Origin of the sequence: Cryobacterium sandaracinum, assembly GCF_004403415.1 — a bacterium.
GTDB classification, from domain to species: Bacteria; Actinomycetota; Actinomycetes; order Actinomycetales; family Microbacteriaceae; genus Cryobacterium; species Cryobacterium sandaracinum.
In genome coordinates, this window is the sequence record NZ_SOGO01000039.1 from 1 (window position 1) to 55384 (window position 55384).

A 55384-nucleotide genomic window follows, 5' to 3' on the forward strand; every position below is an offset into this window, starting at 1 on the left:
CGGCGGCAGCGGCGCGGCTCGGCGTCGGCTCGGCGGCGGCAGCGGCGGCAGCGGCGCGGCACCGGCACCGGCACCGAGCATAATCGCCTCGGAACACTCCAATCCGCGGACCTTCAGCGCCCACGGTCATTGGGCACACTCATCTGGCCGGGGAGGGGTCAGTTGGTGAGGGACTAATTGAGGATGAAGAACTGGTCCGCGATCTCGACCCGGGAACCACGCGGCACCAGATAGCGCCGGCCGGGTTCGCAGCGCACCGCCACCGCATCCGGGCGACGGATGATGGTGCCATTGCCCGAGTACCGGTCACTGACCCAGAACTCGCCATCGTACTGGCCGAACTCGAGGTGGCTCTTCGACACCGAACGGCCGAGGTCGTTGATCTGCACCAGGATGTCGACGCGTTCGGTCGGCTGGGGCAGCGGCCGGCGACCGATCAGGCCGGTGCCGAGGGCCGAGATCGTCTCCCCCGTGCTGAACTGGAGCACGAACAGGGACGCGGTAGGGGCGGGGGCCGGGGCGGGTTCCGGAGCCTGGAGCGGCACTGGGCCGGGAGCATCGACCGGGGCGGACACGACCGGCACCTCGACCGGAGCCGACACAACCGGCACCTCGACCGGCACCGACACAACCGGCACCACGACCGGCACCGACTCGACCGGAGCCGACACGACCGGTACCACGACCGGCACCGACACGACCGGCACCGAGATCACGGAGCGCCGACGGAGCGGCAGGATGACCGTTGTGTCGCTGGGCCGCGGGTCCGGTCGCTTCCGGGTTAGCGGGGTGGCCGTGCTCGAGCTGCCGCATTCGCCGCAGAACATGGCGCCGACGGGAAGCTGCGCACCGCAGATCAGACAGTTCATGGGCGGGCTCCTCCCGGTGCAGGGCCGCTCCCGCTCGGGGCAGTTCGGCGAACGGATGCCCCTCCAGCGTACCGACCCAGCGAACGCAACGACACGAGGGCCCGAAGCCGGTCGGTGCGCCTGCTCCCCGCGTTGAGCGAGCGACGCAGGTCGGTGACCGCGGTCCACACGTCCTCGGCGGCGGCATTGCCCGGCCGTTCCGGGGAGAACACGGCACGGTCAACGGCGACGGCCAGTGTCAGAGGTTCCGCTCCCGGCACCAGCGCGGCCACTTCCGTGCGGGTGGCCCCCACCGGAACATCGATGCCATGGTCCACGGCGGCGTCGGTGAATTCTCGCCAGCCGCCCCGAATCCGGTCGAGCGGTGTGGACCGGGTGCGGCGCAGTTGCCGCCTGCGTGCTTTGGCCAGGGCGATCAGCAGGAGGGGCGAGATCAGTACGCCGAGACCGAGGAGCGTCCAGGCGGCGATGGTCGCCGCGGCGAGCAGGAAGACCAGCAGCGGGTTGAGCGGTTCCGGCGGGTCGTCGCTGGTGCTCTCCGGCGGGGCTGGCTCGCGCAGTTCCACCGGGTCGGGGAGGGCCGGGGGCACAACCGACTGCGGCCGGGAAACAACCGACGGGTCATCGGGGGCCCGAGCCGGGATGTCCCGCACGGCCGGGTTCGGATCGATCGTGGCCCAGCCCTCGGTAGAGGAAACCTCAATCCACGCCGAGATGTCGGAACCGACGACGGGGACCGCCTCGGCGCCGGCGGCCGCCTGCGGCACGAAGCCGATGACGACCCGGGCCGGGAAGCCGAGCCGGCGCGCCATCAGGGCCGCGGCCACGGCGTACTGCTCGGCGTCGCCAAGCATGGGCTGGTCGGTGAACAGCTCGCTGATGCGGTCGGCGCCGTGCCCGGACCGGCTCGCCGGTTCGTCCGGAAGGATGCCGTGGCTGATGTAACCATCCGTTTTCAGGCCGTCGAGCATGGCCTGCAGCTGCACACCGGGCGGGTCGCCGGCTTGCACGTAGCGGGCGAGCGTCTGTTCGACCTCGTCCGGCAGAACAGCGGGCGCAGGCAGCACGGCGCTGCCGGGTCGCAGGTCGGCCAGGCTGTCCGGTGACCGCGGGATGACGCCCACGCTCTGGTAACCATCGCCCCGGACCAGCCCGGTGAGCACCGCGGCCGTGCCGCTGTTGTCGTTGTAATAGAAGGAGTCGGAGCGCAGGATCCGGGTGGGGCCGTTGAACGTGATGCGTTCGAGCTGGCCGGCGCCGGGCACCCAGACGCCGGTGTAGCCCTCGACGGTCACCGTGAGGGTGGCCGGGTCGCCGTCGACCAGGGACTGGTCGAGACGGTCCGGCAGCCGGGTGAAGGAGCCGGACGCGCTGCTGACCTGGTCGCTGCCGACCGAGTAGACGATCCCGTCGTAGCTGTCCAGGGTGGCCAAGCGGAGGCGGCCGCCGCTCGGGAGGCCGGTCACCTCGAGGAGCACCGCATCCGCCCGCCCGGCCTGCAGGTAACCGCGGAATTCGCTCAGCGGGCTCGGGTAGTCCCGAGGGTCGAACGGCTGCTGCACCCGAGCGCGCAGCACGTCGCGCGGCACGTCGGCCGGCAGCACGACCGCGGCCCCGGTTCCCGCGGCGATCGCCACCGCCACGATCACGGCTGCGCTGACCAGCCCGCGGGCCGCCGCGAGCCGCCGGTCGGACGACGACGCCGTGCTGCGGCGGGATTGCTGCAGGGCGAGCCGCGCGCCGGAACGGCGGCGCATCCAGCGAAACCAGAGCAGCCAGAACAAGAGCACGACAAAGAGGCCGAGACCGGTTCCGATCGGCATGGTCGCGACCGTCGGGCCCAGCACGATGCCGCTGACGAACAGGATGGCGGGGGCCAGTGTGCCGAGCTCGCCGACCGGGGCGCGGAGGGCGACCGACAGCCCGATCACGGTGCTGAGCAGCACCAGAATGAAGGCGGGCACGAGCAGCGCCTGATAGGAACCGACCGGAAGCACGATGGTGACGAGCTGTTTCCAGCTCAGCGCGGTCGCGGCGAGCAGGTCGAGCAGGCCGTCCGGGGTGGGCAGGATGCCGCGCACCGCCCGACCAGGAACGGCCAGTGGCACCCCGGCGAGTAGGTAGACCCCCACGGTGGAAAGCGCCACCAGCCAGGTGCCCCAGCGGAACAGCGCCCCCAGTATGGCGACGACGGTACCCAGCCCGAAGGTGACGCCGACCAGCACGATGAACTCGCGGCTCTGATAGACCGGCCAGAGCGAGGCGCTCGCGATCAGGGTCGCCAGGAGCAGCCCGACGGTGTTGCCGACGATGAAGCGCCAGTCCAGACGGATGCCGCGGACCGCCATGCCGCCTCGGCGCGCGCCTCCGCTCCTCACCCACCGCGCGCTCATGCCGCCTTCGTTCGGGCGAGACTGTGCTGCAGGTCGTCCAGGTAGCCGATGGTGAGCACGCTCAACTCGGCCACGCGGCGGAGGCTGGGGACGGTCTCCGGGGCGCAGATCACGGCGACCACGTCGACGCCGGCCGGAAAACGGCTGGCGGCCGTGCGCACCTGCGTGAGGGTGGTGGCCGACCCGCACACCAGGAAGGCCACCGAGATGCCGGCCACGGTGTCCGCTGCGGCCCTGGCCAGCTCGCTGACCGGCAGGGCGGCCAGGGAGCGTTCCACGCCGCTGAGATCGTCGAGCAGCCGGGTGCGGGTGAGGGTGCTCAGCGGACGGAGTCCCGGCATCCGTCGTCGGCTGGAGTCCGGCGGCACCGCACTGGCGACAACGGAGACCGTGCGCGCGTCGCGGATGGCCCGCACCCCCAGGCTGCCGGCGACGCTGACGGCCATCTCGAATTCGTCCTCGCCGGCATAGTCGGACTGCGCCAGGCTGAGAGCGACCATGAGGTGGCTGCGGCGGGATTCCTCGAACTGGCGCACCATGTAGCGGCCGGTCTTCGCGGTGCTCTTCCAGTGGATGGTGCGCCGCTCATCCCCGGGCACGTATTCGCGCAGCGCGTGGAACGAGACGTCGCTGTTGGTCAGGTCACGGGTGGGATTGCCCTCAAGGTCGCGGATGAAGCCCGTGCTCATGCTCGGGATCGAGACCGTGCGCGGGTGCACGAACAGCGAGACCTGTTCGGCCCAGACGATCTCCCGGCGCAGTAGCCCGATCGGGTCGGCGCGCGCCGTCCGCACCGGACCGATCGGCATCACGCCGCGTCTGCGGGTCGGCACGATGAAGACGTCCGAAAAGTCCTCACCGCGGGCGAGGCTCGGCATCGAGAATTCGGCCAGCCCGGAGCCGACCGGCACCTCGACGCCCACGCCCGGCAGCCTCCGGCGGGTCGGGTTCCGCACGCTCACCTGGCCGGGCACCCGCTCCCCCACGACCACCCGCTCCACGGGCAGGTGCAGGTGGATCTCGAACGCGTTCCGACCGATCAGGAAACAGGATGCCGCCACCAGGAGCACGAGCCCGGCCCAGCCGATCACGATCAGCTCGGTCCAGCCCAGCGCATAGCCGAACAGGAACGAGACCCCCACGACCGCCAGGACGGCCCAGCCGAGCGGGGTGACCACGGACAAGACCGCACGCAGGGCGCCAGCGACACGAGCACCGCATTCCCGCCCGAACCGGACTCCCGCCGCGGCGAAGTCGGCCAGCCGGCCGTCACCGGAGACTGCGACCGGCAGAGTAGCGGGCGGCGCGGGCGCGAGCAGCGCAGGCGCGGTAGCTGTGCCTGCGCCCGGACCCGGCACGATCTGCGTCACGCAGCCTGCCTGTCGCTGGGCGGCGGAGTCTCGATCAGCACCCGGGCGATCACACTGGAGGCGGTGACACCGTCGAATTCGGCTTCGGGGTCGAGCACGAGCCGGTGCCCGAGCACGGCGTGAGCCAGCTCCTTGATGTCATCGGGCACCACGTAGTGGCGGCCGTTCGCGGCGGCGAGGGTCTTCGCGGTGCGGATCAGCGCGAGCGCCCCGCGCACGCTGACGCCCAGACGTACCTCGGAGCTCGTGCGGGTGCCGTCGATCAGTCGCGCCACGTAATCGTTGATGGTGGCGTCGACGTAGACGGTGCGGGCCAGGGCGGCCAGTTCGACGACGGTCGCCGCGGACACCACCGGAGGCACGGTCACCTCGTGCGCGCGCTGCCCGGCACCTTCGAGGATGCGAATGGTCGAGGCGTGGTCCGGGTAGCCGATGGAGGCCTTCATGATGAATCGGTCCAACTGCGCCTCGGGTAGCCGGTATGTGCCGGCCTGCTCGATCGGGTTCTGGGTGGCGATCACCATGAACGGGGCCGCCACCGGGTGGGTGACGCCGTCGGCGGTGATCTGACCCTCCTCCATCACCTCGAGCAGCGCGGCCTGGGTCTTCGGGCTGGCCCGGTTGATCTCGTCGGCCAGAACGATGTTGGCGAAGACCGGCCCGCGGTGGAATTCGAACGCCCCGCTGCGCTGGTCGTAGATGCTCACCCCGGTGATGTCGCCCGGCAGCAGGTCGGGGGTGAACTGCACCCGGTTGCTGGTACCGCGCACGCTCTGTGCGATGGCGCGCGCGAGCGAGGTCTTGCCGGTGCCGGGCACATCCTCGAGCAGCAGGTGTCCGCCGCTGAGAAGCGCGGTGAACGACATCTGGATGACGTGGTGCTTGCCCAGCAGCACCTGCTCGACCCCGGTCACCAGTCGGTCGAAAACGTCGGCGAACTGGGCCGCCTGCTCCGCGGTCATCGTCATGGGGTGATCACTTTCGTTGGTTCACGGCGCATAGGTATAGGTCTGATTATTCACGGTCACCGCCAGCAGCACGGCACCGGCCGGCGGGGGCGGCGCGCCGGTGCCGAACCTGCAGGTGTTCGGGGAGTCGGCATCCCGCGGGGTCACCGTGGCGTCGCCGGGCACCGAGCAGCTGTAGGCGGCGGGAAGGCCGTTGTTCTGAGGCCCATTGGTCCAGCTGATGACTCCGGTGGCCGGGTCGTAGGCAAGCCCGGTCACGGTGAAGCTGACGGAGGCCTCGGGCGCGGTCAGCGTGCCCGACCACGGCCCGCACGAGCCCCAGTCGGTACAGGCCGAAACCTGATAACGCACGATCTCACCGAACGGGAGACTCAGAAGTTCGCGCGGCCAGCCGGCCCCGCCGAAGACGACCTCGGATCTCGGAACGACCCCGCCGGAGCCGTCGACCGCGCGCAGCCGGTAGTCCCGGATGCCCGCACTCGGGTTGATCCCGTCGACGCGCAGATCCCAAGCATCGCCCCGCGCCGCCATGGTGCTCTGCACATCGGTGACAGGTCCGGGCGCCGGGCGCACGAGAACACTCGCCACCGCCGTCGGGGCGCAGCCGGCCTTGTTGTACCCCCAGACGGCGAAGTAGTAGCGGCCGTTGTCCGCGAGGAGGCTATCGAACACGGTGCTGGTCGCGTCACCGCCGAGCGCCTTCTGCTGGGCGACGATGCCGCCCTCTGTCGGTGGCTGAAGCTCCCCCGACGCGGACACCGTGCACGCCTGCGCACCCGTCGGAACCTGATCTTCGCGCAGCCGCTGCACGAAGTAGCCGCCGATGAGGGCGCCGCGGCCGTCGAACCCGTCCCACGTCACGGTCACCGCTCCGGCGGCGTCGGCCGCGCTGGCCGTGATCGCGCCGGCGCGGGCCGGGCCGAACGGCGTCGCACTCCCCACCGCGCTGTTCCAACCGGCCAGGGCCGGGTAGGCGTCGTTGCGGGCGCTGACCGTAAAGGGAGTGTTCACGCCGTTGACGAGGCCCATCACGTCGACGGAGCAGGTTCCCGCCGCGCAACTCGATCCGGAAGCGCTGACCTCCTCCTGGACGGCGCCGTTCCGGGTCACCACATAGCCGCGAATCGCCGTCCCGCCGCCCACCGGGGCAACGGTGTTCCAGCGCAGGCGCAGCCCGCCGTCGAGCGGCTCCGCAACCAGGCCGGTCGGCGCGGTCGGCACCGAGTCGGACCAGACCCGATCGGACAGCACGGTCGCCTCGGACAGCCCGATCCCGTTCTGCGCGGCGACCGACACTCGCAGAGCATTGCCCTGGCCGTTGCCGGGCGTCGCGACCTGGCAGGAGGTCGCTGAGCAGAGCGAGTTGGACAGCACGGCCCCCGACGCGGCGTCGAGGAGGGAAATCTGATACCCGGTGATCGCCGAGTTGTTGAAGGCCCCGGCGTTGAACGAGAAGGACAGGCCCCGATCGAAGAAGCCGGTGACGCGCAGGCTGGACACCGGGTCAGGTTTGTCCTGCACCGAGATGCGCACGGTGCCCCAGGCGTAGCGGGCAGGGTCGTTCGTCGCGTCGGCCACCTGGTACTGCAGGGTCAGGTCGGTCGGCGCGGCATCCGAGGCAACCCGGACCGACAGCCGGCTTCGGTCCGTGCTGGGCGTGATGCTCACCCCGGCCGGAACGGCGCCGCCGTCCAGGCCGCGCACCGCGAGCACGCGCAGCGGCACGGACGGGAACGGATTGGTGGCGCCGTCGTTCGCGAGCACGTCGACGACGGTCGTGCGACCGCGGGGAGCGACCGCGGCATCCGTCACGGGGATGGCAACGGGTCGCATTGACGCGACCACGCGCAGGTCGACCCGGCCGGCTCGGCCCTCCTGAACGCCGTCGCGCACGCCGATCGTGATCGTGCTCCGCGCGCCCTTCGGGGTGGATTCCGTGGCGCGCAGGGTGAGCGTCTGCCCGTCGAGCGCATAGCTGAAACCGGTCGGAAGCGGGTCGAGCACGGTGTACGCCAGCTCAGGTTGGTCGTTCGGATATGGGTAACTGGTGAGTCGGGTCAGGTCGATGACCTTCTCCTGGTCGGGCTCGAACTCGAGCACCGCTCCATTGAAACCGGGCGGCTGATTCTCGCGGGGCGTGACCTCGATGGGCAGCACGATGGTCGCCGTGCGCCCATCCGGGTCTTCAGGCCCCGAACCGTCGGTGACCTCGAACGAAATGGACGCCGGCCCGAAGTATTTATCGGTGCTCGCGAACGCGAGGCCGGTGTCGTTCCGGGCGAGGTCGGCCCCGTCCGAATGCGTCGCCCGCACGAGGCTGCGGTCGGTGAGGCGCACCTTTTTTCCGCCGACCGCGACGACATAGTCGTTGATGTCGATGGAGAGCAGCGCCTCGCTCTGCACGGTCAGCGGCGGGGCACCGCGGCGCACCTGGGGTAGGGCGTCGTCGGTCCCGGGAACCCAGATGAACGCGTAGGACACGATGCTCGCGTCCTCCGGGTGCGTCACCGCGAACGGGATGATCTGGCTGGTCGAGCCCACCGTGACCCGGATGCGCCGGGCCGGCGTCACCTCGGCGATTCCCGAGAAACGCTCGGGCACCGTCAGAGCTAATGCGGTGGCCGGCCCTTCCGCGAAGAAGACGTTGGCCAGCACGTCGACGTCGACGGTCCGGGCCTCGAGCACGTCGGACAGCGGCACGTGAGTGTCGCGTGCATCCGGACGCGAGCGCGGGGCGTCCTCGCGGACCACGACCGTGAGGAAGGTGGAACTCGTTCCGCCCCGCACGTTCTGGATTTCATAGATGAAGCCGTAGCGGCCCGGTGTCACGGGTGAGGTCACGGCCACGGTGTCGCCGTCGACGACGGCGGTGCCCGAGTCGGCCTCGCCGCTCGCCTGGCCGCTCGCCTCCACGCCGGTGATGCTCAGGGTGCCGCCGTCGGGGTCGGAGTCGTTGCCGAGCACCCGCACGGCAATCGTGCTGCCGGGGCGCACCACGACTTCATCCGGAGTGGCGACCGGGTTGCGGGCGCCGTCGAGGCGCGGGCTGATCCCCACCCGCACGGTGCCGACGGCCCGGGCCCCGAGCGCGTCGACCACCGAGTAACTGAACGTGTCCGTGCCGGCCGAGTACTCCCCGGCCGTGTAGTCGAGCGAGTCCACGCCTGTGACCGTGACCGACCCCTTCTCCGGACTGGTCTCCTGGCCGACCAGTTGCACGGAGTCGCCGTCGGTGTCGATGCCGGACAGCGGGATCGGGATGCTCACCGTGTCCCCGGCGAGCACACGGGCCGTCACGGTTTTCGGCACGGGGGCGCTGTTCGAGGTGGGATCGGCTTCCCGCACCGCGATGCTGACCTCGGCGTTCGCGAACTGGCCGTCTGGGGCGTTCACTCGGTAGACGGCGGTGACGTTGCCGGCCGTGTCCGGCGCCAGGAACCGCAGCACCCGGCCCGAGACGAAGAGCAGACCGCCGCCAGCGGGCAGTTCGGTCGCGAGCTCCGGCGCCAGGGTGAGGGTGTCGCCCTCGGGATGCTCGTCATTCGCGAGCACGGGGATGTCGATGGCGTCGCCGACGCGCACGGAGATCGAGTCCGGCACGGCGATCGGGGCCTGCTTTTGGGCCGGCGGCGGGATCTCGATCACGGTCACCGTGCCCGCGGCGTCGGCGAGGCCGTTGCTGACCCGGTAGCCGAACACGGCCGTACCGCCCTCGAGGGGTTTGGTCAAGGTCACGCGCAGGATGCGCTGGTCGAGGATCTCGATTCGAAGCCCGCTGTCGGCGGGGACATCCGTGATGCCCGTCACCAGGAGTACCCCACCGGCCGGATCGGAGTCCGTGGCGAGCACGTCCACGAGGGTGGCCTGCTGGCCGCGGATGAATGCGGTGTGCGGCACGGTGACGGGGGCGCTGCTGGCGTCGGGCGCGGCCGTCACGTTCACGCGGATGCGGCCGGTGGCGGTGAGTTCGCCATCCGTCACCGCGTACTCGATCTCGTGCACCCCCACCACGCTGCTCTGCAACCGGAAGGTGCCGGCGTCGAAGTCCGCAGTGATGTTCACCTCGGGTTTGGCCGGCACGCTGCTCAGGCGCAGCGGCGCCGATCCACCGCGCACATGCTCCAGCGGCGACACGGTCACCTCGCTGGCGGCGGTCGCAAGCACCACGAACGCCTCGGCGACGATGGGAACCGAGCCGCTCGGCCGCACCATCACCGAGAGCGCGCCGGCCCCGTCGGCACGGCCGTCGGAGACGGTGAGGCCCACCGTTTTCGCGCTCCCGCCCGCGCCGGCATCCGTGTAGACGACGGACCCGGCCGGCGTGAAGCTGACCTGGTCCGGTGCGGGCGCGGTCGCCGCCGCCAGATAGAACGGGTCGCCGTCCGGGTCGACCCAGTCGCCCAGCACCGCCGTGGTCACCCGTCCATTGGCGCGCACCGTGGTGTTCGTCGTGCGGGCCTGCACGGGTGCGGCGTTCTCCTCGGGGGAACGCACCGCGACCGTGACCGTCGCCGAGGCGCTCCCGCCGCGCCCGTCGTCGATGATGTAGTCGAAGCTCAGTGATCCGGATGCCTCCGGCGTGAGGGTCAGCTGCACCTGCTGAGTGTCCGCCACGAGCTCGAGCCGCCCGGCCGACTCGGGCACGGGGGTGAGCGCCGAGATCACCAGCACGTCGCCGTTGGGGTCGAAGTCGTTGAGCAGCACGGGCAGAGTGACGGTGCGTCCCGGCCGGCCGCCGAAAGCGTCATCGACAGCGACGGGTGGCACCTGGGACTTCTCGAACTCCGGCGGGGTGTCGTCAGCCGCCTGCTCGACCTGCTGCTGATCGGGGTCGGTGTCGATCAGTTCGGCCCAGTTGTCGATCAGTTCGTTGCCCTGCTGCACGGCCCAGGTCGTGCCGTTGCGGGCGTCGTTCAGCACGAGTCCGGTTCCGTTCCGGCGGAAGACCAGCCGGGCGTCCCCGGCGACGCCGGACAGGGTGGCGGTGGCGCCGTCGCTTCCGGTGCCGCCCTCCGCGCCGGCCGCCGCGCAGTCGCGCCAGACGGTGCCGTCCGACCAGGCGGCATGGGCGCAGTAGGCGTCCTGTACGGGCGCGGCGGCGTCCCCGCTCCGGCCGGTGACGAGCGGAGCGGGGACGCCGGCACGGGGCACCGCAATGAGCCCCTCACGGTGGGCGATGAGAACGCGGTCGCCCGTCACGCTCGGCTCCGACAGGACGGGCTCATCCCCGGAACGGATGCTCCCGGACAGGTCTTCAACCCCCTCCGCCTGGAACAGTCGCCGGCTCGAGGCGTTGAGCAGCGCCCACCGGCCGTCGACGCTGGTCAGCTGGTAGCGGTCATCCGTTTCGCCGGCCGTGAGCGTGACCGTGCTGGTAATGGTGTCCGCGGTGAGCAGGTCGACCTGGGAGAGTTCCCCCGTCGCCGGCGTGAAGGCGAACAGCACGCCGGCCTCGTCGAGGCTGACCACGGAGCCGGCGCCGAAGGCCAGCGTCGGCTCGGTGGTGCTGTCGAACTCGGACAGCTGGCTCGCGGTCACGCTCCAGACGTCGCCGTTCGCGGTGACCACCGCCCGGTCGCCGGCCAAGAAGACCGAAGCAGCGTCCGGCGGCAGGGCCACGCTGTCGGCCACCTCCGCGGTCGCGGGGTCGAGGATGTCGAGGGCGCTGTTGCCACGGTCCAGCACCAGCACGGTGGCGCCCCGTTGCACCACGTCGAGGCTGGTGCTTCCGGCGCTGACCACCGTGTTCAGTTCGAAGACGGCCGTATTCGCTCGCCCGACGACCTGGCGCGCCTCGTTACTCACCCAGACGGCCGCGTCTCCGAGGTCGAGGCGCTGCGCGGTGTATCCACCGGAGGCGATGGCCACGGTGGCAATGACGGCCACGACCACGGTGCCGCTGAGCGCGGTGGCGAAGAGCGAGCGGTGGCGGGCGAGCCAGCGACGGATCACCCGGCGCCGCCGGACGCGCCCGGAAGGCCGGTGTCGACGCATTTTTCCCCGCTCGGAGCGCCGAGCTTGCCGTCCCGGTTGACCGTGACGGTCACACAGACCCGAGATTGTCCCTGCGGGTCGACCCGGAATTCCGTTCCCCGCTGGATGCTGCTCTGACCGCTGCGCAGGGTCACCACGAAGGTGTCGCCGTCCCGGACCCCGGGGTCGGCCCAGCTGAACACGATGGTTCCAGAGCGGAGCGCGCCATCCACATCACTCACCAGAGGGATGTCGGTGCCGGCCTGGGTCACCAGCACGGTCGCCGCCGTGGTCGCGAGTCCCACGATGATCACCGCCGCAGACACGAGTCCCCATACCGTGAGCGTGCGCCTCCGCTTCTTGGGCCGGGTGGTCACAGTGTCCCCCTGCGGGCCGGTGGTCAGCTGCCCTGTACTCAGCAGTGCCGAGGTCGCCGAGCGCGCGCCGAGGCCGGTTGGCGACGCCTTCCGGCGGCGGCGGCCGGCGTAGGCATCGACTGAGTTGATGCCCGTGATCCGGGTCCGGTCCTCCTGGTCGGCGGGGGCAGCGACGGCCCAGCCGTCCTGCTCCACCTCGAGGGGCGTCTGCGCGAGACCGAGTTCGGCCTCCACCGATTGAAGCTCTCGGATGAGTTCCAGCACGCTCGGCTGCCGCAGTTCCGGCCGCCGCGACATCGAGCGATTCAGGATGGCGCCGAGCCGGGCCGGCACGTCGGCGCGGTCGAGCGGCGGCACGCGGGCCTTGTGGATGCGGGCCATCATCTGGGCCGAACCGTTCTCGGTACCGGCCACTTCGAACGGGGACATACCGGCCAGGAGCGAGTAGAGGGTGGCGCCGAGCGACCACACCTCCGAGGCGACCGACCCGGAGATCTCGCCGAGCAGCACCTCAGGGGCCGACCACGGAATGGAGAGCCCGATGGCGTCGCTCCTCTCGGCCTCGCCGAGGGTGGCAGCGATCCCGAAGTCCGACAGCACCGGGTGCCCATACGCGGTGACCAGGATGTTGGACGGCTTCAGGTCCCGGTGGAGCACCCCGGACCGGTGCGCGGTCTCGACGGCGCTCGCTATCTTCACACCGATCCGCAGGGTATCCGGCACCGAGAGCGGTTCAAAGCGGTAGCGCTGGCTGAGGGTCGAGGAGCAGTACTCCATGACGAGATACGGTCGTCCGTCCGCGGAGACGCTCGCCTGGAAAACCGTGAGAATCGACGGATGCGAGCTCAGCTGGGCCATCAGGTTGGCCTCGGCCTGGAATAGCTGGCGCACGTGATCGTTGACGATCTCGGACAGGAGTACCTTGACCGCGACCTGGCGCCTGGGCATGTTCTGCTCATAGAGGAACACGTCGGCGAAACCGCCGGATCCGAGCGGACGGAGATAGGAGAATCCCGGCAGGTTCGGCGGCGTGGAGGGTAAGCGCCGTGCCATGTCGCCTCCCGGTGTCATCATCAGTGCGGGTCGTGCGTGAATAGGCGCATATCGACCGGGTGACTCGACAGGCGCTCCCTAATTTTAGGTGTCTCGCTGCCGGACGGGCGGTAGAAAGCTACCCCAACTCTGGGGGTACGACATCGCCGACGGTGATCACGTCGAGCACGATCACCGTGACGTTGTCGCGGCCACCGTTGTCGAGCGCGGCTTCCAAGAGAGCCCTGGCCGCGTCATCCGCCCGCGGGTTGGAGATCAAGAAATGACGGATGCCGTACGCCGTCAGCTCCTTGGTCAGGCCGTCGGAGCAGATCAGGAGCCGCATCCCGGCCTGCAGGGGGCGGATGCGATAGTCGGGCACGGGCGGTTCGTGGAAGCCCACGGCGCGGGTGACGATGTTGCCGTGCGGGTGCACATCCGCTTCGTCCCTGGTGATCCGGCCCGCGTCCACGAGTTCCTGGACCACGGAGTGGTCGGTGGTGACCTGCTCCAGCACGCCGGAGGTGAGCTGGTACACCCGGGAGTCGCCGATGTTGAACACGATCCACTGCGGCTCGCCGGAGACGACGGCCAGCGCGGCGCCCGTCACGGTCGTTCCGGTGCCAAGGTCGGTCACACCCTCGCCCGAGGCCATGTCGACGACGGAACGGCTGAGCGCGTCGTTGATCGCCTCCGCTTCGACGTGGTCCGTTCCGGCGAGCTCGGCCAGCCGGGTCACGACGGCGGCGCTGGCGACGTCGCCGGCGGAGTGACCGCCCATGCCGTCGGCGACCGCGAAGACGGGAATTTCGGCGACGAGGCTGTCTTCGTTGATCTGGCGGCGGTGCCCGGTGTCGGTGATCGCCGCCCAGGCCAGCGTCACGGTTTTCTGCACCGATGGAAGTACGACGATGGAACCGGTTGAGCCTTGACCAATCTGGGTCACGGTTGTGCCTTCCGAAATTGCCGTGCGATTACTGACCGGGCGTGTTGCCGGCTGCGGGGAGGATCTCGATGATATTACCGTCCCCTAAGTGCACCGTCGTACCGGGCAGCACTGCGAGCGATTGGCCGGAATGGAGCCGTTGCCTGCGCCCGCGTGGCGGTGCCACCACGGTGCCGTTCGTGGAACCGAGGTCGGTGACGACGACAGAGCCGCCCTCCTGTCGTATTTCCACGTGGGTTCCGGAGACGGCGGAGGTGGGCGAGGCAACCTCGATCAGCCGCACCGGCGCGGTGGCACTGATGCGCGGCGCTCGCGGTCGGCGACCGAGCCGGCAGGGAAGGTCCAGCGGGATCTCCTCCCCGTTCGGCAGCCGGAACGCAAAGCGAGCCTCGGCGGCCCGGACCCGTGCGCCGGCCGCAGGCCCGGGCTGCCCGGGCGCCCGGACGTCGGAGATCAGGGTGTCGGCCCCGGCCGGGCGGGCGAGAACGGTGTCGGCGTCCGCCGCGCGGCCCGCGGCGCCGGAGCGCACGATCGTGGCATCGTCGGCAGGTGAATCGTCAGTCAGCGCAGCGTCGGCCTGCGCTGCGTCGGCCTGCGCAGCGTCGGCCTGCGCTGCCTCGGATTGGCTGTGCTCTGCCAGCGACCAGAACAGGGTGTTCGCGAACACGGATCCGAGCCCGAATGGTCGGCCGGAGTCGAGGGCGCGCGAGGAGGCCACGGGTCGCCCGGTGGAACCCACCGTGAGACCGGTCACGGCCCGGAAGTCGGCCAGCAGCCAGGGGCGAATGCTGGCGTCCGAGAACCGGCGCGACCCACCGACCGAGTACACGTCGACCGCGACTTCGCCGCGAAGGACCACGGAGACGGGGATGCCGTCCTCGTCCGTGGGAGCGCGCTGAATGATCACCGCAAAATGCTCGACGGCGTGCTCGCCACCGAGTGGCAACAGGGCGACGAGCTCTTCGGCTTCGACGTGGGGTGCCGTCACCAGCGCGGCCAGGGTCAGGGTGATGCCCGACGGGGTGCCGGCGGGCAGGGCGGCGATGAAGCCGCGCCCCACGACGAAGATCCAGGCGGCTTCGGTGCCGAGACCGGTTTCGTATCCGACGCGCCCCACGGGAATGGTGCCTTTCCGTTACGTTGACGATCAATATTCGGACGCCGATTCAGTGGCCGATCAGGTCGGTGGCCGATGTATGACATGGCGTGCGTGATTTGCGCGTAGTCCGCGAACTCGTACATCGACAGGTCTTTACCGTAGCCGGAGTGCGTGAGTCCGCCGTGCGGCATCTCCGCGACGAGGCCATTGCTCCCGCCGCCGACACAATCGAGCAGTGGGCCGCGGCGCGGGATGAACGTCCGTTCCGGCCACCACGTCGATCCGAACCGAGCCGAGGATCAACTCCGTCCCGAACGAATTCGACGGAGATTCTGGCTGGATCGGCCCTGAACCCGCCAAAGCAGCTGGTTATAACCAAAATCTCCGTCGAATTGGTTATCCACGGTGGCCGCCGATGACGAAATTGCGAAGGTCGCGTGCGCTCACGGGACTCCCGAGTGGTTCGATGAGCCGGCGGAACCTCCCCATTAGCGACTATCCCAGCGGCGGGAACCGAGCCTGAACCAGGCAAACTCCCAAGGATTCCGTTGTGTTTGACGTGAATTGCTGCGGAATCGCTTGCCTGAGGTCACTCCCGCTGGCATACTCGCTGGATGAGCGTAAACGGGCGCAATGCGGGCAGGCCGGCAGCACTGGATGAGGTCTCGAAGAAGATCATCGAGCAGCTCCAGAACGACGGCCGACGCTCGTATGCCGAAATCGGCAAGGCGGTGGGCCTGAGCGAGGCCGCAGTGCGGCAGCGCGTGCAGAAATTGACGGATGCCGGCGTCATGCAGGTCGTCGCCGTCACCGACCCGATGCAGCTGGGCTTCTACCGCCAGGCCATGATCGGCATCCGCGCGACCGGGGACACTCGACTGCTCGCGGACCGGCTGTCCGCCATTCCGGCCGTCGACTACGTCGTCCTGACGGCCGGATCCTTCGACCTGCTGGTCGAAGTTGTCTGCGAGGACGACGACGAGCTGATCGACCTCCTCAATTCACAGATCCGTGGTCTCGAGGGCGTCAGCTCCACCGAGACCTTCGTTTATCTCAAACTCCACAAGCAGTTCTACAACTGGGGAACACGGTAAAAAAAATGACAATCACATTAGCCACCACCGACTCCGCCGCGCCCGTCGCCGCAGTCGCCGCCGAAGTTGCCACCGACAGCACCGGCGACACCACAGCCGAGGTGTCGGCCACACCCCGCGTCTACACGGATGCAGAGAACGCCACCCTGCAGCAGAAGGCGAAAGACCACCTCTGGATGCACTTCTCGCGCCAGTCCGTGCTCGAAAGCGGCCACGGCGTGCCGATCATCACCAAGGGTGTCGGCCACCACATCTGGGACTCGAACGGCAAGAAGTACATCGACGGCCTGAGCGGGCTGTTCACCGTCAATGCCGGCCACGGCCGCAAGCGGCTCGCCCAGGTGGCGGCGAAGCAGGCCGAGGAACTCGCGTTCTTCCCAATCTGGTCCTACGCCCACCCGAGCGCCATCGAACTAGCCGATCGTCTGGCCGCAAACGCGCCCGGCGACCTCAACCGGGTCTTCTACTCGACCGGAGGCGGCGAGGCCGTGGAGACCGCCTTCAAGCTGGCCAAGTACTACTGGAAGCTGCAGGGTCGCCCCACCAAGCACAAGGTCATCTCCCGCAACGTGGCCTACCACGGCACCCCGCAGGGCGCCTTGGCCATTACGGGCATCCCGGCCATGAAGGAAATGTTCGAACCGGTCACCCCCGGCGGATTCCGCGTCCCGAACACCAACTTCTACCGCGCCGACGAGCTGGGTTCCGGGCTCGGTGACGACGTGGAGAAGTTTGGCCTGTGGGCCGCCAACCGCATCGAAGAGATGATTCAGTTCGAGGGCCCGGAGACCGTGGCCGCGGTGTTCCTGGAACCCGTGCAGAACTCTGGTGGCTGCTTCCCGCCGCCCCCCGGCTACTTCAAGCGGGTGCGCGAGATCTGCGACCAGTACGACGTGCTGCTGGTGGCCGACGAGGTCATCACCGCTTTCGGACGCATCGGCAACATGTTCGCATCCACGACCTTCGGGATCGAGCCGGACATGATCACCTGCGCGAAGGGCATGACCAGCGGCTACTCCCCGATCGGCGCCACCATTATCAGCGACCGCATCTACGAGCCCTTCAAGCACGGTGACACGACCTTTTATCACGGTTACACTTTCGGTGGCCACCCGGTTTCCGCGGCCGTGGCCATGGCCAACCTCGACATCTTCGAGGAGGAAAAGCTCAACGAGAACGTGCGTGAGAACTCGCCACTTTTCCGGGCCGAGCTCGAGAAGCTGCTCGCCCTGCCGATCGTGGGCGACGTGCGCGGCGAGGGCTACTTCTTCGGAATCGAGCTGGTGAAGGACAAGGTCACCAAGGAGACCTTCAACGACGCCGAGTCTGAGCGCCTGCTGCGCGGCTACCTCTCCAAGGCGTTGTTCGAGGCCGGGCTGTACTGCCGTGCCGACGACCGCGGAGACCCCGTCGTGCAGCTCGCTCCCCCGCTGACCATCGGCCCGGCCGAATTCAGCGAGATCGGCGACATCCTGTACGGCGTGCTGTCGGAGGCGCCCAAGTACCTGTAGCCGCTACGGCCAACCGGATGCCTGAAGCCGGTTACCTGCCGCCAAAAGTCCGATAGCGGCATTCCGCTCAGGCGTTTTCGGGTTCGTCCGGGGGGACCGCAAACGCCCAGTCTGGTAGGTGCCCCGAACCGAAAACGGTGTGGAGCAACTCAGCCATGCCGTACTGCCGGTCAATGGCGAGTGCCTGGTCGACGAAGATTCCGGCGACCGACCCGCGCCCCATCGCCCACGACAGCCAGGCCAGCATGCACAGCGGCGCCGGTCTGGCCGTGCGCGGCGCCAGAGCGACCAGCACCTTCAGCAGTCGGATCGCCGGCTCGATGCGTTCGGGGTCGGGGCGCTCCCGGCCGAGCCCGAGCATAAGGTCGCTCGTGACCCGGGAGTGCGGGCTGTCGAGTCCGTCGGACTGCTCCTCAGCGATGATGTCGTCCAGGCTCCGCCCCGTGGCTCGCTGCAGGATGGCATACCGCAGGTTGAGGCAGTGCGTGTTGCGGCCGACCGTCTCTCCGAAGGCGAATTGCAGCATCATCTGGTCCCGGCAGGCCGGCCCCTGCATCAGGAACAGCAACGCGGCCGCGTCGTCAAGCCCCAGGTTCTGCGGGTCAAAACCGAGCGCCGCCTCCGCGGCCACCACCGGGTCAAGGATGTCACCGGCCAGCTCAAGCAGTTCGGGCATTGTGCCGGCCTGGCCACCGAGGCGTTGATAGCGCGCCAGCCGGCGGCCGAGCCGCTCTCTCATCGACGGGTCGACCACCGGCAAGTCCGCGCGACTCTGCAGCGTCGCGAGGTCGCGGCGAACCTCGTCGGGGATGGCCCGGTGCACCTCGGAGGCGGCGATCGCGCGGAGCGGATGCCCGCCGGCCGGGCAGTCCGGGTCGAAGTACGAGCCCCACCCGTCGGCGGCCACGCACAGGGCGTCGCGAAGCAGGAAACCGGAGAGCCGGGCGCGAGCGCACAGCACCTCGACGAAGCGTTCCTGCGGCAGGCCGGCCACAGCCACGATGTTCTCGTCGCTGTAGACGACGGGCACCAGCGCGTCGACGTCCGGGATCTTGCAGAGCGTTCCCACGAGCGTGGTGGCGATGCGCTTGAGCACCTTCTCCGGTGCCGCAGGGTCGGGCAGGTTGAACCGCATCGCCCCGCAGGTACGGTTGCCACGGAAGGCGACGAGCACCAGGCTCTTCTCGGGCAAGAACCCGGCGAGCTGCGGCACGAGCGCGAGGAAGTCATGTGCTTCCCTGGTCTTGACGATTGTCCTGTTCATGGGTCCACCCTCTCCGGAGCCGCCTCCACCTCCCGATCCGGGCCGGGTCGGTGCACGACTCGGCGGATTCACATTCTGGGGAGGACTGGCCACGTACTCTGGTTCAGACGGATGCGGCCGGTGGGCAAGCGCACGACACCGACAACAGGACGAGGTTCACGGATGGCATTCTCAATTTTTCTGGATGTGTTGCTGCTGGTCGTTCTGTTCGGCTACCTGATTTCCGGATACCGCAACGGCCTCATCGGCAGCATCGCCGGAATCGCCGGACTCGCGGCGGGTGCCGTCGCCGCCTACTTTCTGGTGCCGCTCGTGGGCACCTGGGTTCCCGCCGCGGAGTGGCGCACGGCCGCGACCCTCGCGGCCGCAGCTGTTCTGCTGATCGGCGGCCTCTCGCTCGGACGCTCCATCGGCAGGATCCTGACTCCCCAGGGCACTCGCAACAAGCTCCGGGTCGTCGACCGCGTGCTCGGCGCCGGCGCAGCCGTCGCGGTGTCGGCCCTCGTGGTCTCGATGATCGCCTTCAGCGTCGGTGCCCTCGGGGTCCCCGTGGTGTCGTCGGCGGTGAGCTCGTCGAGCGTGATCCGCTCGATCGACTCCCTGACCCCGGACCAGGTGAAGAGCTTCCTGGCCCAACTGCGCTCCATCGTGGTGACCGAGGGCATCCCGCGTGTCGTGGAGGCCTTCAACGGCGAGGCCCCGGTCGTGCCGAGCGTGGGCACCGACAGCGACGCCCTGCGCGCGGCGAGCGCGTCGGTGATGAAGATCAGCGGCACCGCCTATGCGTGCGGGCAGAACCAGTCCGGCAGCGGTTTCGTGGTCGCTCCGGAACGGGTACTCACCAACGCTCACGTCGTCGCCGGGGTGGAGGAGCCCGTCGTCGTCACGCCCGACGGCAGGTCCCGTTCGGGTCAGATCGTCTACTTCGACCCGATCGTGGACCTCGCCGTGATCGCAGTGTCGGGGCTCGATGCTCCCCCGCTCTCCCTTGGCGACAATCTTCCGCCGGGCAGCCTTGCGGTGAGCAGCGGCTATCCCTTCGGCGGGCCATTCGAATCGGCGCCGGCCGAGGTCGTCGCCGTGGCACCGGCCCTGGTCGCCGACATCTACGGGCAGGACCCGTCCTCCCGGCAGATCTACACGCTGGCTGCCGACGTCGACCATGGCGAATCGGGCGGCCCCCTGCTCAGCGAGGCCGGTATCGTAACGGGCGTCATCTTCGCGAAGTCGACCACCACCGAGAACCTCGGTTACGCCCTCGCCATGGAGGAAGTCGACCCGGTCGTAGAGCAGGCCGCCACGCTCGGCTCCCCGATCTCGTCCGGCACCTGCATCAGCGGCTAACTGAGTGAGTCCTCGTCGACTGGCTGTGTCGCTGCCTGCGGTCAAAACTGACTGTGCCCGGTGGACCCTGGTCCTCCAGGGCCGGACGCCGCACCCGGTACCGAACCAATTCGTTCGGGGTGGGCGGAAGAGCCAGTCGGAAACCCCCGTCCGCGAACTCTCAGTGGCCGCGGCCATGAGGACTCGCCCATCTGGTCCGCGATGGCAGACTAGACAGGTCCTGAACCAGCGGGACCACAGGAAAGGCTCACTGTATGACGATCATCGCCGCCGCCGACGGTTCGGCTCTGGGCAATCCCGGCCCCGCCGGATGGGCCTGGTTCGTCAACGATTCCTGCTGGGCCGCCGGCGGCTGGAAGCACGCCACCAATAATCAGGGCGAACTGAAGGCCGTGCTCGAACTGTTCCGGGCCACCGCGCACCTCGACGACGACCTTCTCGTGCTGTGCGACAGCCAGTATGTGATCAACTCCATCACCAAGTGGATGCGCGGTTGGAAGGCCAAGGGCTGGCGCAAGGCGGATGGCAAGCCCGTGATGAACCTGGATCTGCTCCAGGAGCTCGACGAAGCTCTGGCCGGACGCCGCTACCGGTTCGAATGGGTCAAGGGCCACGCTAACCACCCGCTCAACGAGGCCGCGGACAGCCGGGCCCGAGCCGTGTCAGAGGCGTACCAGCGGAACGCGCCGATCAACGCCGGCCCCGGCTGGGTGCGGGAGGGCGATGCCGCACCGGTTCGGCGCCCCGCGCTGACCTCGGCCACGAAAGCACGGGCCGTCGCTTCGCCTGCCGCCACCCCGAAGCTCCCGGCCGGCCCGTCGCATCCGGAGCTGTTCGCGTTCGACGATCCGGATGCCTCCCACACCGTGTCTCTGCAACTCTCCGCCGACGAGCACGCCCGTCTGACCGAACGTGCCGCCAGGCTCGGCGTCAGCGTCGGAGAACTTCTTCACGGGCTTATCTGACCTCGGTCTGCTTCACCGCGTTCTTCGACGCGGTCTTCGCCGCGTTCTTCGGCGGCAGAAGGGTGTTCGCCTCGTCGAGGGACATGCCATTGGTCTCCGGAATCTTGGTCAGCACGAACACGAATGACAGCGCCGCGAACAGCGCATACAGGCCGTAGGTCAACGGCAGCGAGACTGCCGCCAGTGTCGGGAACGTGACGGCGATCAGGAAGTTCGCGATCCACTGGGCCGCTGCGGCGATGCCGAGCGCCTTCACCCGGATGGTGTTCGGGAACATCTCGCCGAGCAGCACCCAGACCACCGGGCCCCAGGACGCACCGAAGAAGACCACGAACACATTGGCCGCGACCAGGGCGATCCCACCCCACGCACCGGGCAGGCTGATCTCGCCGCCCACAGTGACCGCCTGGCTGAAGGCGATCGCCATCGTGGCCAGCGACAGCGTCATGCCGATGGAACCGGTCATCAGGATCGGCCGACGTCCGATCCGGTCGATCAGGGCGATGGCGATGAAGGTAACCGCGATGTTGGTCAGGCCGGTGAACACCGAGATGGTGAGCGAGCTCGACTCCTCGAAGCCGACCGCCTTCCACAGGGTGGTCGAGTAGAAGAAGATCACGTTGATGCCGACGAACTGCTGGAACATCGACAAGAGGATGCCGATCCAGACGATCGGGCGCAGGCCGAAGGCCTTGCCACGCAGTGACCCGGTACGCTGACCCAGCGTGTCGGCCTTGATCGAGGCACGGATGTCGCGGATCTCGCGGTCCACATCGCCGTTGGGCCACACCTTCTGGAAGACCGCGCGGGCCTCCGTCTCACGGTCTTTCAGCACCAGGAACCGTGGGGACTCCGGGAGGATCTTCGCGATCACGAAGTACACGGCGGCGGGCAGCGCGCAGGCCAGGAACATCCAGCGCCAGGCGTCGATCCCGAACAGGGAGGGCTCACCCGCGCCTCCCGCGGTGTTGGCGAACAGGGCGTCGGATAGCAGAGCAGAGAAAATACCGATCGTGATGGCGAGTTGCTGGAGCGATCCGAGGCGTCCCCGAATCGCTCGCGGTGAGATCTCGGCGATGTACGCCGGGGCCACCACGGATGCGAGCCCGATGCCGAGACCGCCGACGATGCGCCAGAGCACGAGGTCGTAGATGCTGAAGGCGAAGGCGGAACCGACCGAACTGACGAAGAACATGATCGAGCCCAGAAGCATCACCGGAATTCGACCGTATCGATCGCCGACCCGGCCGCCCAGGTAGGCCCCGGCTGCGGCGCCCAGTAGCGCGCTCGCGACCGCGAAGCCGGTGAGGGTCGCCGTGAGCGCGTACTCGTCTTGAATGGCATTCACCGCGCCGTTGATCACGGACGCGTCGAACCCGAAAAGAAACCCGCCGAAGGCTCCCGCCACTGCCAGCGCAATGACCTTTCCGTTCGTGGATGGTTTCTCGGTCTGGGTCATCGTCAGGGCCTCTGTCCTTTTTGTTGAACAATCCGAAAAGACTACGCCCCAACGAAGGGGCGCCGAACCTCGGCGGAACCTGCGCCCGCCATCTCCCTGTGCTATCCATAACTCATGACGCGATTCCTCGGAGTTGACCTGGCCTGGGCCGAAGGCAGCACGTCGAAACCGGCCAATGAATCCGGCCTGGCTTGCATCGACGAGAGCGGCCGGGTGCTCGACGCCGGCTGGGCCCGCGGCACGGATGCCGTGATGCGCTGGATCGACTCCCTGTGGGAACCCGGCGCCGTGCTGGCGGTTGACGCGCCCCTGGTGGTGAACAACCCCACCGGCATGCGCCTGTGCGAGCGGGAAACCGGCAGTCGCTACGGCCGCTGGCATGTCTCCGCGAACGCCTCGAACCTCGGCCGCCCCTGGGCCGGCGGGGTGACGATCCGCCGCCGATTGGAAGCCTCCGGCTGGACCTACACCGACGGCCTAGCGCCGATGGATAAGGCCACCCCCAGCTTCTTCGAGTGCTACCCCTACACGACGCTCGTGGGTGCGGCGGAGTTCGGCTACCTCGACAAGCGACCCCGCTACAAGCGCATGGGCACCTCTCTTCCGCCGGACGAACGCCGGACTGCGCGGGCCATGGTCTGCGATGACCTCATCCAGCGGATCTGGGGGCTCACCCGAGCGTCGCCGCCGCTCGACCTGGGCTCCCATCCCGTCTCGGACGCCCTGGTGACGGAGCATTCACCGTTGGTCGACCGAGCCTACAAACACCGGGAAGACCTGATCGACGCCCTGCTCTGCGCCTGGACGGCCTCGCTCTGGTGGCACCGGGGCACGGAGCGCTGCCAGGTTCTCGGCGCCCGGGACAACGTGTCGGAGCTCGGTCACCGACCGACCATCATCGCGCCGGCCCGGCCCGAGCAGCGCCGCGGCGACGAAGGGGCGCGGCTCGTCACCGCACCGGGTACCAGCGCGTCGTGACCCGCTCGGTCACCTGCCACGACACCGGCTCCACGTGGGTGCGGGCCGCGACGAGCACTCGGTCGCCGACCCGGAGGGCCATCGCGGCGTCATCCGCCGTGAAGCGCACGATCGCGCGCGGAGAACCGGCCACCACGGCAAGATCGGATGCCTCCACGGTCGTCAGCTCCGCGGCAGCGGCCGTCAGATGCGGCAGGACGGAGTCCGGGGCGATGCCCGAATGGAGAGCACCGATGATCAGGGTGATACGGAAAGACGGCATCCTGTCAGCGTAGGCGGGTGCGAACGAACAGGTGTCTACCGGTCTTAGGTGTTTCCCGACGTCCCGACGACCCGACGATTCGACGGAATCGAGGCCCACCATGATCTGGCGCGGCCCTCTTCTAGCACTGCAGGCGTTCCTGACGCTCACCTCCCGGTCGGGAGGTCTAACTCTGCAACTCGGGCTGGACGTGCTCAGTCCCCGGTGGCCGACGCGGAATCCGGCTCCGGCTCCGGCCCCGGCCCCGGAAAGCGCACCTCGACCCGGGTCCGGTCCGCCAGCTCGTCCCCGGCCGGATGAGTCAACTCAATGATCACGACGCTCGGTGACTGGCCGAACAGGTCGAGGATGGATCCGATCTCCAACCCGGAGTAGGGGTCGTCGACATCGAGCACCTCCGGCCGCATCCCGAACAGAGGGTCGGACTCGGCGATCATCAGCACGGCGCCGCGGTGTTCGGCCTGTTCGAAGATGCGGCCGAGGTTGTCCTCGGTGGCGGCAGCGCTGGCTCCCACGACCTCGTTCAGGGGCACCGTCACGAGAGGCTTGCCCAGTTCGTTCGCGACGGATGCCGCGGCCTCGGCCTTCGCCACGGCATCCGCTCCCGTGAACACGGCGAGCGCACCTGCCCCGGCCAGCTTCACGACATCACGGACGGTTCCGACCACTGCCGTGCGCTCGGCTGCGTCCAGGGTGAACGATGCCATCACGCCGAAGGACAGTCGCAGCGGTGCATTGGATGCCAGCCAGAGGGAGGTCAGCACCTCGTTGGTCAGCGGCGAGGGTGAGAGCCAGACCTGCAGGTTGTCTGCCGAGCCGATCGGGACGTTCAGCACGGGATGGCGCTCGATGGCGGCCCGCGCTGCACCGAAGGCACGGTGGCTGCCGGCATCCGTGTCGACGTCGTCGCCGGGAAAAGCACTCACCAGGTAGTGCAGCTCCGAAATCACTCGGCTGGGTCCCCTCTGGGTCTCCTCCCGATAACTGATCAGGCTGTCGTAGTAGAGGAACAGGTTGATGGAGGGGCCGATGACACCGGTGCGGGGTGCGCCGAGCACGTAGGCCGTGACCTGCAGCCCGATCGGCGGAGAGGACAGCAGTCGTTGGAGCGCGACGGTCGTCGAGGCGATGGCCTGGCCGTAGTTGGTGAGCGACGACATGGGACCCCGGCTTCTGAGAGCTTCTGGATGCGAAAGTGAGCAGACAGTGCCACGGTACTCCGGCTCACCAACCAGGTCGAGGAGTTCGGCTGCGCCACGGCGGAACCGGCCCGGTGCCCATCCCGCGGATGCCGTAGCCTGCTTCGATAGAGGTGTTCCTCGCGATGTCCGCCTCAGTGAAGGAGTTCCATGGACTACTCGGCAACGATCGTGGCCCAGACCCACGTCACCAAGCCCGACGCACTGCGACTGATCGCGGAGGCGGCCGGGTCGACCGTGCGGGATGCCGGGACGGCGCATCCGTTCGTGCCGCTCGTCGGCGGCGGTCGCGTCGAAGTGGAGATCCCCAAGTTCGGCGAGGGCCCGCCGCTCGCGATCGATGTCTTCAACCCCCACGGGGCCGAGCAGGCTCGGGCTTCGGCACTGTCATTGCAGGCTGCCCTCGCCGGCGTGACCGACTGGCCGACCGAGGTCAGGTAGCCGCGTGCGCGGCAACCCGCCCAGATAGACCCCCACCCGCCGCTGGACTCCTCCCCCCCTTCCCGACGCGGATCAAGCCCCAGCAAACCTCGGTGCGACGACCGCGTCCCGATGACGCGCTCCCGAGGTCTCCCTCCCGCCTGCCATCCGCGGCCAGACCCCTGCACGCCTCGCGGCGCACCTTATAAGGTCGGCGCAGGTTAGATCCTGCGCCGGCTTCCACGACCCGCGCCGCCCTGTGCCTGGACTCAAGCTCTGACTGACCTACAGAACCACACACTTGCGCGGCAGCTCGCTCAGGGGAAGTCGAGGGCTGCTCGGGTTACAGGTCACCTTCTGAGAAGTTTGACTCTAACGGTGTCGTGGTTGACCTACGGGCCGCGACGGACTCACGAGGCGCCCCGCGGGCGACGCTCACCACTCGGTGCGTGCACGCTCCTGCTCGACGACCTCTTCCCGGTCGACCAGGCGGCGCAGTCCGGCGAGCGGTTGCGCCATACGGTGATTGCCCCGGATGTGTGGCTCCACCCGGTCGAGGAAGGCCCAGTACCCGGCGGTGAACGGGCATGCGTCCTCGCCCAGGCGTTTCTTCGGGTTGAACGTGCACGCGCCACAGAAGTCGCTCATCTTCGAGATGTAGGCGCCCCCGGAGGCATACGGCTTCGTGGCGACGATCCCGCCGTCGGCGTGCTGGGACATCCCGACCACATTGGCGGGCATCACCCACGGGGCGCCGTCGACGAAGGCGTTCGTGAACCACTCGGTGAGCTCGGCCGGTTGGTAACCGCGCTGCAGCGCCCAGTTGCCGAGCACCATCAGCCGCTGAATGTGGTGCGCATAGCCCGTGCGGCGCACCTCGTCGAGCACATGGCTGAGGCACTTCGCCCGCACGGAGCTGCCATCGAGCTCAAGGAACTCCCGCGGCAGGGCCACCCGCGCCTCGAGGTGGTTGCTGCGCCGCACGTAGTCCTCACCCAGGTGCCAGTACAGGTGCCAGACCCAGTCCCGCCAGCCCATGATTTGGCGCACCACGGCCTCCACGCTCTGCAGTGGGGCTCCCCCGGTCTCGTACGCGGCGACTACGGCGTCGATCACCTCCCGCGGATGCAGCAGCCCCAAATTAAGGGGAACGCTCAGCCTGGCGTGGGCCATCGTCTCGTCCCCGAGCAGCGAGGCATCCTCGAAGGGGCCGAAGTCGCTCAAACGCGTCTCGACGAAATCGGCGAGCGCCACGAGCGCTTCCGCCCGGGTGGCGGCGAACCGGCGGGGTCCGTCCTCGCCGATCAGTCGAATGCGCCCCTCGGCCTGCCACCGGTCGAGGTCGGCGCGCACCTGCTCGTCGATGTCGTCCTCCACCGGATGGAAGGGGTCCGGCAGCCCCAGGCCCACCGCTCCCTTCGGCGGCGGCTGACGGTTGTCGTGGTCGAAGTTGAACCGGCCGCCCTCGGGATCGGGCCCGCGCATGAGCAGCCCGGTTTCCGTGCGTGCACGGCGATAGAACTGATCCATGATCAGCCGGGACGGCGGTCTCCCCGCGGCCCAGACGGCGAAGTCGGCCTCACTGGTCACGAAGCCGCGGCTGGGCAGCACCCGCGCGCCGAGCTCGTGAACCAGCGCGCGGGAACCCCACGAGGTGGGGTTGACCACCTCGAGGTCCCGGCCGGCCAGCACATCCCGGTAGTGCTCGGCGCGCAGGTACTCGACCCGATCACCGAGCTCCCTGGCCCGGTGCCTGAGGGCGCTGAGAATGAGGTGCGCCTTGGCGCGATGGTAGGGACGCCGACCGAGAACGCCGACGGACTCCACCATCAGGATCGGTCCGCCGTCGTCGAAATGCGGGCCGAGCTGGTCGGCGAACAGAAAGCGAGGCACTGCCATGGCTTCGAGTTTAGATGCTTTGCCGCACGCAAGGTTCGAGGCCGATGCCCAGCCGCGACGGGTTAGCCTCGGACCATGGGCAGGTTCGTGGACAGTTGGCGGTCGCATCTTCTGGTGACCTTTTCGGGGAACGGGTCTGGTCGCCCGCAGTGGGTCGAAAAAATCGAACAGGGCGACGATATCGGCTTCTTCGGTCCGGGCTCCGCCTCCTGGGCCGTGCACGGCGGGATGGCGACGATGGTCGCCGGCATCCGTGCCCTGCTCATGCAGACCCTTCATCCCGGCGCGATGGCCGGCGTGCACGATTGGTCGCGCTATCGGGAAGACCCGCTCGGACGGCTCTCCGGCACCATTCAGTGGCTCGTCACCGTGACCTTCGCCGACACGACCCTGGCCGAGCACGAGTCGTCCCGCGTGGGGCGCTTCCACGACCGGGTCACCGGCACCTACCGCGACGCCCAGGGCATCGAGCGCCCCTATGCCGCCGGGGACCCCGAACTGCTCGCCTGGGTGCACATCGTTTTCACCGACGCCTTCCTGGCCTCGCACACACTCTGGGGCGACCCTATCCCCGGCGGGGCCGACGGCTACGTGCGCGAATGGGCCAAGGCCGGAGAACTCGTCGGCGTGCACAATCCGCCGCGCTCCGCGTCCGAACTGCAGGCACAGCTGGATGCGTTCAAGGATGCCGGCATCCTCAAGAGCGACGAACGCGTGGCCGAGGCGGTGCGCTTCATTCGCAATCCCCCGCTCCGGCCCGCCATGATGCCCTTCTACCGGGTCATGTTCGCCGGCGCCGTCGCCTCGATCCCCCGCGAATACCGCGAGCTGCTCGGCCTGCGGCGCTCCCTGCTCCCGGTGGTCTGGGGCACCGGAGCCGTTCTCCGCCTGGTGCGCCTGCTCCTCGGCCGGTCGTCGACCTCAGAGGATGCCGCCCGGGCCCGTATCGCGCGTCTCTCCGCCGAGAACCCCGCCTAGACTGCACGGATGCCTCCGCGCCCTGACCTCTCGCGTACGGGCGCGACTCGTACTCGCCGCTTCCCCTTCCGACTGCTGGTGATCGGGCTGGCTGCCCTCGTTCTGACCTCACTGGGAATCTTCGCAGCCGTCAACCCCGACCTCTCGGAGACCGACGAAGACGTGCAGGTGACCCGCCCCACTGACCGCCCCCTGCGCGTGCTGTTCGTGGGCGATTCGATCAGCTACGGCCTCAGCGCGGAACTGCAAGACCTGGGCTTCCGTCCGCTGATGGTCGATGCGCTCGCAGAGGGCGGCCCGGTTCAGGAATTCCACAAGAATCGGGCCGGTGCCACCACCCGCACGGTATCCAGGCTGGTCGATGTGCCGGAGAACCTCGACCTGGCCGTGGTCGAGCTGGGCACCAACGACGTGCTCGACCAGACCGCGCCCGACGAGTTCGCGCTCAGCTACCGGTCACTCCTGAACCGCGTGCACACCGAATCTCCGGGCGTCCCCCTCGTCTGCGTTGGCACCTGGGGCAGCGCGGATGAGACCGACGCGTACAACGACATCATCGACCACGAGTGCGCCCGAGAAGGCGGCGCCTTCGTCAGCCTCTACGACCTCTATCTGATCGAGGCCAATCGCGGCCCCGCCGGACGGGATGTCTTCGGCGGCACGAGCGATCGTTTCCACCCCAATGACGCAGGCTACCGAGCGATTGCCGAGCACCTTCTGGGCCGCATCAACATACGTTGAACTGTTTTGCATATCGCGGGGTGAAAGTACACCCCCTTGATGATTTCCTCTCCGTGAGGAAACCTCCAAGCATGAGACAAAACGACTGGGTACTCACCGTCCACTGCCGGGAGTGCGGGATCGGCGGCACAGCCCAAGTCGGAACCGACCGGCGCATCGTCTGGCCGGTGATCGTGCACGAGGGCGACTGCGAACTCGCCGATGACAAGGACCTCGTGGAGTCCCGCTCCGGGCATCCCGTGCATGGAGTCCGCCAGTCGGCTTACGCGCTGTGACGCCCCGCGGCACCCCGAACGAGTTCGACGCCGGCCAGCCACGCGCGGCCTGCCGCTAGACCTCCGAGGCGAAGAACGCGCCGATCGCCTTCCGGAGAGCGACCGGGTCGCTCACGTGGCACAATTCGCGGGCGGAATGCATCGAGAGCAGCGGGATACCCACGTCGACCGTGCGGATGCCGAGCCGCGTGGCGGTCAGCGGGCCGATTGTGGAGCCGCACGGCACCGTGTTGTTCGACACGAATTCCTGGTATTCCACGCCGGCCTGCGCGCAGGTTCGGGCCCAGAGGGCCGCACCCGCCGCATCCGTCGCGTAGCGCTGAGTGGCGTTGATTTTCAGCAGCGGGCCGCCCCCGGCGACGACCATGTTCGCCGGGTCGTGCTTCTCCGGGTAGTTCGGGTGCACCGAGTGACCCGCGTCGGCCGACACGCACCACGAGCCGGCGTAGGCGCGCAGGCGATCACTGACGGATGCCCCGAGTCCTGCCCCGATCCGGGTCAGGATATCGCCCAGCAGCGGCCCGCTCGCACCCGTTCGGGTCTCGGAACCGAGTTCCTCGTGATCGAAGGCCGCGAGCACCAGGATCTGACCGGCCGGTGCCGGGGCTCCGATCAGGGCGACCAGGCCGGCGTGCACCGAGGAGAGATTGTCCATGCGCCCCGCGGCGAAGAGTTCGCGGCCGAGGCCGAACCGGGCCGGATTGGCCGTGTCGGCCGTGAGGATGTCGTAGCCGGCGACCTCCTCTCCCGCCAGCCCGGCCAGGCCCGCCAAATGCCCGACCAGGTCGGCCTGACTCGATTCCCCCACCCCGAACACCGGGGTCAGGTGCCGCTGACGGTCGAGAGTGAGGCCGGCGTTGGCGTCCCGGTCCAGGTGGATGGCCAGCTGCGGGATGCGGCAGAACGGGCCCGTGCGCACGAGGTGTTCGGTGCCGTCGATGGTGGTGAGGCGGCCGGCGAGTTCGAGTTCGCGGTCGAGCCAGGAGTTGAGCAGAGGACCGCCGTAGACCTCGACCCCGGCCTGCAGCCAGCCGTGGGCGCCGATGGTCGGCTTCGGCTTCAGCTTGAAACCGGGCGAATCGGTGTGCGCCCCCAGAATGCGAAACGGTGTCGTCGGGCCGGCCCCGTCCGGCTGCACCCAGGCGACGACCGCGCCGTCGCGCACGAGGTAGCGCCGTCCGGGCGCACCGGACCACTCCTCGGTTTCGCTCACCCGGTCGAAGCCGGCGGTGTCCAGGCGGCGGGCAACCTCCGCGGCAGCGTGGTACGACGACGGGGAGGCGGTGATGAACTCGGCGAAATCGTCGATGTAGTCCGGTGTGGATGTCATGGGTCATATCCAACCACCCTGCGTACTATGTCCACATTCAGGGCCGAGCAGTCACGGCCAGGCATTCACGGCCCAGAGGAGCGCCCATGAACCAGCCGAGCCAGCCGCCGCACCCGGCCCGCGCCGCCTTCGACGCCGTGATCTTCGACCTCGACGGCGTGGTCACCGACACGGCCGCCGTGCACGCCCGGGCGTGGAAGGCCCTGTTCGACGAGGCACTGCCGGGGCTGACGAAGTCGCCGGTGCCTTCGTTCGAAATCGAGAGCGACTACCGGCGGTACGTCGACGGGCGGGCGCGGGAGGACGGCATCCGTGCGTTCCTGGCCTCGCGCGGGATCAAACCGACGCATGGCCGGGCGACCATCGACGCTCTCGCCGGCCGCAAGCAGGAGCTGTTCACCCGCGAGCTCGCCGTCGGCGGCGTGCAGGCGTTCCCCGGCACGCTGGAGCTGCTGCGCCGGTTGAAAGAGCAGGGGCTGCCGGTGGCCCTCGTGACAGCGAGCCGCAACAGCGCCGCCGTGCTGACCGCGGCGCGCCTTACGGGCCTATTCGACGTCACAGTCGACGGCACCGACGCCGTGCGGATGCGCCTGGCCGGCAAACCCGACCCGGCCCTGTTCCTCGAGGCGGCCCGGCGACTGCACGTGACGCCGGACCGCACAGTGGTCGTCGAAGACTCCGAGGCCGGGGTGCAGGCCGCGGCGCGCGGCGGATTCGCCCTGGTCATCGGCATGGAGCGTACGGGCGACAGCCGGCTGCGCTCGGCCGGCGCCGATCTCGTGCTCACCGACCTCGCCGACCTGGACCTGGCCGGCCTGGACCCCGCTCTGACCGGGAAGAACCGCGGCTGGGCCGGAGGCGAGACCGGCAGCGACCCGTGGTTGCTGCGCTACATCGGCTATGACCCCGCGACCGAGGGGCTGCGGGAGGCGCTCTGCACACTCGGAAACGGCTACTGGGGCACTCGCGGCGCGGCGGCCGAGTCCACCGACGACGGCGTGCACTACCCCGGAACCTACCTCGCCGGCGTCTACAACCGGGTGCAGACGACCCTCGGCGAGCGCACCGTCGAAGACGAGCACCTGGTCAACGCCCCCAACTGGCTGCCGCTGGGATTCAGGGTGGCCGACGGGGACTGGTTCGACGTCGGCCACACCGAGCTGGTCACCTATCTGCAGGAGCTGGACCTGCGGCGCGGCGTGCTGACCCGGGTCATCCGTTTGCGCGACGAGGCGGGGCGCACCACCCGGGTGACCTCCCGGCGGTTCGTGTCCCAGGCCGCCCCGCATGTGGCCGTGCTCGACACCACGTTCGAGGCGGAGGACTGGACCGGCCCGGTGACCGTGCGCTCGGCCCTCGAGGGCCGGGTCTTCAACCGCAATGTTGCCGCCGACCGGCTTCTCACCAACGCTCACCTGATTCCCCACACCGGCACGCAAATCGACGCCGAGACCGTGCTGCTCGAGATGGAGACCACGCAGTCCGGCATCCACATCGCCCTGGCGGCCCGCACCCGGGTGCGGAGGGACGAGCAGCCGGTCGAGCCCCCGCGGCACCTGCTCACCGACGACGCCGGCTGGGTGGCGCACGAGTTCACCCTGGATCTGGAGCCGGGGCATCCGGTCAGGGTGGAGAAGACGGTCGTCGTCACCACCTCCCGCGACCGGGCCATCGCCTCGCCGGCCCGGGCGGTGGCCATCTGGTTGCGGCGCCTGCCGCACCCGGCGGACCTGTTGGAGGCGCACGAACGGGCCTGGCAGGTGCTCTGGGACGAGTTCGCGGTGGGCATGCGCGCGAGCGATCACCAGTCGCTCGCGCTCAACCTGAACACCTTCCACGTGCTGCAGACGGTGGCGGCCGTCGACGCCGACCTCGACGCGAGCATGCCGGCCCGAGGGCTACACGGCGAGGGGTACCGCGGGCACGTCTTCTGGGACGAGCTGTTCGTCTACCCGATTCTCACCCTGCGCCGCCCCGACCTGAGCCGCGCCCTGCTCGGCTACCGGTACCGGCGCCTGGGCGAGGCCCGCGCGGCCGCACGGGGCATCGGCCGCGAGGGCGCGATGTTCCCTTGGCAGAGCGGCATCGACGGGCGCGAGGAGACCCCGACGAACCTCTTCAACCCGCTGAACCAGCAGTGGATGCCCGACAATTCCCAGAACCAGCGGCATGTGGGCCTCGCCGTGGCCTACAGCATCTGGGAGTATTACCAGTCCACCGGCAACACCGAATTCCTGATTCAGCAGGGTGCCGAAATGCTGCTCGAAGTGGCTCGTTTCTTCGCCAGCCTGGCCCGCTACGACGAGGTGGACGACCGCTACGACATTGACGGGGTGATGGGGCCGGACGAGTTCCACGACGGTTACCCCGGGGCGTCGGGCCACGGCCTCCGCAACAACGCGTACACGAACGTGATGACCGCGTGGGTACTGCACCGCGCGGTCGACACCGTGGCTCTGTTGCAGAACCGGTACTGCGGGCCCCTCTGGAACCGGCTGCGACTGCGGCCGGACGAGGTCGACCAGTGGGCCCGGATCAGCCTGCGGCTGCGGGTGCCGTTCCACGCCGACGGCGTGATCAGCCAGTTCGAGGGCTACGAGGGCCTGCCCGAGTTCGACTGGGACGCCTACCGGGCCCGGTATCCCTCGATCGCCCGCCTCGACTTGATCCTCAACGCCGAGGGCGACAGCACGAACAACTACCGGCTCTCCAAGCAGGCCGATGTGCTCATGCTGCTCTACCTGCTCTCCGCCGAGGAGCTGCGCGAACTGCTTGAGACCATGGGCTACGAACTGCCGCCGGAGGCGATTGTGCGAACGGTCGAGTTCTACTCGGCACGCTCCACGCACGGCTCCACGCTAAGCAACGTGGTGCACTCCTGGCTGGACGCCCGGCGCGACCGGGAACGGTCGTGGGACTATCTGACCCGGGCCCTCGACAGCGACCTTGGCGACATCCTCGGCGGCTCCACCCACGAGGGCATCCACCTCGGCGCGATGGCCGGATCGATCGACATGGTCGTGCGCTGCTACACCGGGCTGGAGATCCGGGAGAACATGCTCTGGCTGCATCCCGTGCTGCCGAAGGAGCTCGCGGAGGTCACCTTCGCCATCAACTACCGGGAACAGCCGATCCGGCTGAAGCTGACTCCCGGCAACGTGCGCCTGCAGCTGCGGGCAGGCGGCGCCGCTCCGATCCGGGTACGGGTCGAGGGCAAAGAGGCCGTGCTTGCGCCCGGCGAGACCCGCGATTTCCCGCTCGGTTAGCGTCGGTTGTCCCGGACTCCTGAAACCACTATCCCTGTGGGCCAAGGCCGCTCGGGGCAGCCTCGGGGTTGGCGAAGGCGGCCAGCAATTCCCCGATGCGGTGACTACGATCCAGAGGGTGGCGAAGCGGCATTCCCGTGTTGAGGCGATAGATGTTGCGCCGTCCCTCCCGTTCGCGCTCGAGATAACCGGCGTCTTCGAGTTCGGTGACGATGCGTTGAGCCGCCCTCTCCGTGATGCCCACCTGGGCCGCGACGTCGCGCAATCGCACATTCGGGTTCTCCGCCACGCACAACAGCACGTGCGCGTGATTGGTTAAAAACGTCCACTGCGCCATTCTCCTATTCTCACCCAACTGACCATTGTTTCCTCACACGTGAATCCCGACACTCGATGCGTGCTATGTTTTTCGTGTTTTATGAATCGTGAGAGAAGGAGCAGCTTTGAACGAGAATGCGACGGTGGCAATGGTCCTGGCGGGGCCGTGGGTTGCCGTGCTCGCCTCAGCGATCGCCGGGCGTCTCGGCCGGAGCGGTGATCTGGTCGCTCGCATTGCCGCGGCGGTCGTCGGTCTGGGGTTCGTCTTTACGGCAGCCGTCGCCATTGCCGTGTCGACCCTGTGGACGGGTTCAATCCAGGTGGGCTTCGGGGAGACAAGCCTGCAACTCGATGCCCTGGCACTGATCATGTCGATGCTCGTTCTGGGGCTGTCCTCCCTCATTCAGGGGTTCGCCGTGCGCTACCTGCGCGGGGATCCTCGTCAGGTCTGGTTCGTGGTGACCGCGAACCTGCTCACCGGGTTCACCGTGCTGATGGTGTGTGCAGGGTCCGTGGCCCTGTTCGCGTGCGCCTGGGTCGGCGCCGGCGCCGCACTTGTGCTGCTTCTGGCCACCTACTGGCCGCTGGCACGGGCGAGGGAGGGTGTGTGGCGCACCGCGGTTCGCTTTGGTGCCGCCGACACCGCGTTCCTCCTCGCGGTGGCAGTGCTGCTCGTTGGTGCCGGCGGGGACGTGTCCTTCGATCAGCTCGGCGCCGGTGCGTCCGGCCTGAGCGCGCCGGCCCAGCTCACCCTCGCGGTAATGTTGGTCCTCGCCGCCCTGGCCCGATCCAGCCAGATCCCATTCCAGGGCTGGTTGCCGTTCACTCTCGGCGCCCCGACACCGGTCTCTGCGCTGTTGCATGCCGGGGTGGTCAACGCGGGCGCCATCCTGCTTCTGCGATTCGCGCCGGCGATCGCCCCTCACCGGTCCGTGATGATCGTCGTCTGCGTGGTGGGCGCGGCCACCCTGGTGTTCGCGTCGGCGGTGCGCCTGGCACGCCCGGACGTGAAGGGCCGACTGGTATTCTCCACGATGGCGCAGATGGGGTTCATGATCATGGCTTGCGGGTTGGGCCTGTTCGCGGCTGCAATCTTCCACCTGGTTGCCCACTCCCTGTACAAATCGACACTCTTCCTCGGCGCGGGAACCGGAGTGCGACAGCACGCCACCGACCGCGACCTTCCCACCCGCACAGCCCCGTCGCGCCTGGTGGCGGGCCTTGCGGTGGCCATCTCCGTGACCGTAACGGTTGCCGTACTCGTGGCAGCCAAACTGGTGCTCTCCCCCGCCGTGTCGCCCTCCAGCATCGGCCTGTTGGCGTTCGTCGCCCTGACCGCCGGCGTCACCCTGGCCGTGGCACTGGCAACCCACTTCTCGATCCGCACGATGGTGGTCGGCACCACGGTGACGGCGGCCGTCGGAATCGGCTACGTAGCCTTCCTGCACCTGTTCACGGGAGCACTGGAACCCGGGGTGCCGGTCCAGGGGGCCCCTGGCTGGCTGCTCGTTCTGCCCGCGGTCGGCCTGATCGCCGTCGAGCTGCTGGCTCGAAGCAGCACCGGTGCGGTCTGGCTGCGCGATCGTGTCTACACGTCCGCACTTGCCGTCTCCCTGCCCCGTAACCCCATCAGAACTGGAGCACCCCTGTGAGTCTGATCCTACGCGCGCAGGTCGCTGCCGCCGCCCACGACATCGTTCCGGCCTGGCCGTTGGACTCCTTCATCGCCGTGAACCCGCTAGCCGGCCGCGAATCTTACCCATTCGAGACCGAAACAACCGCGGAGGCGGCAACCACCCGCTCCGGGAGCGCCTACCTGGCTGACTATCAGCGCGGTCGAATCACCCGTGATGACATCGACGCAGCACTCCTCGAACGTATCCCCCAGCTGGCCGACCGACGCTTGCGGATCGGCACCACAGCCGTGTCCGCGGTCCGGGTTGCCGAACTCGATATGCGCCTGGTCGCAGCCGCACCTGAGCCCGAACCGGTTGCGGTGGCGGAGCTGACGTGGCTCGATGAATACCTGGCCGTCTGGGTTGCCGGCTATCTGTGCCCGGACCCGGCGTGGCCCATGCCACACCATGCCGACGGGTTCTACCGGGCCTGGCGAACCCTGGCCTGCCTCGATCCGTCCCTCCCCCGCACGGTTCGGCGCACCCTCACCACACTTTCGCCCGAACCGGACGCGGCGCTGGCGCACGCCCTGCAACGCCTCGGCATCACGGCGGCCGACGTCCCACGTGCCCTTCGGACCGCACTCGGGCACCTGCCCGGGTGGGTCGGGCACATCAAATGGCGGGCCGAGAAGGTCGGCGACATCGACCTGACCTCGTACCTGGCCGTCCGATTCACGGTTCAGGTTGCGCTCGGAATTACCCCAGCAGCCGACCAGACAACACAGACGGCACAGCGCGACCAAACCACGCTGACCTCGACACCGTTCTGGTTGCGGGCCGAACGGGTTGCGCAGGCGCTTACCGCCGCACGGCCGAGCCGCGAGGACGTCGCCGCGGTCGCTCGGGTTCTGTCCACCCATCCGATAACCGACCAGCGGTACACCTGGCAGAAAGCCTACGAACTGAACTACCGCACCGCCCTGATCGGGGCACTCCGCTCCACCGTCGAGACCCGGGACGGCCGCAACGTGCAGTTGGTGATGTGCATCGACCCCCGGTCCGAGGGGTTGCGCCGCCACCTCGAAGAAAGCTCCTCCGTCGAGACGTTCGGTTTCGCCGGCTTCTTCGGCGTCCCCATCCGGTTCGCCCGCTACCAGGCGCGCGGAGCAATCGACTCGCTCCCGGCACTGCTGAGCGCGCGCCACCACATCACCGAGATCCCCGTCGACCACGAACAAGCACACAGAGTCGTTGCCGCTGGAAAATTCCGAGACGCCCTGCGGCATGCCGTGCATACGGCGGACTCGACAGCGGCGACACCGTTCGCGTTCGCGGAAACGGCAGGATGGTTCTACGGCGGCATCAGCATCCTGCGCACCCTCACCCCGCGCATCCACGCACGGATCGTGCGCGCCCTCTCCCTCTCGCCCCGGGACCTGCGCAGTGACGTGACGATCGCGGACGCGTTCACGCTGGACGAGCGTGCCACGTTGGCCGAAACGGCCTTGCGGATGATGGGCCTGTCCCAGTTCGCCCCGCTGGTCGTTTTGGCAGGTCACGGCTCCGAATCGGAGAACAACCTCTACCAGTCCGCACTGGACTGCGGCGCGTGCGGCGGTAATCCGGGGCACGCCAACGCCCGCGCCGCCGCCGCCATCTTCAACGACCCCGAGGTGCGACTGCTGCTCGCCGACCGCGGGCTGCCGATTCCCTTCGACACGTTCTTCGTGGCCGCCGAACACAACACCGTCAGCGACATGGTCACCGTGCTCGACCGCCACCTGATCCCCGACAGCCACACGAGTTCGGCAGACCGCTTCGAGCAGCTTCAGCGCACCGCGGCGGACAAATTGGTGACCGAACGCGCCCGGCACCTACCGGGAGCATCACCCCGGCATTCCCCCGCACGACTGCGCGGACGTGCCCACGACTGGGCTGAGGTGTATCCAGAGCTCGGGTTGGCGGGAAACGCCACCATGATCATCGGACCCCGCGATATAACCAGGAACGTTGATTTGGGCCGGCGGGTGTTCCTGCACTCCTACCGCACCGAACTGGATCCCACCGGGGCCGCCCTGGAGACGATCATGACCGCCCCCCTCGTCGTGGCGCAGTGGATCAACCACCAGTACTACTTCACAGCCCTGAACCCCGACACTCTCGGCGCAGGAACGAAAACCATCCACAACGCCATCGGCACACTCGGCGTGATCTCGGGCCACAGCGGCGACCTCCGCCGCGGCCTGCCGTGGCAATCCGTGGGTCTGGGCACGGAGCTGTTCCATGAGCCGATGCGCCTCACCGTCGTTGTCGAAGCACCGCTGGCCCGCATCGGAGAGATCATCTCGCGCAACCAAGTCCTGCGAGATCTTTTCGACAATGACTGGATCACCCTCACCGCACGAGATCACCCCGCTGCCCTCTGGCACCGCTATACCGCCTACGGCTTCACAGCGACCGCAACCGCTACTCCCGCCGCCACTGCCACCCCGATGGAAGGACCACACACATGAACAATCTCACCAAGATGACCCGACTGGAGATCGTCGTGCCTGCGCGCGACGCCCCCGCCATCCGCGAGCTGGTTTCCTCCGCCGGCGCCACCGGGTACACCTCCGTCTCCGGTGTCTCCGGCATCGGACACCACGGACAACACTCTGGATCCCTGCTCTTCAACGAGTACGACACCCTCACCATGCTCATCACCGTGTTGCCCCCCGACAAAGCCGACGAACTCATCAACGCCGTGCGCGAGCTGCTGAACACCTCCAGCGGCGTCATGTTCGTCGCCGAGACCTACGTCTCAAGGCCCGACTACTTCCAATGACTTCCTCCCACGCCTACTATGCTGGGCGCCTGATCACCTTCGCCACCATGCACGGCAAGGAGCACCTCGCCCAACAGGCATTCCGCGACATTCTCGGCGCGACAGTCAGCGCTGCGGGGGGCCTGAACACTGACCAGTTCGGGACCTTCGCCGGCGATATCCCACGCACCCTCAGCCCCCGCTCGGCAGCCCGCGCCAAAGCGCGACTGGGTATGCAGATCGCCGGCACCACTCTTGGACTTGCCTCCGAAGGCAGCTTCAGCTCCGGATTCGGTCCTCTCGTTGAAAACACGGAGATTCTCCTGTTCATCGACAAAACCCTGGGGTTGGAACTCGTCGAGGGCGCCGTGAATATCTCCGCGCTGCCTGGAGGCAGACGCGTCGACAACGCCGACAGCGCTCTCGCGTTCGCGTCAGCCGCGGGATTCCCCGAACAGGGAGTGATCGTGCAGAGCACAAACGATAATCACCTGACTGTCTACAAGAACTTCACGCAACTCAGCGACCTCGAGGAAACCGTCGACATGCTTCTGACGGACCAGTCCACCGTCACGATTCTGCCGGACTACCGAGCGCACAAATCGCCAGCGCGGGCAGAGACGATTCGCAGGCTGAGTTATCAGATGGCTCGTCGCCTCGCTACACCCTGCTCCCTGTGTCAAGCACCTGGGTTCGGTCAGGTAGACATCGAACGCGGCGTTCCCTGTTCCGACTGTAGATCAGCGACCGCATTGATCGCCGCGGACCTCCACGGCTGCGGACGCTGTACCCACAGGACCCGGATACCGCGTGGCCAGGCCACCGCCGACCCGCAATGGTGCGACTATTGCAACCCGTAGTGAGGTCAGGCGTTATTCGTGCTCCCCGTCGACCTCATGCATGGTGGTCCGCGGCGCGCCTCAGACCTCGGACTGCAGGGCCGCCCGGGCGAACGCGGCCCCACCGGGCGTGACGATCCAGCGCGTGTAACTGCTGGTGCCGGCATCGAACACACCGAGTCGGCGCAGCAAGCGCCACTTCGGCAGCACCAGGTTGAAGGCCGCGTCACTGGAGAGCGGGGCACCGTCGGCCCGCACCCAACCGATGGTCTCCAAACTGAGGGCCAGCAGCTGTTTGAACAGCTCGGCCTCGTCAAAACCCCGCCGCGCGATGAGTAGGAGCAGCAGCCTGGTGGCGTCGGACTCGGCCGGGTCGCGACTCTGGTGCGCGGTTCTGGCCAGATGCCACCACAGATCGCGCGGCGCCTCGACGAGCGCCCGGCCGCGACTGGTCTGCAGCAGCATCCCCTTGCTCACTCGGAGCAGGCCCACGCTGCGCAGGTGTGCGCGCAACTCCAGCAGAGGCAGGAAGTGGCTCTCCCGGCTGGCCGTGACGGGCCAGCCCCAGTCGAGCTGGGTCGAGGCTTCCACGACCACCGCGGGCGGGAGGTAGCCGGCCTGGGTCAGACGGATGCCGTGCTCACCGACGCGGCGCAGCATCCACTGCACGGGCGCCACCATGCGCTCCATCGCCCGCACCGGCAGCAGAATGGAGTCGGTCACCCGTGCCTCCGCGAGCACCAGGCGGAACCCGGCGACGGAGTCGGGGTGCATGCGTGTTTCGAGTTCCTGGACGACCTTCACGGTGCGAGCATAGCGAGGTGTGGCCGCGGAGCCTGATGCGACCGATCGTGTCGGGCATCCGCTCTGCCGTAGCCTTGGATCATGGCCAGAGACATTGCAACCACCACCACAGTTGACCTCGCCGAGATGCTCGCTTTCGTGCGCCCGAGGCACCGGATGCTGCTGGCCACCACCCGCACCGACGGCCGCCCGCAGATCTCGCCCGTGACCGGCGGGGTCGACCCCTCCGGCCGAATCGTGATCTCCTCCTATCCTGCCCGGGCGAAAACCCGCAACGCGGAGCGAAATGTGCTTGCCTCCGTACTGGTGCTCTCGGAAGACTGGGACGGCGGCTGGATCCAGGTCGACGGCGACGCCGAGGTGCTGCACATGCCCGAGGCCGGCGACGGGCTGGTCGAGTACTTCCGCTGCATCTCCGGCGAGCACTCCGACTGGGCCGAGTACCGGGCGGCGATGGCGCTTCAGGACAAGTCCCTGATCCGCATCACCCCCAGCCGGTGGAGCCCGATCGGCACGGGCGGCTTCCCAGCCGACGTCGCCGCCCGGCTCGACGCACTGTAGCCGCGCTCGCAGGATCGGCGTCGCGGCGCACCCTGGGGAAGCAGGCGCACGTTCGTCCGTGTGCCCGCTTCCATAACCTGCGCCGCGCGGCCTGGCGCCCGACGTACTGTCACCAGCATCTGCGAAGCTGGACGGATGACCGACACCCGCGCCGCCGCCCTCGAGATTCTGCGCAACCTGGTCGGGCGTGACGACGCCGACTTCCACGAGGGACAGTTCGAGGCGATCGAGACCCTCGTCGACCAGCGCCGACGGGCCCTGGTCGTGCAACGCACCGGGTGGGGCAAGTCGGCCGTCTACTTCGTCGCCACGCTGCTGCTGCGCCGCCAGGGAGCCGGCCCCACCATCCTGGTGTCGCCGCTGCTCGCCCTGATGCGCGACCAGGTGGCCGCGGCAGCCCGGGCCGGGGTGCGCGCCGTGTCGATCAACTCTTCCAACCCGCACGAGTGGGCAGAGGTGCAGCAGCAGCTGATCGACGACGAGGTCGATGTGCTGCTGGTGTCGCCGGAGCGACTCAACAACCCGAAGTTCCGCGACGAGCAGCTCCCCGCGCTCCTCGCCCGGGTGGGCCTGCTCGTCGTCGACGAGGCCCACTGCATCTCCGACTGGGGCCATGATTTCCGGCCCGACTATCGGCGCCTGCGCGACCTGATCGCCCAGATGCCCGCCGGGGTGCCGGTGCTGGCGACCACGGCCACGGCGAACAGCCGCGTGGTGACGGATGTCGCGGCACAGCTGGTCTCGACCGGCGCGACGGTCGCGAACGGCGCAACCGGCGTGGCAGGCGCTGAGGTGGTCACCATCCGCGGCCCGCTCGCCCGGGCATCCCTGCGCCTCGGCGTACTGCGCCTGCCCGACTCGCGCACCCGGCTGGCCTGGCTGCTCAGCCACATCGACGAGCTGCCCGGTAGCGGCATCATCTACACCCTCACCGTCTCGGCGGCGGAAGACACCGCACGTCTGCTGCGGGAGGCCGGGCACCCGGTGCGCGCCTATACCGGGCAGACCGACACCGCGGAGCGGGAGGAGTCCGAGGGCATGCTCAAGCGCAACAAGGTCAAGGCCCTCGTCGCCACCAGCGCCCTGGGCATGGGGTTCGACAAGCCCGACCTCGGCTTCGTGTTGCACCTGGGTGCCCCATCCTCCCCCGTGGCCTACTACCAGCAGGTCGGCCGCGCCGGCCGCGCCACCGAGAACGCCGACGTGCTGCTGCTGCCCGGAGTCGAAGACGAAGACATCTGGCAGTACTTCGCCACCTCCTCGATGCCCAGCCAGCACAAGGCGGAAGCCGTGATCGGGGCGCTCACGGAGCACGGATTGGCCCCGCTGTCCACACCGGCGCTCGAGGCCCGCGTCGACCTCAAGCGCAGCCCGCTCGAGCTGCTGCTGAAGGTGCTCGACGTCGACGGCGCCGTGCGCCGCGTCACCGGCGGCTGGGTGTCCACCGGCCGGCCCTGGTTCTACGACCGGGAACGCTACGAACGCATCGCCGCCGCCCGGGTGAGCGAGCAGCAGGCGATGCTCGACTACGAGCGCACCACCGGCTGCCGGATGGAATTCTTGCAGCGCGCGCTCGACGACGACACCGCGGTGGCCTGCGGCCGCTGCGACAACTGCACCACGGCCTGGTTCCCCGGCGACGTGCGGCCCGAGATGACCTCGGCCGCCGCCCGGGCCCTCGACCGGGTCGGCGTGGCTCTCGAGCCGCGCGCGCAGTGGCCCACCGGGGTGGCGAGCCTGGGCGTGAACGTGCGCGGCAACATCCCGACCGGCGAACGGATGCTGCCCGGCCGCGCCCTCGCCCGCCTCACCGATCTGGGCTGGGGCGGCCCGCTACGCGACCTGTTTGCCACCCAGTCCTCCGACGCGCCGTCCACGGATGCCCCGGCGAGCCCAGCCCTGATCCAGGCCTGCATCCGCGTGCTGGTGGAGTGGGGCTGGGACGAACGGCCGGCCGCGGTGGTGAGCGTGCCCTCGCGGCGGCATCCGTTGCTGGTCGGATCGGTGGCTCGGGCGTTCGCCGAGGCCGGCCGCCTGCCCTGGCTCGGCTCGCTCGACCTCGTGAACGGCGGCCCCACCGGCACGGCGGGCGGCAACAGCGCCTACCGGCTCTCCAACGTCTGGGACCGTTTCGCGGTGGGACCGAAGCTGGCCGCGGCCCTCGACACGGTGCAGGGCCGACCGATCCTGCTCGTCGATGACCTCGCCGACAGCCGCTGGACGCTCACGGTTGCGGGCCGCCTACTGCGTCGCCAGGGGGTGGCGGCCGTGCTGCCGTTCGCGTTGGCGTTGAAGTCCTGAGCTGCCGGAGAACTGAAGCTTTCGCCCTGACGTCAACGCAGCGCGCGCAGCTTGACCGTGCGCTGCAAGCCGACCTCGTCGGCCCGGACTCCCCCGACCGTTCCGCAGTGGGCTGACTGCATGGACAGGCGCACCAGGTCAACGCCGCGCAGCCCCGGCCAGCCCTGCACCAGGTGGCGCCAGGTTGTTGGCACAGCTTCCAGCCCCCAGCGGGCGGCGGTCAGCGCGCCAGCGACACCTGCTACGGCGTCGGTGTCGCCGCCGCCGCGCGCCGCGACTTCGATGGCGCGACGCACCTGGCCGGCATCCGTTCCCCGGGCGTACGTGATCGCCGACCAGGCAGCCTGCAGGGTCTGCACGACCCAGCCGTTACCCGGGAAATCCGCTGGCCGTTCACGCTCGGCATCGTCGAACCGGGTCGACCAGTCCGCGCGGCGCTCGCTCGTCAGGGCGGACAGGCCCACCCGAATGTCGAGTTCGCCCTCGAGCACGGCGTGCCGCAAAGCGAGCCCGAACAGCACGCAGGCATCGCCTGCCTCGGTTTCACGGTGCGTCAGCTCACTGACCAGGCGCGCGGCCTCGGCCAGGGCGACCGGATCACCGAGGAACGCCAGCGCCACCGGCGCGGTTCTCAGGAGCGATCCGTTGCCGGCGCTGCGCCCGTTGCGATCATGCTGCTCCCTCGCCCCGCGACGCACGGAGTCGGCGTTCGGCTCGCTGCCCGAGAGCACCGCCCCCAGCTGCACGCCCGCGTACGGTGCCGATTTCGCCCAGGCCACCCAGTGGGCCACAACGATGTCGAGGACCGAGTCGTCTCTGAGATCCCCGCCCTCCGCCGCGGCGATCGCGAGCGGCACCGCCATGGCCGTGTAGTCGGTCCACTCGCCGGGTACCCAGTGGAAGCCGCCGCCGCCGCGCATGCTGACCGGGGTGGTTTCCGGTAGCGGCCCGGCAAACTCGTAGCCGGCCCCGAGCGCGTCCCCGCAGGCCATGCCCAGCAGCACCGCTGCTGATCGGTCGTGTTGGTCGGCAGTCAGCTTCATTGCAGGCTCCTTCGGGTCGGGCCGATTCGGGTCGGGTAAGGACCGGAGTACCTGCACATCCGAGAACGAACGTCGGGTGCACGGGATGAGCGCAGCCTATTCCGGCCCAAAATCCCCGGCAAGGCCATTGACCGGGGCCTAACCGGTGTGTGACGCGGCGCGTCACGGGAATACTTACCGGGGCGCACTCCTTGTTAGTCTTCAGACATCGCTTTTCGGCGATGAATACGCACCTGCAACCTCGGTTAGGCCAGAAAAATGAAGCTCAAGATCCTGTCGGCGGTATTACTCACAGCGCTCACCGTGTCGCTGGCCGGCTGCTCCGCGAGCACCGACACCGACGACGCAACCACCACCGGCGCCGACACCTCGCTGTCCTCCGTCATAGACGCGGGCGTGCTCACCATCGGCACCGAGGGCACGTACCGCCCGTTCACCTTCCACGAGGGTGGCTCCGGCGCACTGGCCGGCTACGACGTCGAGATCATCGAGGCCGTCGCAGCCGAGCTCGGAGTCACGGCCAAGTTCGAGGAAACCCAGTGGGACGGCATCTTCGCCGGCCTCGAGGCTGGCCGCTTCGACGTCATCGCCAACCAGGTCACGGCCACCCCGGAACGCGTCGCCAAGTACAACTTCTCGACCCCCTACACGTTCTCGACCGGCGTGATCGTGGTCAAGAGCGACAACACCTCGATCACCTCCTTCGAGACCCTGGCCGGCAAGACCACGGCCCAGTCGCTCACCAGCAACTGGAACACCCTCGCCACCGAGAGCGGCGCACGTGTGCAGGCCGTCGAGGGCTGGGCCCAGTCGGTCGCCCTGGTCGAACAGGGCCGCGTCGACGCGACCGTGAACGACAATCTTACCTTCCTCGACTACCAGAAGCAGACCGGCGCCACCGGGCTCAAGGTCGCCGCGAACACCGACGAGGAGTCCGCGACCTCGTTCGCTTTCGTCAAGGGAAGCACGGAGCTGACGGATGCCGTCGACGCGGCCCTCGAGAAGCTCGCCGCCGCCGGCACCCTGACGTCGATCTCGGAGAAGTACTTCGGGTCCGACGTTTCCCAGTAACCCCGTCCAGCCATGAACCAATCCGCCTGGGACCTATTCTGGACCTCGCTCGGTCCCATCGTGCAGGGGGCGATTCTCGGCACCATCCCGCTGGCGCTCGCCTCGTTCACGATCGGTCTGGCGCTCGCGCTCGGGCTGGCGTTGATGCGCCTCTCCCGGCGCCGGTGGGTGTCCGGCATCGCCCGGGTCTACATCTCGATCGTGCGCGGTACCCCACTGTTGGTCCAGTTGTTCGTGATCTTCTACGGCCTGCCGTCGCTGGGCATCCTGATCGATCCGTGGCCGAGCGCTGTGATGGCGTTCTCGCTCAACGTCGGAGGCTACGCCGCCGAAGTGATTCGGGCTGCCATCCTCTCGGTGCCCAAGGGACAATGGGAGGCGGCCTACATGATCGGCATGTCGCACCGTCGCGCGCTGACCCGGATCATCCTGCCGCAGGCCGCCCGTGTCTCGGTTCCGCCCCTGTCGAACACCTTCATCAGCCTGGTCAAGGACACCTCCCTCGCCTCGCTGATCCTGGTCACGGAGCTGTTCCGCGAAGCACAGCAGGTGGCCGCCTTCAGCCAGGAATTCATGCTGCTCTACCTCGAAGCCGCCCTGGTCTACTGGGTGATCTGCCTGGGCCTGTCCTCGGTGCAGAGCGTTCTCGAGAAGCGATTGGACCGCTATGTCCCCCACTGATCCGATTGATCCGACCGAACCGACGGCCCCGGATGCCGCGGCGACCTCCGACGCCCTGCTCCGCGTGCGCGGGCTCCAGAAGAGTTTCGGCTCCAACCAGGTGTTGCAATCCATCGACCTGACGGTGGGTCGCGGCCACGTGCTCGCCCTGATCGGACCCTCCGGTTCCGGCAAGACCACCATCCTGCGCTGCCTGAACGGCCTGGAACTGGCCAACGGCGGAACGATCGACGTGGCCGACGAACTGTCGGTCGACTTCGCAGCCATTCCGGGGAAGAGTCAGCGTGCGGCTCTGCGCGACCGGTCGGCCATGGTCTTCCAGCACTACAACCTGTTCCCGCACAAGACCGTACTGGAGAACGTGTTGGAGGGGCCCGTGGTGGTGCAGCGCCGCCCGAAGGCGGAGGTCGAAGCGGAGGCGCTCGCGTTGCTCGACCGCGTGGGCCTCAGCGCCAAGAAGGACAGCTACCCGTTCGAGCTCTCCGGCGGCCAGCAGCAGCGTGTGGGCATCGTGCGCGCGCTCGCCCTGCGCCCGCAGCTGCTGCTCTTCGACGAGCCCACGTCATCCCTCGACCCGGAACTCGTGGGCGATGTTCTGCGCCTGATCAAGGAGCTGGCGGTGGAGGGCTGGAGCATGGTGATCGTGACCCACGAACTCGAATTCGCGCGCGAGGTAGCCACCGAGGTGGCCTTCGTCGACGGTGGCCGGATCGTCGAGCGCGGCGACCCGAATCAGCTGCTGCGCCACCCGAAGGAGGAACGCACCCGGCAGTTCCTGCACCGGCTGCTGTTCCCCTTCTAGGTGCACATCCAGGCGTGGGGCCGACCTCGCCGGGCAGCGGCTTAGCCCCTCACCTGCCCGTCAACTCTTGTGCCCGGAGTCGGGCTGATCCGCTGGTTCAGTCTCGGAATGATCCGCTGCCCGGAGCGAGCCGGCATGAGCTCGCACCGTGGGATCCTGGCGTGTCTTGATCAGGCTGGCGACCGTGGTCACGGTCAAGACCACACCGATGACGATCAGGCTGAGATTCGTACTGATCTCCGGCACTCGGCCATCAAGGCCGTGTGCCCAATGCAGAACGAGTTTCACACCGATGAAGGCCAGGATGAGGGACAGGCCGGTCGACAGGTAGACCAGCCGGTCGAGGAGCCCCTTGACGAGGAAGAAGAGCGCCCGGAGCCCGAGCAGCGCGAAGGCGTTGGCGGTGAAGACGATGTACGCCTCATCGGTGATTCCGAAGATCGCCGGGATCGAATCGAGTGCGAACAGGAGATCGGTGCTGCCGATCGCTATCAGCACGATAAACAGCGGTGTCACCGCGCGGCGGCCGGCGCTCCGCGTGAACATTCGACCGTCGACATAGTCGTCGGTAACGGTCAGGCCCCGACGGGCCACCCGGACCAGTACGTTGTCTTGCACGTCAGGGTCGACGTTACGGTGCCGGAAGAGCTGTACGGCTGTGAAGATCAGCACCAGACCGAAGATCAGGAACATGAATGAGAACAGCGAAAGCAGGGCGGAACCCAGTGCAATGAAGATCGCCCGCAGAATGAGTGCCAGCAGGATCCCGAAGATGAGAACTTTCTGCTGGTATTTTTCCGGGACCGCGAAGGTCGACATGATGATCACGAAGACGAAGAGGTTGTCGATGGACAGGCTCTTCTCAACGATGTACCCGGCGAAGTATTCCGCGCCGAACCCCCAGCCCACCTGCGCCGCGAAAACGAGACCGAACAGGATCGCGACCGCGATGTACAGCACCGACGAGAGTGCGGCCTCCCGAAACTTGACGACGTGCGGCCGGGCGATGGCCAAACCCAGGTCCAACGCGAGCAGACCCAGAATGACGGCGATGGTGAGCGTCCAGCGGAGCGCAGTTACTTCCAGCAACTGTGACCTTCCTGTCGTGTCCTCAGCGAGAATTTCAGCGTGAGCCTACTCATAAGAGGAACTAAATAAGCATGAACGTCAACAGTATCCTGCCTCTGCTGCTGACCCCCTTCCGGGCAAGCGGCCTGCCCTGCTAAATCCCCAGCTCGTCCGCACTATTCTTTTCCAGTGACTTCAACAGCGATCTCTCCGGTGGGCTCCGACTCAGCATCGCCCTCCACCTTCCGGCAGCTTTCCGGTCTGCTGCGGATCGGCATGGGACTGCTGCTCCTCGCGAGCATCATTACGCAGATCACCGACCAGCTCTGGAACGACGCCTTCGTGGCGACCGAGTATTTCGGCTACTTCACCATCCAGTCGAGCCTGATGAACGTGGTCGTGCTGCTCGTGGGAGGTTCCCTCGCCCTTCGCCGAAGCACGGATTCCCAACTCCTCACCGGGGTGCGAATGTCGGTACTCACCTACGCGGTCGTCACCGGGGTCGTCTACAACGCGCTGCTGCGCAACGTCGTCTCCGATGGCTTCATCGGTGTCGGCTGGCCCAACGAGGTGTTGCACGTCTGGGCGCCGATCTTCATCGCGCTGGACTGGATCCTCTCGCCCGGGCGCCCGGCCCTGGCCTGGAAGCGCCTCGGTGTGGCCCTGATCTACCCGCTGGCTTGGGTGACTTACGCCGTGGTGCGGGGCACCCTGACCGGCTTCTACACCTATCCCTTCCTCGAACCGGCCCAGCCGGGCGGCTACGTGACCGTGATCTTCTACGTGCTCGGCATCGCGACCTTCATCACCGGTCTCGCCGCGGCCGCAATCGCCGCGAGCCGCCTCCGGCCACAGGTTTTGACGACCGAACCCGTGGCCTGATCCGCTGTCGCGGTCAGACCGATCGCGGCGGCGGCGCGAAAGTGCTGAACGCGGCGATCATCTCGTCGACGCTGTGCGCCGCGGTCGACGGATGCCGGAACGGCCGGTTCCGCTCGATGCTGTAGTGATTGCGCCGCCCCACCCGTTCGCGCCGGATGTAGCCGGCCTTGACCAGGTCCGCCATGATGCTCAGCGCCGCCCGGGTTGACACCCCCACCGTGTCGGCGAGCTCCTGCACCCGCGCATCGGGGTTACCTGCGATAGCCAGGAGCAGGTGCGCGTGGTGGGTGAGGAACGTCCACGGCTTGCCGGGGGCATCCGTCGGTCCAGGCGGCGGAACGGGCGGCGGTTCGGGCAGCATCTCGGTCATCGGAGGGTCTCGTTCACCTTCTTCTGCTCAGCCTTCTGTTCGGCCTTCTGCTCGGCATTCTGTGCCTTCTGCTCGGGCGTGCGGGCCGATCGGCGCCAGACCGGCTCCATCTGGGCGAGTTCCTCAGGGGTGGCCTCGCGGAACGAGCCGACGGGAGCGGCCTCGAACTCGCGCCGCCCCTGGCCGCGCGTGGCCCGGAGGCTGAGCATGACCGAAACCGCGATGATCAGCGCGATCACAGATAGGGAAACGGTCGTCGGGATGTAGAAGACGTCGAGCAGCAGCATCTTGACGCCCACCCAGATCAGCACCAGCGAGAGACCAATCTTCAGGTAGACGAATCGGTGCATGAGGTCGGCGAGCAGGAAGTACATCGCCCGGAGGCCGAGGATTGCAAAGGCGTTGGCGGTGAAGACGATGAACGGTTCACTGGTGACCGCGAAGATGGCCGGGATGGAGTCCACGGCGAACACGACATCCGTCACCTCGACGAGCACGAGAACCGCCAGCAGCGGTGTGGCGAGCAGAATGCCGTTCTTGCGCACGAGTAAGCGCTGGCCGTGGAACGTCTCGGTCATCGGGATGAAGCGGCGGAAGAGGCGCAGCACTTGGGATTTCTCGGGGTGCGCGTGCTCGTTGCGGGTGCGGATCATGCGGTAGCCCGTGAAGATCAGGAACGCAGCGAACACGTAGAGAATCCAGGAGAAGTTCTCGATCAACACGGCGCCCGCGGCGATGAAGATGCCGCGCAGCACGAGCGCACCGAGAACGCCGAGGAACAGCACCCGGTGCTGGTACTGGCGCGGCACCGCGAAAGCGGCGAAGATGATCGCCCAGACGAAGACGTTGTCGACCGCGAGGGACTTCTCGATCAGGTAGCCCGCGTAATACTGCTGCCCGAACTCGGCCCCGGCCGTCACCCAGATCACGACGCCGAAGGAGATGCCGATGAGCACCCAGATCACGGACCAGATCGCGGCTTCGCGCACTCCGATCACATGGGCCTTGCGATGGGCGAACAGGTCGACGGCGAGCATGACGGCGATGATGCCGAACACCGCCAGCCAGGCGTAGAGGGGAACGTCCATGGGGAATGCCTTCCAGTCACTTTTTCGACTGGAGGTCTGGTCCAACCCGGATCGGGTCCCTGTGGCCGGGCTCCGATGACGGAACCGTAATGACGACCACACGCTGGGGATTACTCCCCTCCGAAAATAAGTGAAGCATACTTCACCCTTTGGCGCAAACAGCGGGGTTGACTGCGGCGGTTGAGCACTTCCGCCGCCGCGACTACCGCGCACTGGAACAACGGAGGATCCCATGACGGGTTTTGTCGACAAGATCGAGGACGCGGCCATCCGCAACTCGAATTTCCGCCAGGTGCTGTACACCGCCCGGGGCTGCAGCTGGTCGTGATGGCGCTGGAGCCGGGCGAGGACATCGGGGAAAGAGGTGCACCCAGATCGAGACCAGTACTTTCGGGTGGAGAAGGGCAAGGGCGAGATCTGGATCGACGGCACCAAGACGAAGATCAGGAAGAACTCCGCCATGGTCGTGCCGGCCGGCGCGCGGCACAATGTGCTCAACACGGGCGGCAAGGTGCTGCGGCTCACGGAGCCGAAGCCGAAGCAGAAATCACGCCAGGCGAAGCCGGCCGCCACGCAGGCTACGGCAAAGCCGACGTCGAAGACGGCCGCCAAGCCCGCCGCGAAGACACCACGCAAGCCGGCGGCAAAGCGCCCCTCGACGAGGGCGCGGTCCGCCGACACCAACTAGCTGAGTGCGGCCTAACGAATTCGACGGAGATTCGGGCTCTCCTGCTGCTTCTGTGGGTTAAACCCGGCCGGGGAGCACTGGTTTGTGGCCGCCGAGGCTGAGCATGGCGAGGGCGATGAGGGCGTCGGGTGATTTGAAGCCGAACGCGATGCGGGTGAGTAGTCGGATCTTGGTGTTCATGGACTCGATGCGGCCGTTGGAGAGGCCGTGCTCGATCGATGCAAGGATCGCGGCCCGGTGCTTGACGATGGAGCGTTGGAGTTTCACGAATGACGGTATTCGGCTGCGGCGTGCCCATCCGACCCACTTGTCCAGGGCCTCGGCGGCTTCGTCGCGGGGCAGCTTGAAGACCAGCCGGAGGCCTTCTTTGAGATAGTAGGCCCGGCCCAGGGCCGGGTTGGTGTGAACGACCCAGGCCAGCTTGATCTGTTGTTTCTCGGTGAGGTTCTCGGGGTTTTTCCAGAGCGCGTAGCGGGAGTTCATCATCAACTTCGCGTGCTCGCTGTGAGGCCGGGCCGGGGCGTCGTGCACGGGCCGGCCAACCGTGCGGGACTCGTTTAGGCGGGCCTGTTTGCGGGCCTCGGTCCAGGCGGCCTTGCGAACTTCATCGAGGGCTTCCGTGGCCCACTTCACGACGTGGAACGGGTCCGCGCAGCGGACTGCGTTCGGGCAGCGTGCTGCGACGACCGACGCGATCCACGCGGCCCCATCCGCGGAAACATGCGTGATCAGAGCGGATCGTTCCGCGCCGAGCGCATCGAAGAACGTGCCCAGGGTGGCCTTATCCTGGCCGGGTGCGGCCCAGACCAGACGCCCCGAATCGTGGTCGACGACCACGGTCAAGAACTTCCGGCCGCGCTTGTAGGAGATCTCATCGATCCCGATCCGGGTGAGCCCGGCGAAGGGATCATGGAGCTTTTCCGTGTCGGCCCACACCCGGGTGATGATCGCCCCGACCGTCCGCTACGCGATCCGCATCAACACGGTGACCGCGGCCTTAGACGTCTGCGTGGCCAGCCACGCGACCTGAGAGTCAAAGTGATGCGTGTGGCCGGCCTGGTGCCTGGCCCACGGGACTGCGGCCACGATCACCCCGTGCTCCCGGCACGACACCCGCGGGGCATCCGCCTCCAGAAAGACCCGGGTCGAGCCGAAATCCAATCCCCGCCACCGGCGGCGCCCCGCCCCCTCGTCGTAGCGCGGGCAGCGTTTCTGGCAGCTCCCGCACCGGTTCCGCATCGACCTGGTCAGCCGAACCGACGCAACAAAAACGCCCGCTACGAGGTCGAGATCAACGTCCTCGACCACTGTCTTGTCGACACCGAGCAAAGTCCGCCCTATTGTTAGAGACCGCACGCCGTTTTCCTGCCCCTTGAGTTTCTGTTCCTAGACAGTCAGAAACCTAGACAGGAAGCGGCGTGCGGCCGTTAAGGCGCTCCGAAACACCCACGGATACAGCAGGAGAGCCGAGATTTTGAGCATTTCGGGCTGAAACGGATGTTTGGGGCCGGTTTTGAGCAAAATCTCCGTCGAATTGGTTCGAGACCGCCTGGCTGGCGCCTAGCGGGTCCGGGCTCCGGCAGGCGCCGGCCGCACCCGCTGCGCCTGCAGCGTGCGTTCCCGCATTGCGAGGAAAAGCGGGAAGGTGAAGGCGAAGGCTGTCAGACCCGAGAGCACCACGTAGAGCCAACCCCGCTTCATCCCGATCCGCCTGGCCTCGACGATGATCAGGATGCTGCCGGCCACCGCCACCACCAGCAGGTCAACGGTCAGTGACGACACCGCCGGACCGCTGTTCACCCAGTCACCGACGAAGTCGCGTAGCTGCACGATCGCCAGCAGGTTGAAGGTCCAGGTGCCCACGAGGCCGCCGAGGCTGAGCGCCAGGTAGACGGCGGCGAGCGGGGTCCAGTTTTTGGTCATACGTCATTATTGCCGCCCGGTAGGGTCGAAAGCCGACCCTGGGAGCACCATGCCACACGCATCTCGCAAGCCTGCGTCAACCCGCAGCCGGCGTTCCAGGCGACGGCCCGTCACCGCCCTGATGGTGGTCCTGCCGCTCCTGGCTTTGGTCTGGGCGATCGTGGTCGGCGTGCCCGGCGTCACACCGGGCGAGACATCCGTTCCCTTCCCGGTCGGATCCACGGCCGCGGCCCCGGTGACCGGCGACGCGGCCGACCTGCTCGCCACCCTGCCGGTCAAGGGCAAGGCCGCGAAGACCGGCTACGACCGCACCGGCGAGTTCGGCTCCGCCTGGCGCGACGTGGACGACAACGGCTGCGACACCCGCAACGATATCCTGGCCCGCGACCTGGCCGCGATCGTGACCGACGCGTCCTGCCGGGTCTTGAGCGGCCAGCTGCTGGCGCCGTACACGGGCGAATCGGTGTCGTTCGAGCGCGGCGAGACCACCTCGATGCTCGTGCAGATCGACCATCTGGTCGCTTTGTCGAACGCCTGGCAAACCGGCGCCGCACAACTGACCCGGGAAGAGCGGATCGCCCTGGCCAACGACCCGCTGAACCTGCTGGCCTCCGACGGTGTCTCCAACTCGCAGAAGGGCGACGGGGACGCCGCCACCTGGCTACCCGCGGAGAAGTCGTTCCGCTGCGAATATGTGGCCCGCCAGATCTCCGTGAAGGCCACCTACGGCCTATGGGTGGCCCCGGCCGAGCACGACGCCATGGTGCGCGTGCTCGCGACCTGCCCCGGCCAGCCTGCCTACTCGGCCACGCCCGGTCTGGACTAGTCCCGCGCCGGCACAGCACGAACCGGCACAGCCCGGCTACACCGACACGAGGACCTCGTCGATCTCGCTGAAGCCCTGGTCGGTGACGGTGATGACCAGCTTGGCCGGGATCTGCTCCTTCATGGAGTCGACATGGCTGATCAGACCGATGGTGCGGCCGCCGGCGCGGAGGCCGTCCAGGGTGCTCATCGCGGTTTCCAGGGTGGCGCCGTCGAGGGACCCGAAGCCCTCGTCGACGAACAGGGTGTCGAGGGCGATGCCGCCGGCCTGGTTCGACACGATTTCCGCCAGCCCGAGGGCGAGGGCCAATGACGCCAGGAACGTCTCGCCGCCGGAGAGCGACTGGGTGGGGCGGGCCCGCCCGGTGTGCGCGTCCCGGATCATCAGCCCGAGCCCGGACTGGCCACCACGGAACTGCACCGAGTCGTCGTGTTCGAGGGTGTAGCGGCCCCCGGTCATGGTGCGTAGCCGGTTGTTGGCCGCTGCAATGATCTGCTCGAGCTGCGCGGCGAGAACGTAGGTCTCCAGGCGCATCCGTTTCGTGTTGGGTTCGTCGCCGTGCACGGCCGCCGCCAACTCCCTAACCTGCGTCTGCGTGGACAGAAGCTCCGCGCCGGCGTCGAAGTGCACGCGGGCATCCGTGACCAGGCCGGTCATGACGGCCACCCGCTCCCCCAGGGAGCCGCGTTCGGCCAGCGCCGCATCCCGTTCCGCCGCCGCCGTCACCAGGGTTTCCCGGGCCGGACCGACGTCGGTCAGGCCGGCGGGAAGACCCGTGAGTGCCGGTTCAGCCAGCACCGAGCGCGCCGCCGCGCGCGAATCGTCGTGGCCGCGGATCAGCTCTTCCAGCTGCCGCACGTCGGCGTCGTTCTGGTGGGCGGCGGCCACGTCCTGCTCGTCGACGAAACCTTCGCGGTCCAGCTGAGCCTGAACGGATGCGCCGGCGGCGTTCCGCAGGCTCCGGCGCTCACGGCTGTGGTCGAGGGCCTCGCCGAGGGCCCGCGCGGAGGCCAGCTCTGCCCGCAGCCGATCGACCCGGTGGCCCACCGAGGCGAAGTCGCCGCGCTGGGCGGACACTCGGTCGTCGATGGCCTGTCGGGCGCTGCGGCGCTCGGCAAGCTGCACGGCCGCCACATCGCGGGCGGAGCAGAGGCCTGCCAGGGCACGGCCGGCCTCGTCGAGTTCGGCCCGCAGCCGGCTCTTGTCGAGGCCGAGCGCTGCCGCCCGCACGCCCGCGTTCACGGCCGCGGCGAGGGCCACCTCGGACGCGGCCATTTCGGCGACGATTTCGTCGATGGTGCGCTCCCCGGCCCGGGCCCGGGCCTCGGCCAGATCGGTGGCCACGGTGCCTGCGGCGACGTGCGTCTGATCGAGTCGGGTCTGCGCCTGCTTCAGGCATGCCCGTGCCGCCACGATGTCGGCTTCGGTGACCGGTTCTTCATCGCCGGTGGCGGGAGCCGGATGCGCGGTCGAGCCGCACACCTCGCACGGCTCCCCCGGCACGAGGTGCGAGGCCAACTCGACGGCGTGGCCGGCCAGCCGCCGGTCCACAAGGGTCTGGTAGCGCACCGCCGCCGCCGCGTTCTCGCCGGCGGCGACCGCGTCGGCCCGGTGCGCCACCTCCAGCTCCGCGTCGAGACGCCGCACCTGGCCGGCCGCGCCCTCGGCCGCCCGCAGCCGCT

General features: G+C 68.3%; 42 protein-coding genes and 3 pseudogenes. 22 read left to right on the top strand and 23 right to left on the bottom strand.

Features of this window, described 5'->3' with window-relative positions:
• Positions 1-173: 173 nt before the first annotated feature.
• The 8 genes from E3T25_RS16920 to E3T25_RS14390 form a co-directional block, all read right to left on the bottom strand.
• Positions 174-869, bottom strand: a complete 696-nt coding sequence (locus E3T25_RS16920; RefSeq protein ID WP_166786022.1) for an FHA domain-containing protein — start codon at positions 867-869, stop codon at positions 174-176.
• Positions 866-3262 (bottom strand): transglutaminase-like domain-containing protein, encoded by a 2397-nt coding sequence (locus E3T25_RS14360; RefSeq protein WP_241980908.1) that lies wholly within the window; start codon positions 3260-3262, stop codon positions 866-868. The genes E3T25_RS16920 and E3T25_RS14360 overlap by 4 nt, the downstream gene beginning before the upstream one ends.
• Positions 3259-4632 carry a DUF58 domain-containing protein gene (locus tag E3T25_RS14365; RefSeq protein ID WP_241973053.1) on the bottom strand — a complete coding sequence of 458 codons (1374 nt, stop codon included), beginning with the start codon at positions 4630-4632 and terminating at the stop codon, positions 3259-3261. The genes E3T25_RS14360 and E3T25_RS14365 overlap by 4 nt, the downstream gene beginning before the upstream one ends.
• Positions 4629-5600 carry an AAA family ATPase gene (locus tag E3T25_RS14370; protein ID WP_134375045.1) on the bottom strand — a complete coding sequence of 324 codons (972 nt, stop codon included), beginning with the start codon at positions 5598-5600 and terminating at the stop codon, positions 4629-4631. Before E3T25_RS14370 ends, E3T25_RS14365 begins: the two co-directional genes overlap by 4 nt.
• 21 nt (positions 5601-5621) lie before the next feature.
• The gene (locus E3T25_RS14375) at positions 5622-11552 is read right to left on the bottom strand and encodes an Ig-like domain-containing protein (protein ID WP_134375047.1); all 5931 of its coding nucleotides are present in this window, start codon (positions 11550-11552) and stop codon (positions 5622-5624) included.
• A complete protein-coding gene (locus tag E3T25_RS14380) occupies positions 11549-13003 on the bottom strand; it encodes a serine/threonine-protein kinase (protein ID WP_134375049.1) in 1455 nt (484 codons plus the stop codon). The genes E3T25_RS14375 and E3T25_RS14380 overlap by 4 nt, the downstream gene beginning before the upstream one ends.
• Positions 13004-13121: 118 nt before the next feature.
• A complete protein-coding gene (locus E3T25_RS14385) occupies positions 13122-13928 on the bottom strand; it encodes a PP2C family protein-serine/threonine phosphatase (protein ID WP_104099634.1) in 807 nt (268 codons plus the stop codon).
• A 28-nt stretch (positions 13929-13956) separates the two neighbouring features.
• Positions 13957-15045, bottom strand: a complete 1089-nt coding sequence (locus E3T25_RS14390) for an FHA domain-containing protein (protein WP_134375051.1) — start codon at positions 15043-15045, stop codon at positions 13957-13959.
• A gap of 596 nt (positions 15046-15641) precedes the next feature.
• On the opposite strand from E3T25_RS14390, the gene E3T25_RS14395 reads away from it, so the two are divergent.
• The gene (locus tag E3T25_RS14395; RefSeq protein ID WP_104099637.1) at positions 15642-16121 is read left to right on the top strand and encodes an Lrp/AsnC family transcriptional regulator; all 480 of its coding nucleotides are present in this window, start codon (positions 15642-15644) and stop codon (positions 16119-16121) included.
• Positions 16122-16126: 5 nt separating this feature from the next.
• The gene (locus tag E3T25_RS14400) at positions 16127-17632 is read left to right on the top strand and encodes an aspartate aminotransferase family protein (RefSeq protein ID WP_104099638.1); all 1506 of its coding nucleotides are present in this window, start codon (positions 16127-16129) and stop codon (positions 17630-17632) included.
• 67 nt (positions 17633-17699) lie between these two features.
• Here E3T25_RS14400 and E3T25_RS14405 read toward each other — a convergent pair whose 3' ends face one another.
• Complete coding sequence (locus tag E3T25_RS14405) at positions 17700-18896, bottom strand: DUF4192 domain-containing protein (RefSeq protein ID WP_134375053.1); 1197 nt, start codon at positions 18894-18896, stop codon at positions 17700-17702.
• Positions 18897-19058: 162 nt separating this feature from the next.
• Here E3T25_RS14405 and E3T25_RS14410 point away from each other — a divergent pair, with 162 nt between their 5' ends.
• Positions 19059-20240, top strand: coding sequence for a MarP family serine protease (locus E3T25_RS14410; protein ID WP_134342022.1), 1182 nt, complete (start codon positions 19059-19061; stop codon positions 20238-20240).
• A gap of 254 nt (positions 20241-20494) precedes the next feature.
• Positions 20495-21205 carry an RNase H family protein gene (locus E3T25_RS18000; protein ID WP_134375055.1) on the top strand — a complete coding sequence of 237 codons (711 nt, stop codon included), beginning with the start codon at positions 20495-20497 and terminating at the stop codon, positions 21203-21205.
• On the opposite strand, the pseudogene E3T25_RS14420 reads toward E3T25_RS18000, so the two are convergent.
• Positions 21198-22697 (bottom strand): annotated as a pseudogene (locus E3T25_RS14420) (sugar porter family MFS transporter); the annotation flags it as partial. The gene E3T25_RS18000 and the pseudogene E3T25_RS14420 sit on opposite strands and share 8 nt — an antisense overlap.
• Before the next feature lie 81 nt (positions 22698-22778).
• Here E3T25_RS14420 and E3T25_RS14425 point away from each other — a divergent pair.
• On the top strand, positions 22779-23642 hold the full coding sequence (locus E3T25_RS14425) for a DUF429 domain-containing protein (protein ID WP_104099669.1): 864 nt from the start codon (positions 22779-22781) through the stop codon (positions 23640-23642).
• On the opposite strand, the gene E3T25_RS14430 is transcribed toward E3T25_RS14425, so the two are convergent.
• The gene (locus E3T25_RS14430) at positions 23614-23904 is read right to left on the bottom strand and encodes a hypothetical protein (protein WP_134375057.1); all 291 of its coding nucleotides are present in this window, start codon (positions 23902-23904) and stop codon (positions 23614-23616) included. The two genes, E3T25_RS14425 and E3T25_RS14430, sit on opposite strands and share 29 nt — an antisense overlap.
• 194 nt (positions 23905-24098) lie before the next feature.
• A complete protein-coding gene (locus E3T25_RS14435) occupies positions 24099-25064 on the bottom strand; it encodes a Pvc16 family protein (protein ID WP_166786023.1) in 966 nt (321 codons plus the stop codon).
• 189 nt (positions 25065-25253) lie between these two features.
• On the opposite strand from E3T25_RS14435, the gene E3T25_RS16925 reads away from it, so the two are divergent.
• Positions 25254-25544, top strand: a complete 291-nt coding sequence (locus tag E3T25_RS16925) for a hypothetical protein (protein WP_104170344.1) — start codon at positions 25254-25256, stop codon at positions 25542-25544.
• A gap of 414 nt (positions 25545-25958) precedes the next feature.
• On the opposite strand, the gene E3T25_RS14440 is transcribed toward E3T25_RS16925, so the two are convergent.
• Positions 25959-27422 (bottom strand): cryptochrome/photolyase family protein, encoded by a 1464-nt coding sequence (locus E3T25_RS14440; protein ID WP_134375061.1) that lies wholly within the window; start codon positions 27420-27422, stop codon positions 25959-25961.
• 75 nt (positions 27423-27497) lie between these two features.
• On the opposite strand from E3T25_RS14440, the gene E3T25_RS14445 reads away from it, so the two are divergent.
• The 3 genes from E3T25_RS14445 (at position 27498) to E3T25_RS14455 (ending at position 29416) form a co-directional block, all read left to right on the top strand.
• Positions 27498-28400: an oxygenase MpaB family protein gene (locus tag E3T25_RS14445; protein ID WP_134375063.1), complete on the top strand. Its 903-nt coding sequence runs from the start codon at positions 27498-27500 to the stop codon at positions 28398-28400.
• Positions 28401-28409: 9 nt separating this feature from the next.
• A complete protein-coding gene (locus E3T25_RS14450) occupies positions 28410-29141 on the top strand; it encodes an SGNH/GDSL hydrolase family protein (protein WP_134375065.1) in 732 nt (243 codons plus the stop codon).
• Positions 29142-29212: 71 nt separating this feature from the next.
• Positions 29213-29416: a hypothetical protein gene (locus E3T25_RS14455; RefSeq protein ID WP_104099648.1), complete on the top strand. Its 204-nt coding sequence runs from the start codon at positions 29213-29215 to the stop codon at positions 29414-29416.
• A gap of 55 nt (positions 29417-29471) precedes the next feature.
• On the opposite strand, the gene E3T25_RS14460 is transcribed toward E3T25_RS14455, so the two are convergent.
• The gene (locus tag E3T25_RS14460) at positions 29472-30746 is read right to left on the bottom strand and encodes a M18 family aminopeptidase (protein WP_134375067.1); all 1275 of its coding nucleotides are present in this window, start codon (positions 30744-30746) and stop codon (positions 29472-29474) included.
• An 86-nt stretch (positions 30747-30832) separates the two neighbouring features.
• Between E3T25_RS14460 and E3T25_RS14465 the strand changes: the two genes are divergently transcribed.
• Positions 30833-34012, top strand: a complete 3180-nt coding sequence (locus tag E3T25_RS14465) for a beta-phosphoglucomutase family hydrolase (protein WP_134375069.1) — start codon at positions 30833-30835, stop codon at positions 34010-34012.
• Positions 34013-34040: 28 nt separating this feature from the next.
• Here E3T25_RS14465 and E3T25_RS14470 read toward each other — a convergent pair whose 3' ends face one another.
• On the bottom strand, positions 34041-34349 hold the full coding sequence (locus E3T25_RS14470) for a helix-turn-helix transcriptional regulator (protein ID WP_134375071.1): 309 nt from the start codon (positions 34347-34349) through the stop codon (positions 34041-34043).
• A 106-nt stretch (positions 34350-34455) separates the two neighbouring features.
• Between E3T25_RS14470 and E3T25_RS14475 the strand changes: the two genes are divergently transcribed.
• The 4 genes from E3T25_RS14475 to E3T25_RS14490 are packed head-to-tail and all read left to right on the top strand — an operon-like array spanning position 34456 to position 39615.
• Entirely contained in the window at positions 34456-35982 is a 1527-nt protein-coding gene (locus E3T25_RS14475) for a proton-conducting transporter transmembrane domain-containing protein (RefSeq protein WP_134375073.1), read from the top strand.
• Positions 35979-38462 (top strand): DUF2309 domain-containing protein, encoded by a 2484-nt coding sequence (locus tag E3T25_RS14480; RefSeq protein ID WP_134375075.1) that lies wholly within the window; start codon positions 35979-35981, stop codon positions 38460-38462. Before E3T25_RS14475 ends, E3T25_RS14480 begins: the two co-directional genes overlap by 4 nt.
• Positions 38459-38776 (top strand): DUF190 domain-containing protein, encoded by a 318-nt coding sequence (locus tag E3T25_RS14485; protein ID WP_104099654.1) that lies wholly within the window; start codon positions 38459-38461, stop codon positions 38774-38776. The genes E3T25_RS14480 and E3T25_RS14485 overlap by 4 nt, the downstream gene beginning before the upstream one ends.
• Positions 38777-38823: 47 nt before the next feature.
• Positions 38824-39615, top strand: a complete 792-nt coding sequence (locus E3T25_RS14490; RefSeq protein ID WP_134375077.1) for a DUF6671 family protein — start codon at positions 38824-38826, stop codon at positions 39613-39615.
• A 60-nt stretch (positions 39616-39675) separates the two neighbouring features.
• Here E3T25_RS14490 and E3T25_RS14495 read toward each other — a convergent pair whose 3' ends face one another.
• Positions 39676-40398, bottom strand: coding sequence for a hypothetical protein (locus E3T25_RS14495; RefSeq protein ID WP_104099656.1), 723 nt, complete (start codon positions 40396-40398; stop codon positions 39676-39678).
• Positions 40399-40479: 81 nt separating this feature from the next.
• Here E3T25_RS14495 and E3T25_RS14500 point away from each other — a divergent pair, with 81 nt between their 5' ends.
• Positions 40480-40959 (top strand): PPOX class F420-dependent oxidoreductase, encoded by a 480-nt coding sequence (locus E3T25_RS14500; protein ID WP_134342014.1) that lies wholly within the window; start codon positions 40480-40482, stop codon positions 40957-40959.
• A gap of 135 nt (positions 40960-41094) precedes the next feature.
• The gene (locus tag E3T25_RS14505; protein WP_134375079.1) at positions 41095-43260 is read left to right on the top strand and encodes a RecQ family ATP-dependent DNA helicase; all 2166 of its coding nucleotides are present in this window, start codon (positions 41095-41097) and stop codon (positions 43258-43260) included.
• Positions 43261-43292: 32 nt separating this feature from the next.
• Here the strand turns inward: E3T25_RS14505 and E3T25_RS14510 are convergent, their stop codons facing one another.
• Entirely contained in the window at positions 43293-44303 is a 1011-nt protein-coding gene (locus tag E3T25_RS14510) for an ADP-ribosylglycohydrolase family protein (protein ID WP_104099659.1), read from the bottom strand.
• 258 nt (positions 44304-44561) lie between these two features.
• Between E3T25_RS14510 and E3T25_RS14515 the strand changes: the two genes are divergently transcribed.
• The 3 genes from E3T25_RS14515 to E3T25_RS14525 are packed head-to-tail and all read left to right on the top strand — an operon-like array spanning position 44562 to position 46857.
• Entirely contained in the window at positions 44562-45374 is an 813-nt protein-coding gene (locus tag E3T25_RS14515; RefSeq protein WP_134375080.1) for an amino acid ABC transporter substrate-binding protein, read from the top strand.
• A gap of 12 nt (positions 45375-45386) precedes the next feature.
• Positions 45387-46055, top strand: a complete 669-nt coding sequence (locus E3T25_RS14520) for an amino acid ABC transporter permease (protein ID WP_104099661.1) — start codon at positions 45387-45389, stop codon at positions 46053-46055.
• Positions 46042-46857 carry an amino acid ABC transporter ATP-binding protein gene (locus E3T25_RS14525; RefSeq protein WP_134375082.1) on the top strand — a complete coding sequence of 272 codons (816 nt, stop codon included), beginning with the start codon at positions 46042-46044 and terminating at the stop codon, positions 46855-46857. Before E3T25_RS14520 ends, E3T25_RS14525 begins: the two co-directional genes overlap by 14 nt.
• Positions 46858-46917: 60 nt before the next feature.
• Here the strand turns inward: E3T25_RS14525 and E3T25_RS14530 are convergent, their stop codons facing one another.
• Positions 46918-47946, bottom strand: a complete 1029-nt coding sequence (locus E3T25_RS14530; RefSeq protein ID WP_104099663.1) for a TerC/Alx family metal homeostasis membrane protein — start codon at positions 47944-47946, stop codon at positions 46918-46920.
• Positions 47947-48114: 168 nt separating this feature from the next.
• On the opposite strand from E3T25_RS14530, the gene E3T25_RS14535 reads away from it, so the two are divergent.
• Positions 48115-48807 (top strand): Pr6Pr family membrane protein, encoded by a 693-nt coding sequence (locus E3T25_RS14535; protein WP_134375084.1) that lies wholly within the window; start codon positions 48115-48117, stop codon positions 48805-48807.
• Between the two features lie 13 nt (positions 48808-48820).
• Here E3T25_RS14535 and E3T25_RS14540 read toward each other — a convergent pair whose 3' ends face one another.
• Positions 48821-49177, bottom strand: a complete 357-nt coding sequence (locus E3T25_RS14540) for a winged helix-turn-helix domain-containing protein (protein ID WP_104193928.1) — start codon at positions 49175-49177, stop codon at positions 48821-48823.
• A complete protein-coding gene (locus tag E3T25_RS14545; protein WP_104099665.1) occupies positions 49174-50265 on the bottom strand; it encodes a TerC family protein in 1092 nt (363 codons plus the stop codon). Before E3T25_RS14545 ends, E3T25_RS14540 begins: the two co-directional genes overlap by 4 nt.
• Before the next feature lie 361 nt (positions 50266-50626).
• Here E3T25_RS14545 and E3T25_RS17100 point away from each other — a divergent pair.
• Positions 50627-50953 (top strand): annotated as a pseudogene (locus tag E3T25_RS17100) (cupin domain-containing protein); the annotation flags it as partial.
• 57 nt (positions 50954-51010) lie between these two features.
• On the opposite strand, the pseudogene E3T25_RS14555 reads toward E3T25_RS17100, so the two are convergent.
• Positions 51011-52309: pseudogene (locus E3T25_RS14555) on the bottom strand (ISL3 family transposase).
• A 204-nt stretch (positions 52310-52513) separates the two neighbouring features.
• Positions 52514-52876, bottom strand: a complete 363-nt coding sequence (locus E3T25_RS14560; RefSeq protein WP_104193930.1) for a DUF2834 domain-containing protein — start codon at positions 52874-52876, stop codon at positions 52514-52516.
• Positions 52877-52925: 49 nt separating this feature from the next.
• Between E3T25_RS14560 and E3T25_RS14565 the strand changes: the two genes are divergently transcribed.
• Positions 52926-53702 carry an HNH endonuclease family protein gene (locus E3T25_RS14565; RefSeq protein ID WP_104099136.1) on the top strand — a complete coding sequence of 259 codons (777 nt, stop codon included), beginning with the start codon at positions 52926-52928 and terminating at the stop codon, positions 53700-53702.
• A gap of 36 nt (positions 53703-53738) precedes the next feature.
• Here the strand turns inward: E3T25_RS14565 and E3T25_RS14570 are convergent.
• On the bottom strand, positions 53739-55384 hold a 1646-nt coding region (locus tag E3T25_RS14570), incomplete at its 5' end, for an SbcC/MukB-like Walker B domain-containing protein (protein ID WP_277613311.1).

What these genes read in the sequence shown, in the direction of transcription:
- E3T25_RS14455 (WP_104099648.1), top strand. Translation starts at nt 29,213, where the DNA reads ATGAGACAAAACGACTGGGTACTCACCGTCCACTGCCGGGAGTGCGGG.
- E3T25_RS14465 (WP_134375069.1), top strand. Translation starts at nt 30,833, where the DNA reads ATGAACCAGCCGAGCCAGCCGCCGCACCCGGCCCGCGCCGCCTTCGAC.
- E3T25_RS14360 (WP_241980908.1), bottom strand. Translation starts at nt 3,262, where the DNA reads ATGAGCGCGCGGTGGGTGAGGAGCGGAGGCGCGCGCCGAGGCGGCATG.
- E3T25_RS14405 (WP_134375053.1), bottom strand. Translation starts at nt 18,896, where the DNA reads ATGAACAGGACAATCGTCAAGACCAGGGAAGCACATGACTTCCTCGCG.
- E3T25_RS14505 (WP_134375079.1), top strand. Translation starts at nt 41,095, where the DNA reads ATGACCGACACCCGCGCCGCCGCCCTCGAGATTCTGCGCAACCTGGTC.
- E3T25_RS14490 (WP_134375077.1), top strand. Translation starts at nt 38,824, where the DNA reads ATGCACGGCAAGGAGCACCTCGCCCAACAGGCATTCCGCGACATTCTC.
- E3T25_RS14460 (WP_134375067.1), bottom strand. Translation starts at nt 30,746, where the DNA reads ATGACATCCACACCGGACTACATCGACGATTTCGCCGAGTTCATCACC.
- E3T25_RS14540 (WP_104193928.1), bottom strand. Translation starts at nt 49,177, where the DNA reads ATGACCGAGATGCTGCCCGAACCGCCGCCCGTTCCGCCGCCTGGACCG.
- E3T25_RS14425 (WP_104099669.1), top strand. Translation starts at nt 22,779, where the DNA reads ATGACGCGATTCCTCGGAGTTGACCTGGCCTGGGCCGAAGGCAGCACG.
- E3T25_RS14410 (WP_134342022.1), top strand. Translation starts at nt 19,059, where the DNA reads ATGGCATTCTCAATTTTTCTGGATGTGTTGCTGCTGGTCGTTCTGTTC.
- E3T25_RS14565 (WP_104099136.1), top strand. Translation starts at nt 52,926, where the DNA reads ATGCCACACGCATCTCGCAAGCCTGCGTCAACCCGCAGCCGGCGTTCC.
- E3T25_RS14520 (WP_104099661.1), top strand. Translation starts at nt 45,387, where the DNA reads ATGAACCAATCCGCCTGGGACCTATTCTGGACCTCGCTCGGTCCCATC.
- E3T25_RS14500 (WP_134342014.1), top strand. Translation starts at nt 40,480, where the DNA reads ATGGCCAGAGACATTGCAACCACCACCACAGTTGACCTCGCCGAGATG.
- E3T25_RS14515 (WP_134375080.1), top strand. Translation starts at nt 44,562, where the DNA reads ATGAAGCTCAAGATCCTGTCGGCGGTATTACTCACAGCGCTCACCGTG.
- E3T25_RS14485 (WP_104099654.1), top strand. Translation starts at nt 38,459, where the DNA reads ATGAACAATCTCACCAAGATGACCCGACTGGAGATCGTCGTGCCTGCG.
- E3T25_RS14435 (WP_166786023.1), bottom strand. Translation starts at nt 25,064, where the DNA reads ATGTCGTCGCTCACCAACTACGGCCAGGCCATCGCCTCGACGACCGTC.
- E3T25_RS14545 (WP_104099665.1), bottom strand. Translation starts at nt 50,265, where the DNA reads ATGGACGTTCCCCTCTACGCCTGGCTGGCGGTGTTCGGCATCATCGCC.
- E3T25_RS14430 (WP_134375057.1), bottom strand. Translation starts at nt 23,904, where the DNA reads ATGCCGTCTTTCCGTATCACCCTGATCATCGGTGCTCTCCATTCGGGC.
- E3T25_RS14400 (WP_104099638.1), top strand. Translation starts at nt 16,127, where the DNA reads ATGACAATCACATTAGCCACCACCGACTCCGCCGCGCCCGTCGCCGCA.
- E3T25_RS14525 (WP_134375082.1), top strand. Translation starts at nt 46,042, where the DNA reads ATGTCCCCCACTGATCCGATTGATCCGACCGAACCGACGGCCCCGGAT.
- E3T25_RS14510 (WP_104099659.1), bottom strand. Translation starts at nt 44,303, where the DNA reads ATGAAGCTGACTGCCGACCAACACGACCGATCAGCAGCGGTGCTGCTG.
- E3T25_RS18000 (WP_134375055.1), top strand. Translation starts at nt 20,495, where the DNA reads ATGACGATCATCGCCGCCGCCGACGGTTCGGCTCTGGGCAATCCCGGC.
- E3T25_RS16920 (WP_166786022.1), bottom strand. Translation starts at nt 869, where the DNA reads ATGAACTGTCTGATCTGCGGTGCGCAGCTTCCCGTCGGCGCCATGTTC.
- E3T25_RS14470 (WP_134375071.1), bottom strand. Translation starts at nt 34,349, where the DNA reads ATGGCGCAGTGGACGTTTTTAACCAATCACGCGCACGTGCTGTTGTGC.
- E3T25_RS14380 (WP_134375049.1), bottom strand. Translation starts at nt 13,003, where the DNA reads ATGGCACGGCGCTTACCCTCCACGCCGCCGAACCTGCCGGGATTCTCC.
- E3T25_RS14370 (WP_134375045.1), bottom strand. Translation starts at nt 5,600, where the DNA reads ATGACGATGACCGCGGAGCAGGCGGCCCAGTTCGCCGACGTTTTCGAC.
- E3T25_RS14445 (WP_134375063.1), top strand. Translation starts at nt 27,498, where the DNA reads ATGGGCAGGTTCGTGGACAGTTGGCGGTCGCATCTTCTGGTGACCTTT.
- E3T25_RS16925 (WP_104170344.1), top strand. Translation starts at nt 25,254, where the DNA reads ATGGACTACTCGGCAACGATCGTGGCCCAGACCCACGTCACCAAGCCC.
- E3T25_RS14450 (WP_134375065.1), top strand. Translation starts at nt 28,410, where the DNA reads ATGCCTCCGCGCCCTGACCTCTCGCGTACGGGCGCGACTCGTACTCGC.
- E3T25_RS14560 (WP_104193930.1), bottom strand. Translation starts at nt 52,876, where the DNA reads ATGACCAAAAACTGGACCCCGCTCGCCGCCGTCTACCTGGCGCTCAGC.
- E3T25_RS14395 (WP_104099637.1), top strand. Translation starts at nt 15,642, where the DNA reads ATGAGCGTAAACGGGCGCAATGCGGGCAGGCCGGCAGCACTGGATGAG.
- E3T25_RS14440 (WP_134375061.1), bottom strand. Translation starts at nt 27,422, where the DNA reads ATGGCAGTGCCTCGCTTTCTGTTCGCCGACCAGCTCGGCCCGCATTTC.